Origin of the sequence: Pseudomonas sp. Irchel s3f7 (assembly GCF_900187615.1) — a bacterium.
Lineage (GTDB): Bacteria > Pseudomonadota > Gammaproteobacteria > Pseudomonadales > Pseudomonadaceae > Aquipseudomonas.
On record NZ_FYDO01000009.1, the window covers coordinates 32434 to 90104 of the forward strand.

General features: G+C 59.1%; 46 protein-coding genes and 3 pseudogenes (1 of these 49 running past the window's edge). 23 read left to right on the forward strand and 26 right to left on the reverse strand.

What is annotated here, in order from left to right:
• Positions 1-387: 387 nt before the first annotated feature.
• The 6 genes from CKW19_RS09705 to CKW19_RS09730 all read right to left on the reverse strand — a co-directional run bounded on the left by CKW19_RS09705 (position 388) and on the right by CKW19_RS09730 (position 9398).
• A complete protein-coding gene (locus CKW19_RS09705; protein ID WP_095057707.1) occupies positions 388-1473 on the reverse strand; it encodes an LLM class flavin-dependent oxidoreductase in 1086 nt (361 codons plus the stop codon).
• A gap of 40 nt (positions 1474-1513) precedes the next feature.
• On the reverse strand, positions 1514-4096 hold the full coding sequence (locus CKW19_RS09710; RefSeq protein ID WP_095057708.1) for a TonB-dependent receptor plug domain-containing protein: 2583 nt from the start codon (positions 4094-4096) through the stop codon (positions 1514-1516).
• A gap of 175 nt (positions 4097-4271) precedes the next feature.
• On the reverse strand, positions 4272-5858 hold the full coding sequence (locus tag CKW19_RS09715; protein WP_095057709.1) for an ABC transporter substrate-binding protein: 1587 nt from the start codon (positions 5856-5858) through the stop codon (positions 4272-4274).
• Between the two features lie 4 nt (positions 5859-5862).
• Positions 5863-7071, reverse strand: coding sequence for an LLM class flavin-dependent oxidoreductase (locus tag CKW19_RS09720; RefSeq protein WP_095057710.1), 1209 nt, complete (start codon positions 7069-7071; stop codon positions 5863-5865).
• Between the two features lie 15 nt (positions 7072-7086).
• The gene (locus CKW19_RS09725) at positions 7087-8310 is read right to left on the reverse strand and encodes a lipase family protein (protein WP_095057711.1); all 1224 of its coding nucleotides are present in this window, start codon (positions 8308-8310) and stop codon (positions 7087-7089) included.
• 14 nt (positions 8311-8324) lie between these two features.
• Positions 8325-9398 carry an ABC transporter substrate-binding protein gene (locus tag CKW19_RS09730; protein ID WP_095057712.1) on the reverse strand — a complete coding sequence of 358 codons (1074 nt, stop codon included), beginning with the start codon at positions 9396-9398 and terminating at the stop codon, positions 8325-8327.
• 111 nt (positions 9399-9509) lie between these two features.
• Here CKW19_RS09730 and CKW19_RS09735 point away from each other — a divergent pair, with 111 nt between their 5' ends.
• Together CKW19_RS09735 and CKW19_RS09740 are read left to right on the forward strand one after the other, a co-directional pair.
• Positions 9510-9767: a hypothetical protein gene (locus tag CKW19_RS09735; protein WP_095057713.1), complete on the forward strand. Its 258-nt coding sequence runs from the start codon at positions 9510-9512 to the stop codon at positions 9765-9767.
• Positions 9768-9832: 65 nt separating this feature from the next.
• Positions 9833-10915 carry a sigma-54-dependent Fis family transcriptional regulator gene (locus tag CKW19_RS09740; protein WP_095057714.1) on the forward strand — a complete coding sequence of 361 codons (1083 nt, stop codon included), beginning with the start codon at positions 9833-9835 and terminating at the stop codon, positions 10913-10915.
• Between the two features lie 102 nt (positions 10916-11017).
• On the opposite strand, the gene CKW19_RS09745 is transcribed toward CKW19_RS09740, so the two are convergent.
• The 6 genes and pseudogenes from CKW19_RS09745 to CKW19_RS09765 all read right to left on the reverse strand — a co-directional run bounded on the left by CKW19_RS09745 (position 11018) and on the right by CKW19_RS09765 (position 18403).
• Positions 11018-12034 carry a phosphotransferase enzyme family protein gene (locus tag CKW19_RS09745; protein ID WP_095057715.1) on the reverse strand — a complete coding sequence of 339 codons (1017 nt, stop codon included), beginning with the start codon at positions 12032-12034 and terminating at the stop codon, positions 11018-11020.
• Positions 12035-12043: 9 nt separating this feature from the next.
• Positions 12044-13324: an aspartate aminotransferase family protein gene (locus CKW19_RS09750; protein WP_095057716.1), complete on the reverse strand. Its 1281-nt coding sequence runs from the start codon at positions 13322-13324 to the stop codon at positions 12044-12046.
• Complete coding sequence (locus CKW19_RS09755; protein ID WP_095057717.1) at positions 13317-14630, reverse strand: amino acid permease; 1314 nt, start codon at positions 14628-14630, stop codon at positions 13317-13319. The genes CKW19_RS09750 and CKW19_RS09755 overlap by 8 nt, the downstream gene beginning before the upstream one ends.
• Before the next feature lie 270 nt (positions 14631-14900).
• Complete coding sequence (locus CKW19_RS29455) at positions 14901-15740, reverse strand: methyl-accepting chemotaxis protein (RefSeq protein WP_371856342.1); 840 nt, start codon at positions 15738-15740, stop codon at positions 14901-14903.
• Positions 15741-15758: 18 nt separating this feature from the next.
• Positions 15759-17027 (reverse strand): annotated as a pseudogene (locus CKW19_RS29460) (HAMP domain-containing protein); the annotation flags it as partial.
• Positions 17028-17080: 53 nt separating this feature from the next.
• Complete coding sequence (locus CKW19_RS09765; protein WP_095057718.1) at positions 17081-18403, reverse strand: hypothetical protein; 1323 nt, start codon at positions 18401-18403, stop codon at positions 17081-17083.
• Positions 18404-18684: 281 nt separating this feature from the next.
• Here CKW19_RS09765 and feaR point away from each other — a divergent pair, with 281 nt between their 5' ends.
• The 4 genes from feaR (at position 18685) to CKW19_RS09785 (ending at position 22562) form a co-directional block, all read left to right on the forward strand.
• Positions 18685-19593: a transcriptional regulator FeaR gene (gene feaR / locus CKW19_RS09770; RefSeq protein ID WP_095057719.1), complete on the forward strand. Its 909-nt coding sequence runs from the start codon at positions 18685-18687 to the stop codon at positions 19591-19593.
• A gap of 505 nt (positions 19594-20098) precedes the next feature.
• Positions 20099-20350 (forward strand): hypothetical protein, encoded by a 252-nt coding sequence (locus CKW19_RS09775; protein ID WP_095057833.1) that lies wholly within the window; start codon positions 20099-20101, stop codon positions 20348-20350.
• Positions 20351-20568: 218 nt separating this feature from the next.
• Positions 20569-20958 (forward strand): cytochrome c family protein, encoded by a 390-nt coding sequence (locus tag CKW19_RS09780; RefSeq protein ID WP_095057720.1) that lies wholly within the window; start codon positions 20569-20571, stop codon positions 20956-20958.
• A 113-nt stretch (positions 20959-21071) separates the two neighbouring features.
• Positions 21072-22562: an aldehyde dehydrogenase family protein gene (locus tag CKW19_RS09785; protein WP_095057721.1), complete on the forward strand. Its 1491-nt coding sequence runs from the start codon at positions 21072-21074 to the stop codon at positions 22560-22562.
• Between the two features lie 96 nt (positions 22563-22658).
• Here CKW19_RS09785 and CKW19_RS09790 read toward each other — a convergent pair whose 3' ends face one another.
• Complete coding sequence (locus tag CKW19_RS09790; protein ID WP_095057722.1) at positions 22659-25043, reverse strand: DUF3772 domain-containing protein; 2385 nt, start codon at positions 25041-25043, stop codon at positions 22659-22661.
• 295 nt (positions 25044-25338) lie between these two features.
• Between CKW19_RS09790 and CKW19_RS09795 the strand changes: the two genes are divergently transcribed.
• The 3 genes from CKW19_RS09795 to CKW19_RS09805 are packed head-to-tail and all read left to right on the forward strand — an operon-like array spanning position 25339 to position 28315.
• Positions 25339-26304 carry a tripartite tricarboxylate transporter substrate binding protein gene (locus tag CKW19_RS09795; protein WP_095057723.1) on the forward strand — a complete coding sequence of 322 codons (966 nt, stop codon included), beginning with the start codon at positions 25339-25341 and terminating at the stop codon, positions 26302-26304.
• A gap of 1 nt (position 26305) precedes the next feature.
• Positions 26306-26791, forward strand: coding sequence for a tripartite tricarboxylate transporter TctB family protein (locus tag CKW19_RS09800; RefSeq protein ID WP_095057724.1), 486 nt, complete (start codon positions 26306-26308; stop codon positions 26789-26791).
• Between the two features lie 15 nt (positions 26792-26806).
• Positions 26807-28315, forward strand: coding sequence for a tripartite tricarboxylate transporter permease (locus CKW19_RS09805; RefSeq protein WP_095057725.1), 1509 nt, complete (start codon positions 26807-26809; stop codon positions 28313-28315).
• A 142-nt stretch (positions 28316-28457) separates the two neighbouring features.
• On the opposite strand, the gene CKW19_RS09810 is transcribed toward CKW19_RS09805, so the two are convergent.
• From CKW19_RS09810 to ilvD, 3 genes are all read right to left on the reverse strand, one after another.
• Complete coding sequence (locus CKW19_RS09810) at positions 28458-28619, reverse strand: hypothetical protein (protein ID WP_371856341.1); 162 nt, start codon at positions 28617-28619, stop codon at positions 28458-28460.
• Positions 28620-28788: 169 nt separating this feature from the next.
• Positions 28789-29220 carry a nuclear transport factor 2 family protein gene (locus CKW19_RS09815; RefSeq protein ID WP_095057726.1) on the reverse strand — a complete coding sequence of 144 codons (432 nt, stop codon included), beginning with the start codon at positions 29218-29220 and terminating at the stop codon, positions 28789-28791.
• Between the two features lie 154 nt (positions 29221-29374).
• Complete coding sequence (gene ilvD / locus CKW19_RS09820; protein ID WP_095057727.1) at positions 29375-31057, reverse strand: dihydroxy-acid dehydratase; 1683 nt, start codon at positions 31055-31057, stop codon at positions 29375-29377.
• A 461-nt stretch (positions 31058-31518) separates the two neighbouring features.
• Here ilvD and mqo point away from each other — a divergent pair, with 461 nt between their 5' ends.
• From mqo to CKW19_RS09835, 3 genes are all read left to right on the forward strand, one after another.
• Entirely contained in the window at positions 31519-33174 is a 1656-nt protein-coding gene (gene mqo / locus CKW19_RS09825) for a malate dehydrogenase (quinone) (RefSeq protein WP_095057728.1), read from the forward strand.
• Positions 33175-33468: 294 nt separating this feature from the next.
• The gene (locus CKW19_RS09830; protein ID WP_095057729.1) at positions 33469-34728 is read left to right on the forward strand and encodes a molybdopterin-dependent oxidoreductase; all 1260 of its coding nucleotides are present in this window, start codon (positions 33469-33471) and stop codon (positions 34726-34728) included.
• Between the two features lie 10 nt (positions 34729-34738).
• Complete coding sequence (locus CKW19_RS09835) at positions 34739-35386, forward strand: c-type cytochrome (RefSeq protein ID WP_095057730.1); 648 nt, start codon at positions 34739-34741, stop codon at positions 35384-35386.
• A gap of 70 nt (positions 35387-35456) precedes the next feature.
• Here the strand turns inward: CKW19_RS09835 and CKW19_RS09840 are convergent, their stop codons facing one another.
• The gene (locus tag CKW19_RS09840; protein WP_095057731.1) at positions 35457-36263 is read right to left on the reverse strand and encodes a glycosyltransferase family 2 protein; all 807 of its coding nucleotides are present in this window, start codon (positions 36261-36263) and stop codon (positions 35457-35459) included.
• Positions 36264-36522: 259 nt separating this feature from the next.
• Between CKW19_RS09840 and CKW19_RS09845 the strand changes: the two genes are divergently transcribed.
• The gene (locus tag CKW19_RS09845; protein WP_095057732.1) at positions 36523-38082 is read left to right on the forward strand and encodes a sensor domain-containing diguanylate cyclase; all 1560 of its coding nucleotides are present in this window, start codon (positions 36523-36525) and stop codon (positions 38080-38082) included.
• 13 nt (positions 38083-38095) lie between these two features.
• Here CKW19_RS09845 and CKW19_RS09850 read toward each other — a convergent pair whose 3' ends face one another.
• Positions 38096-38314, reverse strand: a complete 219-nt coding sequence (locus CKW19_RS09850) for a DUF6555 family protein (RefSeq protein WP_095057733.1) — start codon at positions 38312-38314, stop codon at positions 38096-38098.
• 645 nt (positions 38315-38959) lie between these two features.
• Here CKW19_RS09850 and CKW19_RS09855 point away from each other — a divergent pair.
• The 5 genes from CKW19_RS09855 to CKW19_RS09875 all read left to right on the forward strand — a co-directional run bounded on the left by CKW19_RS09855 (position 38960) and on the right by CKW19_RS09875 (position 44987).
• Positions 38960-40210: an OprD family outer membrane porin gene (locus tag CKW19_RS09855; protein WP_095057734.1), complete on the forward strand. Its 1251-nt coding sequence runs from the start codon at positions 38960-38962 to the stop codon at positions 40208-40210.
• Between the two features lie 160 nt (positions 40211-40370).
• Complete coding sequence (locus CKW19_RS09860; protein WP_095057735.1) at positions 40371-41726, forward strand: MFS transporter; 1356 nt, start codon at positions 40371-40373, stop codon at positions 41724-41726.
• An 85-nt stretch (positions 41727-41811) separates the two neighbouring features.
• Positions 41812-42786 carry an AraC family transcriptional regulator gene (locus CKW19_RS09865; protein WP_095057736.1) on the forward strand — a complete coding sequence of 325 codons (975 nt, stop codon included), beginning with the start codon at positions 41812-41814 and terminating at the stop codon, positions 42784-42786.
• Positions 42787-42882: 96 nt separating this feature from the next.
• Positions 42883-43989, forward strand: coding sequence for an NAD/NADP-dependent octopine/nopaline dehydrogenase family protein (locus tag CKW19_RS09870; RefSeq protein ID WP_095057737.1), 1107 nt, complete (start codon positions 42883-42885; stop codon positions 43987-43989).
• Positions 43989-44987, forward strand: coding sequence for a 3-hydroxybutyryl-CoA dehydrogenase (locus tag CKW19_RS09875; RefSeq protein ID WP_095057738.1), 999 nt, complete (start codon positions 43989-43991; stop codon positions 44985-44987). Before CKW19_RS09870 ends, CKW19_RS09875 begins: the two co-directional genes overlap by 1 nt.
• A 49-nt stretch (positions 44988-45036) precedes the next feature.
• On the opposite strand, the gene CKW19_RS09880 is transcribed toward CKW19_RS09875, so the two are convergent.
• From CKW19_RS09880 to CKW19_RS09915, 8 genes are all read right to left on the reverse strand, one after another.
• Positions 45037-45537, reverse strand: a complete 501-nt coding sequence (locus tag CKW19_RS09880; protein ID WP_095057739.1) for an outer membrane beta-barrel protein — start codon at positions 45535-45537, stop codon at positions 45037-45039.
• A 105-nt stretch (positions 45538-45642) separates the two neighbouring features.
• The gene (locus CKW19_RS09885) at positions 45643-47214 is read right to left on the reverse strand and encodes an EAL domain-containing protein (RefSeq protein WP_095057740.1); all 1572 of its coding nucleotides are present in this window, start codon (positions 47212-47214) and stop codon (positions 45643-45645) included.
• A gap of 259 nt (positions 47215-47473) precedes the next feature.
• On the reverse strand, positions 47474-48364 hold the full coding sequence (locus CKW19_RS09890) for a helix-turn-helix domain-containing protein (RefSeq protein ID WP_095057741.1): 891 nt from the start codon (positions 48362-48364) through the stop codon (positions 47474-47476).
• A 154-nt stretch (positions 48365-48518) separates the two neighbouring features.
• Positions 48519-48890, reverse strand: a complete 372-nt coding sequence (locus CKW19_RS09895; protein WP_095057742.1) for a hypothetical protein — start codon at positions 48888-48890, stop codon at positions 48519-48521.
• 331 nt (positions 48891-49221) lie between these two features.
• Positions 49222-49704: a hypothetical protein gene (locus CKW19_RS09900; protein ID WP_095057743.1), complete on the reverse strand. Its 483-nt coding sequence runs from the start codon at positions 49702-49704 to the stop codon at positions 49222-49224.
• Positions 49701-50522: a winged helix-turn-helix domain-containing protein gene (locus CKW19_RS09905; RefSeq protein WP_095057744.1), complete on the reverse strand. Its 822-nt coding sequence runs from the start codon at positions 50520-50522 to the stop codon at positions 49701-49703. The genes CKW19_RS09900 and CKW19_RS09905 overlap by 4 nt, the downstream gene beginning before the upstream one ends.
• A 615-nt stretch (positions 50523-51137) precedes the next feature.
• Entirely contained in the window at positions 51138-51599 is a 462-nt protein-coding gene (locus CKW19_RS09910) for a hypothetical protein (RefSeq protein WP_095057745.1), read from the reverse strand.
• A 152-nt stretch (positions 51600-51751) separates the two neighbouring features.
• Positions 51752-52432, reverse strand: coding sequence for a DUF3313 domain-containing protein (locus CKW19_RS09915; RefSeq protein ID WP_095057746.1), 681 nt, complete (start codon positions 52430-52432; stop codon positions 51752-51754).
• Positions 52433-52641: 209 nt separating this feature from the next.
• Between CKW19_RS09915 and CKW19_RS09920 the strand changes: the two genes are divergently transcribed.
• The 5 genes and pseudogenes from CKW19_RS09920 to CKW19_RS09935 all read left to right on the forward strand — a co-directional run.
• A complete protein-coding gene (locus CKW19_RS09920) occupies positions 52642-52812 on the forward strand; it encodes a DUF2986 domain-containing protein (RefSeq protein WP_095057747.1) in 171 nt (56 codons plus the stop codon).
• A 265-nt stretch (positions 52813-53077) separates the two neighbouring features.
• The gene (locus tag CKW19_RS09925; RefSeq protein ID WP_371856280.1) at positions 53078-54919 is read left to right on the forward strand and encodes a potassium transporter Kup; all 1842 of its coding nucleotides are present in this window, start codon (positions 53078-53080) and stop codon (positions 54917-54919) included.
• A 444-nt stretch (positions 54920-55363) separates the two neighbouring features.
• A pseudogene (locus tag CKW19_RS29465) lies at positions 55364-55645 on the forward strand (PAS domain-containing protein); the annotation flags it as partial.
• A 300-nt stretch (positions 55646-55945) separates the two neighbouring features.
• Positions 55946-56929 (forward strand): annotated as a pseudogene (locus tag CKW19_RS29470) (methyl-accepting chemotaxis protein); the annotation flags it as partial.
• A 210-nt stretch (positions 56930-57139) separates the two neighbouring features.
• Positions 57140-57671, forward strand: partial view of an ATP-binding protein gene (locus CKW19_RS09935; protein WP_160012831.1) — the beginning only. The gene runs 3227 nt beyond the window's last position; 532 of the gene's 3759 nt are visible here — the first part of the coding sequence; its start codon is at positions 57140-57142; its stop codon lies off the right edge, out of view.

The following is a 57671-nucleotide window of genomic DNA, read 5'->3' on the forward strand; positions in this document are numbered from 1 at the left end:
ATGCGATGGTGGATGTGCCGCCGTCATCGCTGGCAAGCCAGCTCCTACAAGGGCTGGTTGTGAACACGGTTCTGTAGGCGCCGGCTTGCTGGCGATTGCGATGGTGGATGTGCCGCCGTCATCGCTGGCAAGCCAGCTCCTACAAGGGCTGGTTGTGAACACGGTTCTGTAGGCGCCGGCTTGCTGGCGATTGCGATGGTGGATGTGCCGCCGTCATCGCTGGCAAGCCAGCTCCTACAAGGGATGGTTGTGAACACAGTTTTGTAGGAGCCGGCTTGTTGGCGATGCGATGGTGGATGTGCCGCCGTCATCGCTGGCAAGCCAGCTCCTACAAGGGATCGTTGTGAACACGGTTCTGTAGGAGCCGGCTTGCTGGCGATGGCGTCGTTATGCCACGCGCGTCTGGCGGCGGCGTGCTTCTTCGCGTACGGCCGGGATGATCCAGCGGCCGTAATCAACGGTGTCGTAGAACGGATCGTAGCCACGGTTGAGGAAGGTCGTCACACCCAGGTCGACGTAATCGAGCAAGGCCTGGGCCACGGTTTCCGGGGTGCCGACCAGGGCGGTGGTGTCGCCGTAGGCGCCGACAGCGGTGGCGGTGGGCATCCAGAGCGCACGGTCATGGCGATCACCCAGGGCTGCGGCGGCGAGAAGGCGTTCGGAGCCGGTGCCCTTGATGCGTTTTTGCCAGGGGCTGCCGGCTGCGAACTGCGGGTTGGCCTTGATCTGTTGAAGAATCTGCTCGGCGCGCTGCCACGCCAATTCCTCGGTGGCACCAAGGATCAAACGCACCGACAAACTGACCTTCGGCGCCTCCACGCCCGCTGCGCTGGCGGCGGCGCGCAGCTTGCCGATCTGCTCGGCAACGCCACTCAACGGCTCACCCCACAATGCGTACAGGTCCGCGTGCTTGACGGCGATCTGGTAGGCGATGTCCGACGAGCCACCAAAAGAAATCGGAATGTGCGGCTTTTGCAAAGGCTTGACCGGTGAGAACGCGCCCTTGATGTTGAAATACTGTCCCTCGAAGTCGAACGGCTCCTCGGCGGTCCAGGTGCGTCGAACGATTTCCAGGTACTCATCGGTACGTTTGTAGCGCTCGGTCTTGTCCAGCAGGAAGTCGCCTTCCTGGGGCTCGGCCGTGATGCCGGTAATGGCGTGCAGGCGAATCCGCCCACCGCCCGTGGTGTGATCGAGCGTCGCAAAGGCTCTGGCGGCGACGGTTGGGGCGGACAGAGCCGGACGATGGGCGATCATGAAGCCCAGGCGCTCGGTGTGAGCGGCGGCGTAGGCAGCGATCTGCAAGCTGTCGGCGCTGCCCGGGCCGCTGGCGATCAGCACCCGGTCGAAACCTGCATGCTCGTGGGCTCTGGCGTGGTGGCGGATGAAATCCAGGTCGAAGTCGGGGCTGCGAACGCCGCGGGTTTCGGACCATTGGCGAGGAAAAATCATGCCGACAAATTCAATGGACATGGGGACACTCCTGAGGACGGTAGGCGGTTTGGCCGCGGGCTTAGAATTGGTAATCGACCTGGGCCAGCACAGTGCGGCCAGGCATGGGTTGCAGGAAGGTATTGGTGGACCCGGCCAGGCCGCTGACGAAGTTCAATTCATCCGTCAGGTTGAGTACGCGCAACGTGGTGCTCCACTGCGGCTGGCGGTAGTACACCGCAAGATCGAGGTTGTACTCGTCGGGGATTTTCACGGTCTTGCTCAGGTTCAGGTACCAGCTGCTGGTCCACCAGCCGGAGAGTTCGGCACCAAAGCCTGACTCGAAGCGATAGTCGACATAACCACTGGCGGTGTATTCGGGAATCTGTACCGCGTCGAAGCGCCCGGACGGTCGCTGGTTGAGGCTGTTGTTGTCGCCGAACACTGTGCCGTTGTCTGGAATGAACCCCGCCGAGGCAAAACCGGACTGGGAAGCAAATTCGTTGTAGGCGGTGAGTTTCGAAAGGTTCAACGCCGTGCGCAGGTGGTCGTCAGGTTGGTAACGAATGGTCGACTCCACGCCCTTGATCACCAGTCGCGCAATGTTGTTGTTGCTGTCGGGTGACTGATCCCGCTCCTGCTTGAACGCAGCGAGGGTCATGAACAGCTCGTTGGGCACGGCTTCTACCTTCAATCCCACTTCGTGCAACACGCTGAGGCTTTCGAACGCTAACGGGTTGAGCAGGTTGGCTCCGGCGCCGCTGCCCCAGCCCAGGCCGTTGGAGAAGAACCCGGTATTGACCGCCAACGAGCGATCAAAGGTGTAGTACAGCGTGCTGTTTTCGGTGGGCTTTACGTACGGACTGACCTGAAAGGCAAACAGTCGGTAGTTGTCACTGTCCTTGCGCGGGTTGCCGCCGGCGAGTACGAAAGGGTTTTCGATTTCAGCGTCGATCCAGCTGCGGCTGGCGCCGATGTTCAGGCCGACACGCTCACCCAATTTCAGGTTGTGCTGGGTGAACAACGTCTGCGTGGTCCAGGTGCTTTCAGCGGTGTAAGGCGCGACGGATTCGGCGTACAGCCCGTGACCGGCCGGGTACATGGCCGGCAGATTCAGCCAGCCATAGTAGTTGGAGAATTGTGGTACACCGGGCTGGCCGATCCAGGCAGCGTTGCCACCGGCCGGATTGGAACCGGTCAGCCCCAGCAGATCCCCCGGATTCTTGCCCGATGGGTCCTGAGTCAGGTCGTAGGCGTTGATGGTCGAGCCGAAACTGTTGTTGGCGGCGATCGACTGGTTGAACTCACGACGGTAGATCAGCCCGGTATTGCTGTCATCACGCAAGGTCAGACCGCCCAGCTGCGTTTCGTTGCGTGAGCGAAACTCAAAGCGGTTATCGAAAATATTGTCCTTGGACTGCACCTGGAAAGAGCCGACGGCGTCGGTCATGTCCCGCGAGCGCTGGTAAAACGTGTTGTTGGCCAGGGTGATGGTCGGCGTCAGATCGGCTTCTGCCCTCAGTTGCGTGGTGAAGCGCCGCGAAGTGTTTTCATCCTCATCGCGCTGACCGGTTTGGGAGGACAGGGAGGTCAGGCCATTGCCGGCCAGCGACGGGTCATAAACCCAGCCGCGCAGGCTGCCCGGCTTGGTTTGTGTGTTAGGAGAGGCGGACTGGAAACTTCCATCGACCACGCTGTATTGGCCCTGAGCGTTCCGTTGGCGCTTGACCCAGCCCAGGGTCGGCGCATCAGCCGCCCCGGAGGCGAGTACCGGCGACCACAAAGTGTTGCCGTTCTGGATGATCGGCGTGGCCCGTCCTGCATAGTATTTTGCGCTGTCCACCAACTCCTGGTTAGCGCGGTTCCAGCCGTGGGCGATGTTGTAGTCGTAGTAGTCGTCGTAACTGGCATTCCAGTCGACCCGCACGTTGTCATTGCGCCAGGCGAGGGCACCGTAGAACGCGTCGAAGTTGTTGTCGACGTTGTCGTAGAAATCCTCCTGGCGCTGCTTGGTGATGCTGATCCGGTAGGCCAGGTTGTCGCTGAGTGGGCCGGTGTTATCGACGCTGAATTTACTGGAGTCACGGGATTCACCGTCCGGCACCCAGGTGCCCAGCTCACCGCTGAGCCTGGTTTTGAACTCATTGAAATTCGGTTTCTTGCTCAGGTAATTGACATAGCCACCACTACCGGACACCGAGCCATAGGTCACCGAGGACGGACCGGCGACGATGTCGGCGCCTTCATAGGCGTTGAAGTTGGCCGGGTGCCGCACGCCGTAAGCGCGCTGGCCGTCCTGGAAAACTTCAGAACCCTGGGCGCGAAATTGCGGTGCGATCCCGGCGTTCTGGCCTCCGCCACGGGTGATGCCTGGCGCGTACTTGACCAGGTCGTCGGCGCTGCGGATCGGGTCGTTGGCCAGTTGTTCGGCATTGACCTGAGTGATCGAGCGCGGAGTATCGAGCACTTTGGTTTCGATGCCTCCGTAGATCGAAGACTCGGGCCGGGTGGGCAGGGCGTCATCGTCGGAATCGGCGGCGCTGGCTTGAACAGTGACGGTTTGCAGTTGAGTGTCGGCGGCGAAGGTCGCGGTCGACAGGGTAGAAACGATGACCAATGCCAGAGCATGGCCAGAAGCGGGACGAACGAAGCCGATAGAGGGCATGAAAATGTGCCTCGATAGATAAATGCATTGAATGGCGTAAACGTCATAACGGCCACCACCACCCTGTAGGAGCCGGCTTGCTGGCGATGGCAGCCGTGAGACGCCATCGCCGGCAAGCCGGCTCCTACAGGTCAGTGGTGTAGGGTCGACCGTGGGGTGTCAGCGCCCGTGTGGGTTATGCCGTGTCTTTCAGCCAGAGCTTTTCAAAGCGCCAGGTGCTGAATAGCGACTCTTCTGCCGCCGCACCGCCCACGCGGTTGGCGACGCTGTCGAGCAGGTCGGCATAACCCCAGATCAACATGCCGCCGCGTTCGTACTGGATCTGCTGCACCTGGTGGACCAACGCCCTGCGTTTCTCCAGGTCGGGTTGGGCCATGGCCGCCAGAAACAGCTCGCTGAACTGCGGATCGTTGAAATGGGTTTTGTTCGATACGGCAAACGGCGCGTCGGTGTGAATCGCGCTGGCCAGGAACGGCGCGCCGATGCTGCCGCCGGTACTCAGCGTCCAGTCGTTGCGCAGCGGTCCCTGGTACGTGGCCAGGTCGACCTGCTTGACCTTGAGCGTGACACCGATGCGCTTGGCCTGTTCGGCCAGCACCAACGCTGAGGTCAGCCCCGGACCGGGTGTTGTCACCAGTTCCAGTTCAAGGTTTTCATGCCCGGCTTCCTTGAGCAGTTGCGCCGCACGTTGCGGGTTGTGAGGGCGCGGCCCAAGCGTGTGGTTGAAGGTCGGATCGCTCGGCGCATAAAGGTCGTTGGCCACTCGGCCCTGACCGTTTAGCGCCCGGCGCACCAGTTCCTCCCTGTCGGCCAGCAGACGAAATGCCTCCCGTACCCGTGGATCGTTAAACGGCGGTTTGTCGAGATTCATGTCGAACGACAACCAGTTACCGGTGACTGATTTGAGCACCTTCAACCGTGGGTCGCGCTGCAGCACTTCCAGCTGTTCGGTGGGCATTACGTTGGCCATGTCGATCTGCCCGGAACGCAGGGCCGCCAAGCGCGAAACCTGATCCTTGAAGTCGATGATTTCCAGCTCATCGGCGTAGGGCTTGCCATCCTTGTAGTAATTCTCGAACCGCGTGAACAGTGAACGCTGGCCGGGGGTGAAACTTTTCAGTTTGTACGGGCCTGCGCCCACCGGGTTGGTCACTGGGTGATAGTCCACCGGCACGATCCCGCCAAAGTTGACCCAGGTTTCCGCCAGCGGCATGTAGCTGCGGCCCTCACGAAAGTTCAGGCGCACGGTGCGCGAATCGAGTTTGACCAGGTTGTCGCGGTCCACCCAGTGCAGCAGCGCGGCGTAGGGCGAGGCCAGTTGTGGATCGGTGAGGCGGCGAATGGAGAACATCAGGTCATCGGCGTCGATGGTTTTGCCATGGTGAAATTCCAGGTCCGGACGCAGGCGCAATGTCCAGCTGCTGGCATCGGCATTCGGCTCGGCGAATTCGGCCAGGGCCAGACGCGGTTGCATTTGCTCGTCCCATTCCCACAACTTGCTGTAGAGAGCAAAGCCGCGAACGATGCCACTGCCGATGGGTTTGTGCGCGTCGAGGTTACCGCTCTGATTGCCGTCGAGAATGCCCAGGCGCAGACGTCCGCCATACCGCGGCTGATTGTCGGCAGTGGCGCTGGCGGTTGGCTTTTCGCTGCTCGGGCCGCAGCCCGCGAGCAGGCCGCCACCGAGCAGCAAGCCACCGCCAAGCAGCGCGCTGTGGCCGAGAAAATCCCGGCGGCTGAACAATGAGTGATCGTCGCTCATGGCATCAGGCTCCGGTCGGACCGTTGGCGGAACGCAACTCCAGCGGCGCTTCGGCAGGGCGACTGAGCTCTACACGGTCGCTGCGAAAGTGCGGCAGGACGTGTTCACCCAAGCGATAGGCTTCTTCCAGGTGCGGGTAGCCGGCCAGGAAGAACAGATCGATGCCGATGGCGTTGTACTCGCGGATCCGCGCCACGACATTCTCGTAGCTGCCGACCAGGGCACAGCCCGGCGGGATGCCGATGTAGCCAAAACCTGTCCAGACGTTGGGGTGGATGAAGAAGTCGTCGAAGCTTTGGGTTTCGGTCTTTTGCGCGAACTGGTTTTCATAGCTGAGCTTGCGTGCGGTGCGCAGCCCGGCATGGGCTGCCACTGCCTTGACCGCGCCCCTGGCGATGCCTTCGTCGAAGAACCGCTTGGCTTCGGTACGGGCCAGTTCTTCGGTTTCCCGGGTAATGACATCGATCGACAAGCCGAAGCGAATATCGGTGCGCCCGTACTTCAGGGCACGCTCACGAATGTCGGCAATCAACGCGGCAATTTCATCCGGATGCTCGGCGCGCATCAGATAAAAGTCGGCGTGTTTGGCCGCGAACTCCCGAGCCGGGATCGATGAGCCCGCGGTGCAGATCAGTGGCAGCTCGGCCTTCTTCAGCGGCCCGCGCAAGCCACCCCCTTCGGCTTTATAGAATTTGCCCTCGTAGTGGAAGTTCTCGTTGTGCCAATAACCCTTGACCACGTCCATGAACTCGATGGCCCGCTCATAACGCTCATCGTGATCGCTGAAGTCACCGACCTGGCGCTGAATCGCATCCGAGCCGCCGTTGATGATGTTCCAGACCAGGCGGTTTCCGGTGGCGCGCTGATAGGTCGCGGCCTGCTGCACCGCCACCCACGGCGTGTAGTGATAGGGCTGGAATGCTGTGACGAATTTCAGCGTGCGGGTTTCCCGGGCCAGCAGCGAGCAGACGGTCCAGGGTTCTTCGCCGGTGGGCGCATTGACCATCAGGGCACCGCCGAAGCCATTGATTTCCGCAGCCTTGGCGATTTGCCCGAGGTAGTCGATGTAGGTGAAGTGATCGCCGACGCTGAAGCCCGAGACCGCGCCGGTGCTCGGCCCGCCACGATGCCAGTCACCACGGTTGCGCGGGTCGCCGGGCAGGAACTGGGTTTCGCCATGCAGAGGCAGGCGAGTGAAAAATTCAATGCTCATGTCGAGGGCTCCGTCTCACTGCACGCTGGGGTTGCAGATGGGGGTGATGGGCTGACCGTTGATGACCTTGTGGGCGAACGGCACCGAATCCTTGAGGGAGGCGTTGACCGTTTCGCTATGACCCAGCCCTTTGTAGAGATGGCCCTCAACCACTGAGCCGGTCTTGCAGGCGTCCTGCATCAGCGCGACCTGGGTTGAGGCCGCCGGGGTTTTGTCTTCGGCGCCGGTGCCGATGAAGATCGGCTGGGCCAACTTCAGCGTCGGGTAGGACACTTGCTTCTGCCACGCCGCGAGCTGGTCGCCCTGGTAGTCTTTTTTGGCATTGGCCGGTGTCAGGCCGACGCCGACCACATCGCTGACCAGGGCCGCCAGGCAGCTGGTGCGGGCTTGCTCGAACAGTGGCAGCGCCTTGTCGGTGTAGAAATCCTTGGGGTTGATGCTCGGGTCGTACTGCTGCGCCGCCAGCAAGGTGTAGAAACCGTAGGCGAGGGACGCGTCGACCTTGTTGACGTCCTGTTCACCGACGTTTTTCGCACCCACGGTGTAGATCACGCCGGTGCCGATGCTGCCTTTGACACCGAGGTCCGGCGCATAAGTCGGTGCGTAGGCGGCGGAGGCGAAGGCGCCCGCGCCCCCTTGGGACTGCCCGACGATCAGCACTTTGTTGGCCAGCCCCGGAACACCGGCGACCACGGCTTTGGCCGCATCGAGAATGCCGTAGGCCGCCATGCGATTGTTCAGCAACGGGTGCCCACCGGGTACGCCAAGGCCCTGATAATCGGTGGCGACAATGGCATAACCTTCGTCCAGCCAGCGGCTGAGGTACTGCACGTCCCGATAGGAGCGGCCTTGCCACGACGGCGCGCAAACGTCCGCTACACCGACGGTGCCATGGCCCCAACTGGCGACCGGCCAACCGCCGGCAGGTGCCTTGCCCTTGGGCAGGAACAAGGTGCCGGAGACCACGATCGGGGTCTTGTTGTCGATGCCGTCGGTGGAGGTGTAGAGAATTCGTTGCGCACTGGCGGCGTTGGGCAGGCTAAGGGTCTTTTCCAACGGCTCGCTACGCAGCAGTTTGCCAGGCGTAGCCGGGATGATTTCTTGCCAGGTATAGAACGCCGAGACACGGCCGTCACCTTGTTGCGAATCGGGTTTTGGTGCGTGTGTGCCGGCCGCCATGGCTGTGATGGACAGCGCCAGGACACTCAAACCGAAGACGAATTTTTGCGGCAGTTTCATCAGGATTTCCCTATTTATGGATTGTTGCTGACCTGGCCACGCAGGGCCGGCCAGTAGTCGGTGAGCTTCAGGTCGATCAGCGCCTGGCGGGTGAAGCCGGTGGCCAACGATGGGGTGATGTCGTAGTTGTCGCGGATCAGGTGATTGGCCAGCGCGTACTCGGTCAGTGCCTGGTAGTGCGCCTTGAGTTGCAGGTCGCTTTTCGGTGCCCAGCGCTCTTTCCAGGCCACGGGATCGTTTTGGTCATCGCGGCGCAGCACGCTTTCGGCGGTGCCGGCGCGGGAGGAGAGTTGGTAGTAGGCGTCCTGATTCTGCTCCTGGGAAATCCACCAGGCGGCCTTGACCCAGGCGGTGGCCAGCAGCTGCGTGATGTCCGGATGCTGCGCGACAAAGAGGTCGGTGCCCCACAGGTCGGAGATCAGGCGCCAGTCGTTTGCGCCTTGTTTGGTTGACCAGATGATCTTGCCTACGCCTTTATCTTCCAGCGCATAGGCCTCGCTGAGCAGCACCGCAGCGTCGACCTTGCCCGCGGACACGGCGGCCGCGCCGACTTGCGGGTTGAGGTTGGCGATTTTGAAATCGTCGAGCTTCAAGCCTTTGCTGGCGAGGAAGTTGCTGAAGGCGAACTCCCAAGGGCGCCCGCGATGCAGAGCCAGGCGCTTGCCTTTGAGGTCCTCAATGCTCTTGGCGGTGGAACCTGCCGGCACTACCAGGTAGATATTGTTGCCGCTGCCACCCGGGACGATCAGCTTGCCCGGCACGCCACCAGCACCGGCAATGACCGAAGGCAGGTCGCCGCGCACCGCGAAGTCGATGCTGTTGTTGCTGAAGCCTTCGTTGATCTGCGGGCCGGCGCCAGCGTGGGGCAGGGCGATCCAGTCAAGTTTGACCCCGCGCTGATTCAATTGCTGCTCAAGCCAGCCATCTTCGATTACGCGCCCGGCGATACCACCGAACACCGGTTTACCCCCCTGGGTGTACGCGACGATGGCGATCTTTACCGAGGCGGGTGCCTGTTCGGCAAGTGCAGTGGCCGTGAGCAGAATCCCGGTCAAGGCGACCAGGCTGTTGCGCCAGAATTTTTTCATTGAAATGTCCCCGATTCGATTTCCAAAGTCATCACATCCGCGTTCCCCTAAACACGCTCCTGTAGGAGCCGGCTTGCCGGCGATGGGGCCGTTGAGCCGTGTGTTGCCGGTATGAGCGCTATCGCCGGCAAGCCAGCTCCTGCAAAGAATGTGTTGTGTTGGGAGGGGAGAGAGCAGATTGCATGCCATTGCGCGAAAAAAACGCTGCAGGCCTTGCAGGGCGGGGCGTGTGGCGCGCCGGCCGGTGGCGGGGCCGTGCGCAGGGTGTTGATCTGCAAGCAAGGCAATGGGGGCAAATTGCTGCTCCAGCAACAAGGCACTAGCAGTTTTGCTTTATATTCCTCAATGGAATATATAAAGAATAATTAATAATTATTTAGTCTAATAATCTTCATGCAATATTAAGCACGCGCTTTTACTGCCAGGAATGCACCATGTCGCTGATCACTCATCCAAATGCCCGTGAATTGACCAAGTCGGTGCGGGCCACCGTTCTGGTGTTCAAGGACCCGCGCTCACAGGAACTGCTCAGTCGTATCGAGCGCCTGGCCCCGAGTGAAGCCAATACGCTGATCATCGGCGAGACCGGCACCGGCAAGGAGTTGGTCGCGCGGCACATCCACCATTTGAGTCGCAGGGGACGAGAGCCTTTCGTTGCCGTCAACTGCGGCGCCTTCGCCGAAACCCTGGTGGAGAGCGAACTGTTCGGCCATGAAAAAGGTGCGTTTACCGGCGCTACCACGACCAAGGCCGGGTGGTTCGAAGCGGCCAATGGCGGCACGTTGTTTCTCGATGAAATCGGTGATCTACCGCTGAACATGCAGGTCAAATTATTGCGCGTTCTACAGGAGCGTGAAGTCGTGCGCCTGGGTTCGCGCACGCCGATTCCAATCAACGTTCGACTGGTGGCCGCGACCAACGTGAACCTGGCGGATGCGGTGGTTGCCGGGCATTTTCGCGAGGACCTGTTCTACCGACTGCACGTCGCCACGATCCGCCTGCCACCCTTGCGCGAGCGACCGGGCGATATCCTGCCACTGGCCGAGTTTTTCCTCGAAGAGCATTGCCAGCGACTGGGCTATAACCGCGCCACATTGAGTGAAGAAGCGGAGCGCAAGCTGCTGGAACACAGCTGGCCGGGCAACATCCGTGAACTGGAAAATTCCATTCACCATGCCTTGCTCGTGTGCCGCAATCAACGCGTCGCGCCGGCTGATCTGCACCTGGTGGACATGCGCTCTTCGGGCATCCGTCATGAGCAGGAGCAATCAGTACAGACAAGCCCTGCGATTGCCGGGCCAGTGGATCTGGAAGCGGCACTCAATGCGCTGTTTGAACAGAACATTCCAGACCTTTACGAACACATCGAGGAGACCATTTTTCGCGCCGCCTACCGGTTCTGCCATGGCAACCAGTTGCAGACCGGGCGGTTGCTGAACATCAGCCGCAACATCGTTCGGGCGCGGCTGGAGAAGATCGGGGAGTTGAACAAGCCGCTGGCGGTGGGGGCGTCTTGAGCTGGACCGAAGGTGGGTTTGATGGCCCCATCGCGAGCAGGCTCACTCCTATAGGGGGCGGCTGTGTTCTGCAGGAGTGAGCCTGCTCGCGATGGCGGTGCATCAAATCTGTAAATACTCCCGCGCCAGCCCGCACGCGCGCTCAATCAGCATCGGTGCCAATTCAATCGCTGTCGGCGTGCCCTGGCGGGTGTGAATCCAGCCCAGGTACGTGGTGCCTCGCAGCATCAGGAACAGTGCCAGGGTCTTGCGATCGGCCTCGGTCAGCGGCTTGACCGCGTGGTAACCGTCCAGCAACGCGGCCTTCATCTGCTCAAAACGCGGATCATCCAGGCAGAAGTACAATGCCGTGGCCAGTTCGAACATGTGCCAGCCAAATCCGGCATCGTCGAAGTCGATCAGGCGCAGTTGCGGGCCTTCGATCAGCAGGTTTTCCGGCACCAGGTCGGCGTGAATCATGCCGAAGTTGCCCAGGTGCCGACCGTATTGGCGCAAGTCCTTACGCGCCGTGCGCCGGGCCTGTTGCAGCAAGTCGCGTTGCTCGTCACTGAGCTGTTCCAGTTCCCAAAACCGTCCCCAGAATGGGGTGGCGCCGATCAAGCCTTCTTCATCCCAGGCGTGCCGGACAAACTCGTCCGGCTGCTGCCACTGCGCCGAATGCAGGTGAATGCGCGCGGCAATCGCCCCGGCCTCGTTGAACAGGAAATCGATTTCGGTACCGGCCTGCACCCCTGCCTCGGAAGTGCCGGCCGTCGCGCCCGGTAGCCAGGCGAGCATGTCGATGTGACGCGCTTCGCCGATGGCCAGGTGGGTGACTTCGATCAGGTGGCGTTGATCCTGCGCGCGGATGATCTGCGGCACGGTAATGCCGGCCGAGCCCAGCGCCTCCATCCATTGCAGCTCGGAACGCAATGCAGCCTCGCAGTGATAACCGTTTCGATGAATACGCAGGGCCACGCGCTGGCCGTCGTGGCGGCGGGCGGAGAACACCGCGTTTTCGCGGAATTTCACCAGCTCCAGGTCAGCGAAATCGCCTTCCCATTGCAGCAAGGCATGGCGTGCCAGGTCGTGCAGGCGGGCGACTTGCTGGTCGTGGGGCAGGGTGTTGAACTCAGTCATGGCAGGGCCTCAAATCGCGCTGAGCGCGTTGTCCAGCGTTTCAACGAACAGGTCGGCGTCGTCGCGGCTGAACACCAGCGGCGGACGCAGCTTGAGAATGTTGTCGCCGGCGCCGATCTTGCTGATCAGCACGCCGTTTTCGCGCATGTCGTTCACCACTTTGCGCGCCTCCAGCCCGGCCGGCTCCTTGCTGGCGTGGTCGCGTACCAGTTCCATGGCGAAGAACAGGCCCTTGCCCCGCACATCGCCGATGATCGAGTGCTTGCCCGCCAGCACTTGCAGGCGTTGTTGCACATAAGCGCCGACGTTTTGCGCGTTTTGCAGCAGCAGCTGCTGTTCAATCACATCCAGCACGGCCATGCCGACCGCTGCCGCGACCGGCGAGCCGCCAAAGGTGTTGAAGTACATGGCATGGCGGCCGAAGGATTCGACCAGCGCCTTGTGGGTGATCAACCCGGCCAGGGGATAACCGTTACCCATCGGTTTGCCGAGGGTGACGATGTCCGGCACCACGCCATGGGCCTGGTGGCCCCACAGGTGATCGCCGGTACGACCGAAACCGGACTGCACTTCGTCGGCGATAAACAGGCCGCCGGCAGCGCGGATCAACGCCGCGGCTTTGTTGACGAAACTAGTCGGCACCCGTGGAAGGCCTTCGTTGGCGAACAGGGTGTCGATCAGCAACGCGGCGGGGCGAATGCCCTGGGCCTGCATCGACGCAATGGCCGCCGCGATATTCGCCGCATATTCCTCGGCCAGTTGCGCTTCCGTGGTGCCGGCCGGTGCGTGGTACAGGCATGGAATCGGCACCGCGCGAGCATGGGCGGCAAACGGTTCCGGCGAGGGCAGGGCAGTGGTGACTTCGGCCAGCGACGCCGAGTTGCCGTGGTAGTTGTAGTCGCTGACGATGATCCCGGTGCCGCCACTGGCGAACCGCGCCAGGCGCAGCGCCAGTTCGTTGGCTTCGCTGCCGGTGCAAGTGAACATCGCGGTGTCCAGCGGCGCTGCGAACGTCGCGGTCAAGCGCTCGGCATAGCGCACCACTTGCTCATCCAGGTAGCGAGTGTGGATGTTCAACGTGGTGGCCTGGCGGTGCATGGCCTCGGTCACGTGGGGGTTGCAGTGACCGACGCAGGGCACGTTGTTGTAGACGTCGAGGTAGCGGCGGCCGTCGACGTCGAACAGCCAGACGCCTTCGCCGCGCACCAGGTGCAGAGGTTTATCGTAGAACAGTGGCGAAGCGCTGCCGAGCACGCGATGGCGGCGTTGCAGGAGAGTGTCTTCAGGCATGGTCTGGAACCTCGATGGCGGTGGTGCGACGGTTGCGCAGCAGGTAGTTGAAGATGCACAGGGTGAAGGTCACCGCGAGGGCGATCAGCATCAGCATGTCGAGCTGGAAGCAGGCGGCGATCACCACCAGCGTCAGGGCCAGGCCGAGCCAGGCAACCAGTTTGCCGCCGACCAGGGTGAATGGCCGTGGCAGGTCCGGTTGGTTGCGTTTGATGTGCAGGTACGCGCCGAAGATGAACAGGTAGCAAACGTTGAGCAGCAGCACGACTGCGAGCATCACAGTGGCCGGGTCGACTTCCGACAGCGGCAGGCCGATCACGCCGATCAGCAACAGCGCCAGGTAGGGCGTGCCGCGCTTGCCGGTCTTGCCCAGCCATTGCGGGAACAAGCCATCGCGGGCCATGGCAAACAGCTGGCGGGAAGCGGCGTAGACCAGCGAGAAGAAGGTCGCGATCAGGCCGAACACCGCGCCGCAGCCAATCACCTTGGCCAGCCACGAACCTTCACCGAAGGCACTGTTGCTGGACATCGCGGCGTACAGCGGATCACCCGCTGAACCGACCAGTTCAACACCCCCCGCGCCCGGTGCGCAGACCAGTACCACCAGTGCGGTCACCAGCAACGTGCCGATGGCCGCCAGAATGCCGCGTGGCATGGTGCGGCCGGGGTTGTGTGCTTCCTCGGCTGCCGAACCGGTTTGTTCGACGGTGATGAACAGCCAGATGGCGAACGGCACACAAGCGAAGATGCCGCCGAGGCTGACCGGTGTGGCGACGTTGGCGGGCAATGTCAGCAAATGGGTCAATTCGACATGGGGCGCCATGGCTACGCCAAACGTGAGCAGTGCAACGACCGCAATCACGCCGGCAATAAAGGTCAGGCCCATGGCCTCACCGACGCCGCGCATGTGGATGCCGATGATCACCGCGAACAGGGCGATCTTCACCGGCCAGCCGCCGAGGCCGAAAATCGACTCGGTGTAGGCGCAGATGAAAGTTGCCGCCGCGCCAGTGCCGATGGTCAGGGCCAGCGCGCACGCCACGCCGACCAGATAACCCACGAACGGCCCGAAGGCACTTTGCGCATAGACGAAGACGCCGCCAGCGCTGGGCAGTGCGGTGGACAGTTCCGCCACGCACAACGCCAGCCCGCCGCAGAGCAGGGCCATCAACAGCGTGGCGATCAGCATATTCAGCCAGCCACCGGCCATCAGCCCGAAATTCCAACCGGAAAACTGCCCGGCCACCACCAACGCAATTCCGAGGCCGGCGATCTTTGGCCAGCCCAGCGCACTTTTCTTAAGCACAGAAGTCTCCCGCGACCCGAAGGTCGATTTATTGTTTTAGTGAGAAATGGAGGGGTTTGAGCGTTGTCTGGCAAGGCAACCCAGAAGCAGGTAGGCCCTGAGGTCGGCTTCGATACTACGCCCGAGGTGCGCAACGGCATGTTTGCGCGCATGCCATGTGGTTGGTTGTGGGTGCCAGATTTTAGGTGACGTACACGGATTTTGTGTTCACTGCAGATCCTCGTAGGAGCCGGCTTGCTGGCGAAGGCGTCGGGTCAGGCAACGCTAATCTCAGATCCGAAAACTCCCCACCAACTGATTCAACCGTCCAGCCTGTTGCTCCAGCTCGGTACAAGCACGCAATGTCGCTTGCAGGTTCTCCACCCCTTGCTGGTTCAGGGTGTTGATCTGGGTGATATCGATATTCAACGCCTCGACCACCGCGGTCTGTTCCTCGGTGGCCGCCGCGACAGACTGGTTGACGTTGTCGATCTGGCCGATGCGTTGGGTCACGCTGCCCAGGCGGGTGCCGGCGAGGTTGGCGATGGTGACGCTTTCTTCGCTGTGCTGCTGGCTTTCGGTCATGGTGGTGACTGAATCCCGTGCGCCCACTTGCAGCTCCTCGATCATCTGCTGGATCTCCAGCGCCGAGGTCTGGGTGCGGCCGGCCAGGCTGCGCACTTCGTCTGCGACCACGGCAAACCCACGGCCCGCTTCACCGGCTCGCGCCGCTTCAATCGCGGCATTGAGCGCCAGCAAATTGGTCTGCTGCGAGATGCCCTTGATCACCTCAAGGATCTGCCCGATGTTCACGGTCTTGTCGTTGAGCACTTCGATGTTGGCGCACGACGCACTGATCTTGCCCGACAGCTCGCTCATCACCTCAATCGTGCGCTGCACGACCTGACGACCATCCTCGGCTTGTTGCCGTGCGGACGACGCCTGCTGCGAGGCATCGGACGCGTTATGGGCAATCTCCTGGGCGGCGGCGCCCAATTGGTTGATGGCCGCGGCCACGCTGTTGGTACGGGTGGATTGATCGTCGAAATTGCTCAGCGACGAGTTCGACGCCACCAACACACGGCGGGCGCCTTCATTGACGCCTACAGCCGCCGAAGCCACTTCGCGCATCGAGTGGTGAATGCGTTCGACAAAGCGATTGAAGGCTGTGGCCAGCTGACCGATTTCATCCCGCGATTGCACTTGCAGGCGCCGGGTCAAATCGCCTTCGCCGAGGGAAATATCTTCCATGACCTTGGTCAGCATCTGCAGCGGCCGGGTAATGCGCAGCGCCGTGTACCAGATCAACAGCAGACCGAGCAGGGCCGAGCCACCGCCGAGCAGCAGTTCCAGCGCGGTGCTTTGCACGCCTTGGGCGTCGAGTTCTTTTTGCAAGGTGGTGACCGGTGCCAGCAACACACTCTGCGGCACACCCACCAAAATACCCCACGGTGCGGCCCCGGCAATCGGCGCCAGCGGTTCGAGGACTTTAATGTGCTGCGCATCGACAAACACCTTGGCCTGCCCCTGACGCAGGCTGTCCATGACCTCGGCATTGTCCATCGGCTGACCGAGGCGAGCGACGTCCTGGCTATCGGCGGAAATCACCCCGTGCGGGCTGACGATGCTGATCTGACCGTTGCCATCAAACAGTTCGCGGGCGCTGGCTTCGCTGTTTTGTTGCAGGGCGGCGAGGTTGATGTCGAGCCCGACCACGGCGATGACGTTGCCGTTCTCCAGTAGCGGGAACGCCACACTGGTCACCAGTTTGCGGCTGCCCGAGGCTTCATCGAAATACGGCTCCAACACACAGGCCTGGCGGGTGTCGCGGGCGCAGGTGTAGAAGGCGTTGTACGGTGCGCCGCTCGGCCCCGGCTCGGTGTTGGCGAGCAGGCCTTCGTCGCCGATGACCGCTTGCAGTTCGCCGGGTTTGCTTTGCACCCAATACAGGGCGAAGCGACCGGTTTCGTTGCTGCCCAACGCGGCTTGATTGACGAAACCGGCGTCGGCGCCGTCCAGTCCATCGGGTTCGAAAATGACATAAAGCCCGAGCAGGTCGGGCTTGTCGATGAGTGCCTGATGAAGCTGGGTGCTCAGCTCCTGGCGCAGTTGTTGGCGGGTCAGATTGCCCTGGTGTTGCAGTTGTCGCAGGTACAGCAAATAGCGCGATAAGCCCTGGCCGTATTCGTGGGTTTGCATGAAGGTGCGCTGCACTTGCATGGCCTGGACGGTGCCAAGGGCCTGCATGTGTTCCTTGGCAGCGCTGGCGAGCATGCCGCTGCTGGCATCGGCCACTTGCTGGCTGCTTTTGTGGGTTTGATACAGCGACAACCCCATCAGCAAGCCCACGACCAACAGCAGGCAGAGTCCGGCGAGCAGGGCGATCTTGCTCTGGATCGTCAGGAAGGTTTTGTGCATGGAAATACCTTTTTCCACGTGGGCAATGGCGTGGCCACTGCCCACGGCCGAGATTAGAAACCGGTAGCGAACACCACCTGGGCGTAGACGTTCTGGTCGTTGTTACCCAGTTGGGTCCCACCGTTTTCCGCGCTCTTGTCCGCTTGGTAGATACCCACCAGCGGCATCACGGTCAGGTGGTCGTTGACGTGCCATTCGGCGTACAGGTCGACTTCGTGGCCATCGGTGTTGCCGAGGTTGCGGTCGATGGTGTCGAAGTTGAAGTACATCGCGCCAACGCTCAGGTTTTCCAGCGGCGCGACTTTCAGCGTGACGTTCTGGATGCGCGAGTTGCTGTTGAACGGCCCGGCATAGTTGCCCGCCACTTCACCCTGGAACCAGGTGCCGTAGCCACGGCTGAAACCGTAGAACAGGGTGTCATAGCCTTCCGAGAAACGGCTGTAGCGGTAGCTGGCGCTCGGTGTCCAGACTGCGTCGGAGAAGGTCCAGCCCGCTTCCAGGTACCAGGCGTCTTCGGTGGCGGTGTGAGGTTTGTCCTGCTTGGCGTATTCACCAGACAAGAACAGGTCCTTCACCCCGGCGTTGCCCGCCGCACGCAGGCTGTAGGTCTTCATGCCGTCGCGTTCGAGCTGGATTGGCGAGGCGTATTGTTCATCGACATCGGTGGTGTCGACGTAGGTCAGGCCAACGGTGCCGGCCTCGGCCACGTGCTCCAGGGTGCCGACGTACATTTCGGTCATGGCCTGGCCACGGTTGTTGGACTTGAGCCACATCAGGTCACTGCGCCAGCCTTCCTTGCCGCCGATACGCAGCACAGCCGTTTCGTCGAATGCCTTGCGCGCCGCGAGGTAGTAGGCGCCGCCACGGTTGAATTCGCCGTCGGCCAGGCCGTTACCCAGGTTCAGTGCGTCGCCATCGATCAGGAAGCCGTCGCCGACCACAATGTTCTGGCGGCCGAAGGAGACGTCGATGCCGTCACTGCCCAATGCGCCGAACAGATCGGCCGAGCGCCAGCCGAGGTAAGCGTCTTCGAACTTGGTGGTGCGTTCCGAGCCATCGGTGAAGCCGGCGGCATCGCCGTCGCCCCAGGTGCCGGAACTGAGCATGTTCGCCGCACCGTACGCGGTACCCACACCGCCCAGGCCTTGATCGAAGCTCAAGCCGTATTTGATGTAGCCCTCGCGCCACGACGATGAACCTTCGCTGAGGCGACCGGACAGGGCGTAGTTTTCCTGGCTGTGGAAAATGCCGAACACGGCTTCGAGGGTAGCGTTCAGGTGGCTGTCGTCATCGGCATATAGTTCATACGCGCCGGCATTGCCGGCACTGATCATCAGCGCGAGCGTCGAGAGACGAAGCAAGGGGGACTTGAGCATGGTGTGGCATCCGTTCTTGTTCTTGAGCGCAGGTTTGCGGTCTGTCCGGATACTACGGCGCGACTTTTATTTGGCCTTTTCCCTGTTTGCCAATTAGTTGGTTGTGCATGCCAGATTGCATGGCGCGTTGCCATGTCGTCAGGTTTTGGTGCGCCGTTTGGGGCGTTGCGCGGTTATCGCGCACGCTTTTGCCTGGAGGCCGTGAAGTTTGCGGGCGGAGCAGGGCGGGAACGAAACGTGCAGGGCGCCTCGCAGCGAATAATGCGATGGATGAGGCTGTGATGAGCAATGCACAACAGGTCGAGCGCTTTGATCAGTGGCTCGACAAGGTCAACCAGGTCTGCGGGTGTTTCAGTGCCAATCTGTTGGGCCCGCAGTTCGCGGGTTCGATCGATGAGTACCGCAGCGGTGAACTGAAGATGAGTTTCGTCGACGTGTCCCAGGCTCAATTATTCCGCACTCAGCACGAGATCGATCAGGGCGAGGGCGCGCATTATTACGCAGCGTTCCAACTTGCCGGCGAAGCGGTCATGGAGCAGCAGGGCAGTTGCATCACCCTGATGCCGGGGGATATCACGCTGATCGATTCGACTCGTCCGAGCAACTTCGTCTACCGCAACAACGCCCGCCAGCTGTCATTGATCCTGCCGCGCGAGCGGGTGGAGCAGCAGTTGCGCTTTACCACGGTGAAACCGGCGCAGCGCATACCGGCCTCGGCCCCGATGGCCGGGCTCGCCAAGCGCCTGATCCTCGGCTCAACGGAACAGCGCCTTAGCCATGCCGAAAGCGAAGCGACGCTGGACGCCGTGATCAGCCTGCTGCGCCCGGCGATGGGGGCGAGCGACGTGGACGATTCCCCCCAGGCACGCACCTTCCGCAAGGCGTTACGCTCTATTGATGAGCATATCGGTGACGAAGCACTGTGCCCGGAATGGTTGGCGACGCAGGTTGGCGTCTCCGTGCGCGGTTTGTATCGGCTGTTTTCCCGACACGGCCTGGTGGTCGCGCAATACGTGAAAAACCGCCGTCTCGACCTCTGTGCCGAACAACTGCGCCATGCCCGGGGCGAGGGCAAGCTGTGTGCGCTGGGCTATGAGTGGGGCTTCAACGATTCGAGCTATTTCTCCACGGCGTTCAAGGCGCGGTTTGGTGTTGCGCCGGGTGAGTATCGCAAGCGGTATGCGAGCTGACTTATCCGATCAGGCTTTTTCAAAGCAATGGCAAAAAAAGATGAAAGAGCACAAAAAATAAATTCTCTGAAAAATCGGACGTTTCCTGCTTCGTCCTACAGATGGATGACGGTCAGCATCGTTCGCTGTGTTTCAGTGGGTAGTCAACTTTGATACCTGTTTTCAATGTCTTGAAAAAAACCATCGCTGATGCTGTTTTAAGTTTGTGTTGTTGGGCGAAATGTCTTTCCTGAAATCTTGTGGGAGGTGTCTTTTATTGTTGAGTGAAAGTGCCTACGCGCAAAAAAATATTCTCTTGCATACTTCTTCTGAAGTTATTAGATGTAGGCGTGTCACTTGATTCGAGTGGTGCTTCCTCTAATCGGCGAGTACTCAATAATGAAATGCGAATATTTTCGAAGTGTTCCTTGTTTTGACGATGAGCTTGAACATGGCTCATTACTGTGCATAGCCGCACTCTCAAAAGCGCAAAGCGGAATTGCAGATCGGGGAGGGGGCGGCCTGGATGCTCTACCCGACCCTGCAAAGGGACTTCCTAATGTTAAATATGCCTGGCTACGAAATACTTGATTTTGATTCTGGTAGTTCAGAAACTTATAAGGGTGGCAGGTCGATAAATCGGTCGCCTCCATTGCTAAGAGCACTGGCCAAGTTGAATCGCTATAAAAATATGCCGGCGGATGAACTTGATGAGGTGTTGTCAGAACATGGCTTAAAGCCAGAAGCGGACTACGACATTCTGGAACTAAAATACTGAGGACAACCGCGGCCTTGCGCTAGGTCCATTAAAGGTCACCGTCCGGCAGGGGGGCCGCAATCTGGCACAACCGCCAACACAACTGGCACGCAGGGCAAAACCTGTGTGGCGGCGACCACCGACAATCCTTACCAACCTGCCGAAGCACCGTTGCCTCGGCATTTTTAGTGTTGGCGCTCGTCTGGTGGCGGGTGCGTGGATTTTCAAGGTCGTTTCCTATGTTCACCTCGTTGCGTTTGTCTTTGGTTGGTTTGCTGTCCTTCACCCTGGCTCAAGCGGTCGTTGCCGCCGAGTGTGTGCCGGACACGCGCCGTGGCGCTGAAGTGTTCGCTAATGAATGCGGCGTCTGCCACGCGGTGGCCAAGGGCACGATGGGCATGATGGGGCCGAATCTGTCCGGTGTTTACGGGCGCAAGTCGGGTTCGCTGGAGGGTTTCAGCTACTCACAGGCCATGCGTGACAAAGACGTCAGCTGGCAGGCCGAGAACATTGCGCAACTGATCACCCAACCCCAGGCCTTCGTGCCCGGCACTTACATGCCGTACATGGGCCTGGCGTCCGCCGACGATCGCCAGGCGGTCGTGTGCTTCCTCAAAGAACAACACTGATCAGCCGGATTACCGACTGACAACCAACCACCCCCTGTAGGCGCTGGCTTGCACCGTCCGTCAAGACGCTTTCGCCGGCAAGCCGGCTCCTACATTTGAACGAAAGGTGATTCATGAGCAACGTTGAAATTCTGCCGCAGGTTGCTGCATTCCTCGAACGCGAGCATGGCTGCTTCATCGACGGGCAATGGGTACTGGCCGAAGGCGACCGTATCGCCGTGGTCAACCCGGCCACCGGGAAAACCCTGTGCGAAACCCTCGATGCACCGCTGGACATCGTCGAGCGTGCCGTGCAGTCGTCGCACAAGGCGTTCAAATCCGGTGTGTGGTCGAGCCTGCGTCCAGCAGATCGTGAGCGCATCCTGCTGAACTTCACCCGTCTGGTCGAAGAGCACGCCGAAGAACTGGCCCAACTGGAAACCCTGAGCCAGGGCAAGTCGATCAACATGGCCCGTGCGCTGGACCTGAACGCCACCGTGGAATTCATGCGCTACATGTCCGGCTGGGCGACCAAGATCGAAGGCCAGACCTTCGACGTGTCGATCCCGCTGCCACCGGGTGCCAAGTTCACCGCGTTCACCAAGCGTGAGCCAGTGGGTGTGGTGGTCGGCATTGTGCCGTGGAACTTCCCGTTGCTGATTGCGGCCTGGAAACTGATGCCGGCACTGGCCACCGGTTGCACCGTGATCATCAAACCCGCAATGGAAACCCCGCTGACCGCGATGCGCCTGGCCGAACTGGCCCTGGAAGCCGGCATTCCGGCAGGCGTGTTCAACGTCGTCACCGGTGGCGGTGCTTCGGTCGGTGGTGTGCTGACTGCGCACCCGCTGGTGAGCAAAGTGTCGTTCACCGGTTCCACCGCCGTGGGCAAAAGCGTTGGCGTGGCGTGCATGGCGAACATGACGCGCTTCTCCCTGGAACTGGGTGGCAAGAACCCGATGATCGTGCTCGCCGATGCCGACATCGAAAAAGCCGTCCAAGGCGCGATCCTTGGCGGTCTGCTGAACAACGGCCAGGTGTGCGCGGCGGCCTCGCGTTTCTACGTGCACCGCTCGATCCACGACCAATTCGTTGAAGCCCTGGCGGCGGCTGTATCGTCGATGCCAATCGGCGACGGCATGAACTGCGACGCCGCGATCAACCCGTTGGTGTCGCGCAAGCAACAACAAAGCGTGCTCAAACACATCGAACTGGCCCGCCAGGAAGGTGCACGCGTGGTTACCGGTGGCGAATTGCTGGAAGGCGATGGCTTCTTTGTGCAGCCGACCATTCTGGCCGACATCGATCACAGCATGGCCGTGGCCCGCGAAGAAGTGTTCGGTCCGGTGCTGGGCGTGATGCCTTTCGACGACGAAGATGCCGTCATCGCCCTGGCCAACGATAACCGCTACGGTCTGGCCGCCAGCCTGTGGACCAACGACCTGGGCAAAGCCATGAACCTGGTGCCGCGCATCGAAGCCGGTACGGTCTGGGTCAACGCCCACGTACTGCTCGACCCGGCCATGCCATTCGGCGGCGTCAAGCAATCGGGCATGGGCCGCGAGTTCGGTCGTGCGGTGATCGAGGCTTACACCGAGCTGAAGTCGGTGTGTATCGCCCATTGATAAACCTGTAGGCGCTGTCGAGTGCAACGAGGCTGCGATCTTTTAACATCAAGGTCATAAGATCGCAGCCTTCGGCAGCTCCTACGGGGATGTGCGTCACGCCGCTGGCGGTTTCGCCAGTTCGATCCCGGCGGCACCCAGCCGCTTGAGAATTTCAAACAGCAGCTCGCTCTTGATCGCCCCGACCATGCGCGGGCTGGCGACGTAACCGGTGATGGTCAACGTGATGCCCTCAGGCTTGAGTTGGCTGAAGCGCACGAACGCCGCCGGTTTTTCCAGGATGGATTCGTGTTCGGTGTAGGTGTCCAGCAGCAGGCTGCGCACTTGCTCCGGGTCGATGCCCAACGGGAACATCAATTCCAGTGTCGCTACCCCTTGGGCGCTGCCGCCCAGCGTGACGTTGCGCAAGTTCTGCGAAATCAGCTGCGAGTTGGGCACGATCACGATCGAGCGGTCGGCGAGCTGGATTTCCGTGGCGCGTACGTTGATTCGGCGGATGTCGCCCTCGACGCCGCTGATGCTGATCAGGTCGCCGACTTTGACCGGGCGCTCGGTCAACAGGATCAGGCCGGAGATGAAGTTCTTGACGATCTCTTGCAAGCCGAAGCCGATGCCCACCGACAAGGCACTGACGATCCACGCCAGGTTGGTCCACTTGATCCCCAGCGACGACAGCGTCAGCAGCACCACGGAGGCATAGCCGAGGTTGGCGAACAGCGTGCTCAGTGACGCGCACATGCCGGGGTCCATTTCGGTTTTCGGCAGGAACTCGTTGTCGAGCCAGCGGCGTAATGAGCGAATCAGGTAGATGCCGATGACCAGGGCGAGAAAGGCATGCAGCAGGTTGTCCGGGACGATGTTGAGCTTGCGCAGCCCTTCACCGCCGAGGATGGAAAAAGTGTTGGTCACCAGTTGGCTGAGTGTCGTACCGACACCGCCGACAAACAGCGCAATGATCGCAATCAGCATCAACGCGGCGCGGCCGACGCCGGACAGCACGGTGCAGATTTGCTCCAGGCGTGGATTGCCGATGCCCAGCAATTGTTTGATGGCTTTGCCCGTGGGCTGTTTGGGGGAAAAAACGTATTCGCAGGTGTCCGTGAACACCTGGGTGAGCATGTAGAAACCGGCTGAAATGATGTAGATCCACACCAATTCGTAGGTGATGAACCTGGCCATTGTCACGTAGCCAATCAACAGGGCGAACAGGGAAACCACCACGGAAATGCCAGCAAAGGCGTAAATCAGCCCGGCGAACGTCGTGAAAGCTTCCGGCGCCTCACCGGCCGCTGCGAGCGTTCGGCGGATCTTGCTGACGTGCAGCAGCAGGGAACCGATCACCAGTGTTACCACCAATGCCACGATGCCCCGGCCAAACAGCACGATCTCGGAACTCATGCCGGTGACATTGCCCATCTGCACCAGCGTCACCATCACCAGCAACAGGGCGGCCAGTATTTGGGGGTAGGGCTCGATCTCCAGTGCCACGGAATCGGCAATGGCGGGCAGGCGCCAGGTGGGATGTTGCGTCGACAGCAGGGCACGGCTCAAACCGGTGATCAGCACACAGGTATAGGCCAGTTTTTCCAGGTATTCGGCCAGATCGGCAATCAGCGGGGTGAAAGGCAACTGGCGGGTGCCGGCAAAATGCACCAGTTCCAGGGCTAACCCCGCGGTCAACAGGGTAGCTATGACGGAAGCCAGGGCCAGAGAGCTGCGGCGCAATCGGCCTTCCGGCATGCGATGAATGCACAACCAGGTCAGCGCCCGATCGGCGAGTCTGCGCCCCACGGTCCATATGACCAGCGCCAGCAGGAGCAGGCCGGCCGTGATCAAGCGCTGGCCGGGTTGCCAGGCCGCCTCGTGCGTGGTCTTGAGTTGCTGGATGAGGGCGATGAACCGCTGGCGGTCGTCCTGCGGCAGATCAAACAAGGGTGACCAGAACCGCGGACTCAGAATGCTGCTGGTCTGTTGGGTCACCTCTGTTTCCAGCAGACTGCGGCGGAACCCGGCAATCTGGGTGATGAGTTCGGCTGCACTTTGTTTCAGCGCCGCCAGGGTTTTGAGCTGACCATCGACCTTATTCTTTTGTTCGCTCAGCGCCGCTCTTTGGGACGCCATGGCGGATGTCACCAGCCCACCTTCGTCGGTCGCCACCGGACCCAGCACATTGAGTTGGGCTTGCAGTTGCGCCTGTTCGGGCAGCAGCGCTGTCGTCAGGCGATCCAATTCCTGAATCAACGCCTGCACCACATTTTGCGAGCCTTCAAGCTGGGTGTAGTTGGCGGCCTTGGAAACCTGCTGCTTGAGATTGTCGAGCTGGTTTTGCAGTGTCAGCAGTTCGCTGTCGGAAAGGCTGATGGAGGGCGGGGTCAAACGGTCGGCAGGTGCGTCGAGCAGGGGCGTCGCCAACAGCATTGGGCTGCTCAGCCCGAAAACCACGAACACGACGAACATCAGCGATTTCAACGCATTGCACATAGGCTAGCTCGATGGGTGTGGGCCACTAAACCTATGAGGTTAGGTCAAGACACGCACGGTCGAGGTTTTTTTGGCTGAAGGAGCTTCGAGCGATGAAGCGCAAGATGGTCAGTCAGCATTGTGCGCACTCGTCTCAAAAGAATGTATCCGGCTGTGACCCGTGCTGGGCAGAGCAGGCAGTCACTGGCGCCATGACCTACGCTTGTCCGCAGGCCCATGTTCAAAAGCGCCGCAGAGGCTTGCGCTCGATGGACAAACGGCACCTATAAAAACAATTCATTCGGGAGAACAACCCATGTCCGTTTTATTTCGTCGATTCAGTCAGTTAGTGGCCGTCGGCGTCACCACTGCCGCACTCATCACGCCAGCCCTGGCGCTCGATACGGTCAAGTTCATGGCCCCGGGCTCGGTCGGCGGCGGTTATGACCAGACCGCCCGGGTGTTGGGCAAGGCGTTGGTTGAAGCCAACGTCGCGAAATCCGTGACCTTCGAAAACAAGGGCGGCGCCGGCGGGACATTGGGCCTGGCGCAGTTTGCCAACAGCACCAAGGGCGACCCGAATGCGCTGCTGGTGGTGGGCGCGATCATGGTCGCGGGCATCGAACAGAACAAACCGCCCATCACCTTGAAGGACGTGACGCCGATTGCCCGGTTGTTCACCGAGTACAACGTGATCGCGGTGCGCAAGGAATCGGAATTCAAGACCCTCGACGACTTGATCAAGGCCTTCAAGGAAAAACCGACGAGCATTACCTGGGGCGGTGGCTCCAAGGGCTCGATTGACCACATCGGCATCGCCGAGCTGGCGGGCAAACTGGAGGTCCCGGTCAACAAGGTCAACTACGTGGCGTTCGGCGGGGGCGGTGAAGTGGTTGCCCAGGCGTTGGGCGGCCAACTCAAAGTGATCACTGGCGGCTATGCCGAGTTGGGCCAATACATCAAGGCCGGACAATTCCGCGTGCTGGCCATCGGCGCGCCGGAACGGGTGCCCGGGATTGATGCACCGACGCTCAAGGAAAGTGGCTACGACGTGATCATCGGCAACTGGCGCGGTGTCTACGGTGCGGCGGGTCTCACGCCCGAGCAGCGTAAAGAAGTCACCGATGCGGTGGTGGCGGCCAGCAAGGCCAAAGTCTGGCAGGACAACCTCCAAACCAACGCGTGGACGCCGAGCGTGCTGACCGGTGATGACTTCGGCAAGTTCGTCGAAGAAGAGCACGTGCGGTTGCGCGCCATGCTGGTCAAGGTCGGGCTGCTTTGAAATGGCCGGAATGCGCAGCGTCGTACCAGCACAGTTGGCGATCGGCATCGGCCTGATCGCCATCAGCATCGTGCTCGCAGTGGGCGCGTTTCGCTTTCCGCCGGAAATGGGCTTCGTCATCCTCCCGGCCTACGTCTATCCCTATGCGGTGACGGGTTTTCTCGGCGGGGTCGGCGTGTTGCTGGGTTATCAGGCGGTGACCGGTGGATTCCGCGAGTTGGACAACACCGAAACCGCGACGGTGCCGGGCGGAAAAACCGGTGCAGCCTGGGTGACGGCGGGGCTTGTCGGCGTGGCGGTGCTGATCAATTTCATCGGCTTCGTATTGTCCGCCGGGTTGCTGTTTGTCTGTGCCGCACGGGGTTTTGGCAGCCGTCACCCGTTGCGGGACCTGGCCATCGGCATCGCCTTGACGCTGCCGATCTATTGGCTGTTCAACGCCGGGCTCGGCGTGTCCCTGCCGCCGCTGATCAACGCCTGGATCTGAACGGAGACTGACACCGTGGACATTCTTGCAAGCCTGGCGATGGGGTTTTCGGCGGCGCTGACGCCGATCAATCTGATGTGGGGCTTCATCGGCTGTCTGCTCGGCACGGCCATTGGCGTGTTACCCGGTATCGGCCCGGCACTGACGGTGGCGTTGTTGCTGCCGATCACCGCCAAGGTTGACCCCACCGGCGCCTTGATCATGTTTGCCGGTATCTATTACGGCGCGCAGTTCGGGGGCTCGACTACTTCGATTCTGCTCAACACGCCCGGCGAATCGTCGTCCATGGTCACGGCGCTGGAAGGCAACCTGATGGCCCGCAACGGGCGCGCCGGCCCCGCGTTGGCCACGGCTGCAATTGGCTCGTTTGTGGCCGGCACCATCGCGACGATTTTACTGACGCTGTTCGCACCGGTCGTGGCCAAGTTGGCGCTGAACTTTGGCCCGACGGAATATTTCGCGATTCTGGTGTTGTCGTTCACCACCGTGTCGGCGGTGCTCGGCGCCTCCATGCTGCGCGGCTTCGCCTCGCTGGGTATCGGGCTGACCATCGGCCTGATCGGGTTGGATTCGACCTCGGGCATTGCCCGCTACACCCTCGGGGTTCCCGAACTGGTCGACGGCATCGAAGTGGTGCTGGTGGCGGTGGGTTTGTTTGCCGTCGGCGAGGCGTTGTACAACCTGCTTTATCAGACGGAGTCAAATGAAGGCCGGCACCGCCTGACCTCGTTATGGATGACCCGCGCCGACTGGAAACGCTCGGTGCCGGCATGGCTGCGGGGCACGCTGATCGGTTTTCCGTTCGGTTCGATTCCGGCCGGTGGCGCGGAGATTCCGACGTTTCTGTCGTACTCCACCGAACGCAAACTCAGCAAGTATCCCAAGGAGTTTTCCGCCAACAAAGGCGAGGGCGCCATCGAAGGCGTCGCCGGCCCGGAAGCGGCGAACAACGCCAGCGCGACGGGATCGTTGGTGCCGTTGCTGACCCTGGGCATTCCGACGTCTGCCACGGCGGCGATCCTGTTGGCGGCGTTCCAGAACTACAACCTGCAACCGGGGCCGATGCTGTTCGAAACGTCTGCCGATCTGGTCTGGACCCTGGTGGCCTCGCTGTACATCGGCAACCTCATCCTGCTGGTGCTGAACCTGCCGTTGGTGGGGCTGTGGGTCAAGTTGCTGCAAATCCCCCGACCGTACCTCAATGCCGGGATTCTGGTGTTCGCCACCATCGGCGTGTACGGCATGCGCCACTCTTCCTTCGATTTGTTGCTGATGCTGGGGATTGGCTGGGGCGGGGTGCTGATGCGGCGTTTCGACTTCCCGGTCGCGCCGGTGATCGTCGGCATGCTGCTCGGGCCAATGGCCGAGAAGCAACTGCGTAACGCGTTGTCGATCAGCGAGGGCGACTGGACGATATTCCTGACGCAACCGATCTCGGCGTTTTTCCTGGGGCTGACGTTGCTGGTGCTACTGGTGCCCTATGTATTGCATAAGCGGGGAATCAAGTTGCATGAGGATGATTGAACCGGCAGATGCCTGGAATGGAATTCATTCCTGTAGGAGCGAGCTTGCTCGCGATGGACTAACAGCCGGCAAATCCGCTGAATGACACACCGCCATCGCGAGCAAGCTTGCTCCTACAGGGGCATGCGGTCGAATGCCATCATCACCACAGGGTCATCGATTCGCCGGCCAGGGTCATGTCGGTCATCGCCACCCCCTCGCCCCGCGCGGCGGCGTCGGAGTGCCCAGCCCCGGGGCGCACACCGGCACCAGCGCTTCTTCGAACAGGGTCAGGCAATCCGGCGCGGTTGTGGACCAAGCTCAAGACCAACACCTGATAATCCGATGTGACACTGCATTTGTGGCGAGGGAGCTTGCTCCCGTTGGGCAGCGAAGCGGCCCCAAAACAGGGATCGCTGCGCAATCCAACGGGAGCAAGCTCCCTCGCCACAGGTTGGCGTCGCCTATTAGGCAGGGGTGAATCTACTCAGGCATCAGAACTTGAACGCCTGACGTCCCACCAACAGCCATTTGCCGTCCTGCTTCTGCCAGATCTGGAAATTTTCGATTTCGGTCGGTACCACGTCGGTGCCTTTGATGGCTTGCGCGGAGAAGTGGTGGCGAACCAGCGCGACGTCACCCGAGAGCGTGATGGTCTGGTTCTGCATCTCCAGCGTCTTGAAGGCGCTTTTGCCGGATTCGATGTCGGCGATGAATGCCTTCTTGTCCTGGACCTTGCCGCTGGAGTGCCCATAAGTCAGGTTCTGCGCGGTCAGGGCGTTCAGTTCGGCAATGTCCTTGTGCAGCATGGCCTGGGTCAGATGGTCGACCGCTTGTGCCACGTCCTGGTCTGCGGCCGGTGTGGAGGCGGCGACGTAGCCACTGAACAGGCACAGAAAACCGATCAGCAGTGTTGTTTTTTTCATCTTCGATTCCTTGTTTTTGTAGGGGGTTAGAAATGACTGAGCGCGAATTCATCAGTCATCGTACAACCTAGCATGGAGTGAAGGAAAAAAGCCAACTGGCAACGCTGATCGCTCTCGCGATGGCAATAGCTCAAGCAACGCTGGATCAAGCACCCTAAAGATACTTGTCCGTCACCGCCCCCTCTGAAGCACTGGAAACAGTCTTCGCATACTTGGCCAACACCCCGCGTTTGTACTTCGACTCCGGCCGAACCCAGCGCGATTTGCGCTCGGCCAGTTCAGCGTCGGACACATCGACCGTGATCTGCCGGGTTTCGGCATCGATGGTGATCCTGTCGCCATTCTCCACCAGCGCAATCGGCCCGCCCTCAAAGGCCTCCGGGGTGATGTGCCCGACCACAAACCCGTGTGAACCGCCGGAAAAGCGCCCGTCGGTAATCAACGCCACTTCCTTGCCCAAGCCCTTGCCCATGACCGCCGAGGTCGGCGACAGCATCTCGCGCATGCCGGGCCCGCCCTTGGGCCCTTCGTAGCGAATCACGATGACTTCGCCGGGTTGCACTTCACCGTTGAGAATGCCCGCCAGCGCGCCTTCTTCACCGTGGTACACCCGAGCCGTGCCTTCGAAGCGCAGGCCTTCCTTGCCGGTGATCTTGGCCACGGCGCCGGTGGGCGAGAGGTTGCCGTGCAGCACCACCAGGTGCGAATCCTTTTTGATCGGCCGGTCGAAGGGCAGGATCACGTCCTGGCCTTCGGGGTAGTCGACCACGTTTTCCAGGTTTTGCGCGAGGGTCTTGCCGGTGACGGTCAACACATCGCCATGCAACATGCCGGCGGCCAGCATGCGCTTCATCAACGGTTGAATGCCGCCGATGGCGACCAGTTCGCTCATCATGTATTTCCCGCTGGGGCGCAGGTCGGCGACCACCGGGGAAACCTTGCCCAACTCGACGAAATCATCCAGCGTCAACTCGACGTCCACCGCATTGGCCATGGCCAACAGGTGCAGCACGGCGTTGGTCGAGCCGGCGAGGGCGATGACCACGCGGATGGCATTCTCGAAGGCTTTGCGGGTCATGATGTCGCGTGGCTTGAGGTCCAGCTTGAGCAGTTCCATGGCCTGTTGGCCGGCGCGAAAACTGTCCGAAGCCTTGTCGCCGCCGATGGCGTCCTGGGAACTGGAACCGGGCAGGCTCATGCCCAGCGCCTCGATGGCCGACGCCATAGTGTTGGCGGTGTACATGCCGCCGCAGGAACCGGGGCCGGGGATCGCCACTTCCTCGATCTGCTTGACCTGGATTTCGCTGATGTCGCCACGCGCATGTTGGCCCACGGCTTCGAACACGGAAATGATGTCGGTGTGGCCGGCACCCGGTCGAATGGTGCCACCGTACACAAAGATCGAAGGACGGTTCAGCCGCGCCATGCCGATCAGGCAGCCCGGCATGTTCTTGTCGCAACCGCCGACGGTGACCAGCCCATCGAAGCCCTCGCAGCCGACCACCACTTCGATGGAGTCGGCAATCACCTCGCGGGACACCAGCGAATACTTCATGCCTTCGGTGCCGTTGGCGATACCGTCGGAAATGGTGATGGTGTTGAAAATCACCCCTTTTGCACCCGCCGCGTTCGCGCCTTTTTCCGCCTCGATCGCCAGTTTGTCGATGTGCATGTTGCAGGGCGTGACCATCGCCCAGGTCGAGGCAATGCCGATCTGCGGCTTCTTGAAGTCTTCATCGGTGAAGCCCACGGCGCGGAGCATGGCGCGTGCGGGGGCGGCTTCGATGCCGTCGATGACCTGGGAGGAATACTTGCGCAGATCGTCTTTGTCGCTCATGACAACTCCTCAAAGCTTCACCAGGGAAACCCGATGAGTATAGTCGCCCCTACGAGGCTACCCGCAGGCGTTCACCCATAGGAGCTGGCTTGCCAGCGATGGCGCCCGAACGATCGATGCAAGGCCCAAGACCGCCATCGCCGGCAAGCCGGCTCCTACAAGTCGGGAACAGACGCGCGGGTAAGCCCTGACGTGATATTCTTCGCGCCAACTTGGTTTGACCTATTCAGTTTGCATGTCCTTGAGGCGTGCCGACGGAATCACTGTCGCTCAAGCAGCTGAAGCCAATAAAGATAAAAAGTCAGTTCAGAAGGGACATATAAATTGGGGTCGATGCGGTTCGTCGGCCTTGTGTGCCCACCCTGTAATCCCGCTGTGCCTAACCCATGATCTGCCGTGAAACATGGGTCTGCGTGCGCGAGGATGGAAGGGCGGATGGCGTTTTATCATAGGTGCTACAGATGTTTAAGAAAGTAAACACAACCCTGCTGGGGCTGGCGTTGTCGCTGGGGGTGGCTTGCGCGCACGCGCAAGAGGCCAAGAAAGTCGACGTGCTGCTGATTGGCGGCGGCATCATGAGTGCGACCCTGGGTGTGTGGCTCAATGAGCTGGAACCCGGTACGTCGATGGAAATGATCGAGCGCCTTGACGGCGTCGCTCAGGAAAGCTCCAACGGCTGGAACAACGCCGGTACCGGTCACTCCGCCCTGGCTGAGCTGAACTACACGCCGGAAGACGAGAACGGCAAGGTCTCGATCCCGAAGGCCGTGGAAATCAACGAAGCGTTCCAGATATCCCGTCAGTTCTGGGCCTGGCAGGTTCAGCAAGGCGTGCTGAAGAACCCGCGTTCGTTCATCAACTCGACACCGCACATGAGCTTCGTGTGGGGCGATGACAACATCAAGTTCCTCAAAAAGCGCTACGACGCGCTGCAAGCGAGCCCGCTGTTCGCCGGCATGCAGTACTCCGAAGACCCGGCTGTGATCAAGCAATGGGTACCGCTGATGATGGAAGGGCGTGACCCGAACCAGAAAATCGCGGCCACCTGGAGCCCGCTGGGTACTGACGTGAACTTCGGCGAAATCACCCGCCAGTTCGTTGCACACCTGCAAACCACACCGAAATTCGACTTGAAGCTGTCCAGCGAAGTGCAGGACATCACCCGGAACGAAGACGGCAGCTGGCGCGTCAGCTACAAAAACCTCAAAGACGGCAGCAAAACCGAAACCGACGCCAAGTTCGTGTTCATCGGCGCCGGCGGCGGTGCCTTGCACCTGCTGCAGAAGTCCGGCATTCCTGAAGCCAAGGAATACGCAGGCTTCCCGGTTGGCGGCTCGTTCCTCGTGACCGAAAACCCGACCATCGCCGAGCAACACCTGGCCAAGGCCTACGGCAAAGCTTCCGTTGGCGCACCACCGATGTCGGTTCCGCACCTGGACACCCGCGTGCTGGACGGCAAGCGCGTGATCCTGTTTGGCCCATTCGCGACCTTCAGCACCAAGTTCCTGAAAGAAGGTTCGTACCTGGACCTGCTGACCACCACGACCACACACAACGTGTGGCCAATGACCAAGGTCGGCATCAAGGAATACCCGCTGGTGGAGTACCTGGCAGGCCAGCTGATGCTGTCGGATGAAGACCGCCTCAACGCCCTGAAAGAATACTTCCCGAATGCCAAGGCTGAAGACTGGCGTCTGTGGCAAGCGGGCCAGCGCGTGCAGATCATCAAGCGTGATGAAGCCGCCGGTGGCGTGCTGAAACTGGGCACCGAGATCGTCGCTGCGCAAGACGGCAGCATCGCCGGCCTGCTGGGCGCCTCCCCGGGCGCTTCGACTGCCGCACCGATCATGCTGACCGTGCTGCAGAAAGTCTTCAAAGACAAGGTCGCGAGCCCTGAGTGGCAGGCAAAACTGCACCAGATCGTGCCGAGCTACGGCACCCAGCTGAACGCCAGCCCGGAAAAGGTTGCGCAGGAATGGGCCTACACCGCCAAAGTGCTGGAACTGACGACGCCTCCGGCGATGATGGCTCCGGCGGCGACCCCGGTGACTGTCGATCTTGATGCTAAAGCGCCAAAAGCGCCGAAAGCCAACGCCGCGAATGATATGGCTCTGTAACTAGAAACCCAGTCAAAAAGAACCCACTGAACCGGTAACGGTCAGTGGGTTTTTTTGTGGGCGATGGAATGGGCATCCACCCTGGACAGGCATTCCCTGTCATCAAATGCCAAGTCACTGACGCTCAATGAAAAGCGGACAGTTTGCGCGTGGCGATACTGACTTGTTTTCCGGCGTCGAGCCGTAAGCCTGATACCCCTCCGCCGGGCGGGCACCATTGTGTAGGAGCGAGCCTTGCGTGCAGGTGGGGAACCGTCAGTTGCATCTCAATAGAACAATCATAGAGAGCGCAGAATGAAGTTCAGATTTATAGACAACAGCCAGCCGAGCCGTCGGCGGGTGCTACGTGATGGTGTTGCCCTGGCGTTGGCGGCTTCGCCCTTGGCCAGTCTTGCCAAGGCAGCCGATGAAAGCGCAGTGGCCAGCGAGTCTGCCGATGAAGTGACCTTTGCGGCGGGCCCACGACCGTTGGTGCAATACCCGCAAAAGCGCCCGTTGACTCTGGTAACGACCCGTCCGCCGCACCTGGAGACGCCGTTCCCGGTCTTCAACGAAGGGCCGATCACCCCGAATGACGCCTTTTTCGTGCGTTATCACCTGGCCAATTTCCCGACCAGCATCGATCCGGACACTTACCGTTTGACGGTCAAGGGCACGGTCGAGACGCCGCTGTCGTTGTCCCTCGCCGAGCTCAAGGCGATTGCCGAACCGGTGGAAGTGGTCGCCGTCAATCAATGTTCGGGTAACAGCCGTGGCTTCTCGATGCCGCGTGTGTTCGGCGCTCAGTTGGGCAATGGTTCCATGGGGAATGCGCGCTGGGTGGGGGTCCCGCTCAAGGCCGTACTGGAAAAGGCCGGGGTCAAGGCCGAAGCCGCGCAAGTGACCTTCCGTGGGCTGGATAAGCCGGTGCTGGCGAGCACGCCGGAGTTCATCAAGGCGCTGGACATCGGCCATGCCATGGACGGCGAGCCGATGATCGCCTGGTCAATGAACGGCACCGACCTGCCATTCCTCAACGGTTACCCGATCCGCCTGGTGGTGCCTGGCTATTTCGGCACGTACTGGATCAAACACCTGAGTGAAATCGAAGTCGTCGACCACACCTTCGACGGTTTCTTCATGGCCAAGGGTTACCGCCTTCCGGATAACGATTGTTTCTGCATTGCCCCCGGCACCACGGCGGCGAAAACCCTGCCGATTGCCAAGTTGGCGATACGCAGTTTCATCACCAGCGTTAAACACGGCGATGTATTGCCGCTGAAGAAAAGCGTGGTGCTCAAGGGCATTGCGTTCGACGGTGGCGTGGGGGTCAACAAGGTCGAGGTCTCGATCGACGGCGGGAAAACCTGGAGCGAAGCCAGACTGGGCGAGGATCTGGGGCGTTTCTCCTTCCGTGAGTGGACACTGCCGATCACCTTCACCAGCAAGGGCGCGACGCAGTTGATGGTGCGCGCAAGCAACAGTGCGGGCGAAACCCAACCGATGAAAGCTGACTGGAACCCTAGCGGTTACCGTCGCCACGTCGTGGAAACCAGCCACGTGACCGTCGCCTGAGGACAGCCGCATGAAACCCATGAAATTCATCACCACCTTGCTATGCGCGGCTCCGTTTTACCTGGCGACCCTGGCTAGCGCCGCGCCGCTGTCCATCACGCTGCCGCCCGAAACGGCAGTGTTCAAGTCCAGCCCCCTGCCTGGGTACGCATTGGCGCAGCAGAAGTGCTCCGTCTGCCACTCGGCGGATTACATCAACTTCCAGCCGCCCGGCCTGAGCCTGGCGCAGTGGACCGCTGAAGCGGGCAAGATGCAGCACGTGTACGGCGCGCCGATCAGCGATCAGGACGTGAGTGTGATCGGTGCCTACCTGGCGGTGACCTACGGCAGTGCCAAGGCGAGCGATGCCGATGTCCAGGCTGCCTCGAATCCCCCGGCGGCCCAACCCGTGGCGGTGACGGTGGCAAAAGTCGACACCAAGACCTTGCTCCAGAACAACGCTTGCCTGTCCTGCCATGCCATCGATCACAAGGTGGTCGGCCCGGCCTATCACGATGTGGCGGCGAAGTATGCCAAAGACCCGCAGGCGCTGGACCGGGTAATGTCCAGCATCCAGCACGGCGGCAGCGGTAAATGGGGAGATGTGCCCATGCCGCCTTTCGCGCAACTGAGCCCGGACGAACTGAAAAGTCTGGCGACGTTCATCCTGAGTCAGTGAACGCTGGCCTGACGTGAAAAAGCCCACTGAACCGGTAACGGTCAGTGGGCTTATTGCTGTGCAGGTTTGCTCAGGACATCGAGGTGTTGGCGGCACGGAAGCGCTTGAGAATGTCCTGATACATTTTGCTTCGTCGATGGTTCTGGGCATATCCGCCCGCCGCCGAGACAGTGCCGGCCTGAACGTGGTCCAGGTACTTGAAGATTTTGCCGGGCGAAACAAACACGACCTCATGGCCAAGCTCGATCACTCGATCCTGCAGTTCATACCCCGGCACGCGGTCGTCGATCTGGAAGTGCAGACCTCGTTGCTTCATGAGCCGGCAATTCCACAAGGTACAAAAGCTCTTCAGGTAGGTTTCCCTGTAGGGTTTTGGCGCTCTTGAGCGCAGGCCCAGGGATTGCTTCAGGCGTCTTGCGTGATGCTTCACAAAGCGCGAAGTGAAACGCCACACGGTCCGTGGCAGGCCCCGATCCAATTGCTCCGTGCAACCGACAGCGGCCACGTTGGGGTTCTTGTTGCAATGGTCCATCATCATTGCAAACACGTCGGCATCGAAGACGAATGTGTCGGTGTGCATCAGGAACACATAGTCGGTATCGATGCTGTCCAACGCCATGTCCAGTGCCTTGCCATGGGCAATGTGGCCCGGCTCTTTGCCAGGTGACTGGCGTTCGATCAGCTTGATCCAGTTCAGTGAGCGCAGGTAGGCGACGCTGTCGTCTGCGGAGTCGTTATCGACGACCCACACCGGGATGTTTTGTTTTCGGGCATGGGCATGCAGCAGGTCGAGGCAGATCCGGGTCAGATCAAGGGTTTTATAGTTGACCAGGACGATACTGAAAGTTGGCTTGGAAAGAGTGTCGACGGTGCCCATCTGCGAGATGCTCGGCTATCTGAAAAGCGCAGATTAATCAGCCAACCTTAGCCGAAACTTAATTTTCCCTGGCGTGAGGGCGGCGTTTGTTACTCGATGTGTTGCAAACGCGTGATGTGACAACAGGTCAGTCTCTGCCTATCCTGCAACCTGCGTCACAGGGCGCCTCGATGTTTCCCTCCGTATACACTTTCAGGACCGAAACTTTGCAAATATCGGTGTTTGTCTTGATCACATTTCCTTGGTGCAGGGTGGCGGAATGAAGTTGCGTAAACCCTTTCCCGTCGACCTGCGCGGGCTGATCCTGTTATTCGTACTGGTGTCGGTACTGGCGACGCTGTGTAACAGCCTCTTTGTCGCGTATCGGGTGCAGCGCGAGGCCTTGATCAATTCGACGCTGGAGGCCAACGGGGCCTACGCGGCGAAAGTGGCCTCCAGTATCGGTGAGTTCCTCGGGGCGGCGCACAGCCGCTTGAACTACAGCGCCAAAACGCTCGCCGAGCACTGGCACGATCCTTCGAAGCTGCACGAGGAGGCGCTTCGCTTGCAGGCGCAGGACACTGACTTCAATTCCATCGCCATTGTGGATGCCGCCGGCAAGGTGCTTCAGGCGTATCCGGATACGTTGCAAATCACCGGCAGTACGGTGTCTTCGGAAGGTATCGTCCAGGCACTCAAGGAGCGCCGTCCGGTGGTCAGCACGGCTTACGTATCCCTGGCCGGGAATCTGGTGGTGTTCATTTCGCAACCGGTACTCAACCGGTCCGGGGAGTTCCTTGGCGTGGTGGGTGGCTCCGTCTACCTGCTCAAGCAAAGCGTGTTTCACACGGTCATCAGCAGACATTTTCATCACGGGGGGACCTTTGCCTTTGTGGCGGACGGTAATCGGCGGCTGCTGTATCACCCTGACCAGAAAAGAATCGGCGAAGTCCTGGGCTCGAGCCCGACGGTGGACGCCGCCTTGAGCGGCGAAGTGGGGACCATGGCCGCCCCGAACTATCAAGGCATACCGATGCTGTCCGGTTTTGCGCCGGTGGCGGATGCAAATTGGGCGGTCGTGGTGCAGCAACCCACGGAGCGTAGCCTCGCCCCCCTGGACCCCCTCATGCGCAACATGATCCTGGGGATGGTGCCTGCCGGCATTGTCGGCGTGGGCCTGATTCTGCTAGGCACGACGCTGATTGCCCGGCCTTTGCGCCAGCTGTCCGCCGCCGCCAATCAACTGGCCGCCGCAGAAACCGCCGGGCAACTGCAACGCATCAATGCCTGGTACCGCGACGCCTCGGCCATTCGCCAGGCAATGTTGACGGGCGTGCAATTGCTTCAGCAGAAGCTCGGTCAACTCAGCCACGAAGCGCAAAGCGATCCGCTGACGGGCCTGGCCAATCGTCGTGTCATGGCCAGCGTGCTCGATCTGCTGACGAAGACCGGACAGCGCTACTCGGTGCTGGCGCTGGATATCGATCACTTCAAACGGGTCAATGACACCTTCGGGCATGACGCGGGTGACGTTGCGCTGAAGACGGTCGCCGACATCCTCAAGCACAACTCCCGCACGGCGGACGTGGTCTGCCGCGCCGGGGGAGAGGAATTTACCCTGGTCCTGCCCGATACCCCGCTGGAAACCGCCAGGGCCATCGGGGAGCGGATTCGAGAACATGTCGCTGATACCGAGATCCCGGGCGTTGGACGGTTGACCATCTCCATCGGCGTCGCTTGCCGGGGCGACGAGGCCGTGACGCCGGAAAGCCTGCTGAAGCGGGCCGATGAGTGTCTCTACCGCGCCAAGGAAGGAGGGCGCAACCGGGTGGAAGCGTAGGTGCCAGCGATCGTCATTGCGAGTTATCTGCCCAATTCAATGTGGCCGCCTCACGCCACCGGACATCCGTGACGCCGTATCTCTGCGCCAGAGGCCTGGAGTAGATTTTCAATGGCGGACGCCCGGGCTTGGGGATCGGCGCTATCCCGGCATCGCAACCGGCCCGGATGACGAATGTTCTGCGCTGGTCACGAAGTTTGTATTCGATAGGGTAGAGGTCGATGTGACTCATGGCAGCGCTCCTGTACTTGTAAGTAAGGGTGCGTTGTTACTGCAAAAAAATCCGACTATTTACTGGGCTGTTTTTCATATAAACGCGCCGGTAAAAAACAAGGTTCAAATACACCCATTCCAACCATGCAGATGCACTAACCGGTGTCTGTATTCATGTGTTTTTTTCTGTGGACTGCCTGCATCAGGTTGCGCAATTGGAGAGTCGCCTGCGCAATCGGGGAGGTTGCCGGGCCGAGCAATCGCTAGCTTAGGGTCCATCCAATAACAAGACTTTGCGCCAGCAAGGCTTATGCAATTCAGGTTAGCCAACGCCCTTTGTACGGGAAACCTTTAGCGGGATGGGAGATTTCCCCCCCAACGGATGCTGTTCATCTTGATACCGGCGCGACGTCTTCTGACTTACCTTGGGTAGACAAGAGGCGTGTCGCCGTAGCGGACTGTTCCAATGAGCCCGCCAAGCGTTTTACCCCAATAACAACAATAGGCCTGACCATGTTCGAACACATCGCTTTTTATATCCCTCATGTCATCCGTCTTTCGGTAGAAGAGGACTCGATGTTCGGCTGCAGGCGTGTTTTGTCATCAGTTTAATTCTGCTCCTATAAAAACAGTGCCCAAGCACATACAGATGTGGAGATGTTAGATGTATCAGGTAAAGCAATCTTGCCGTGGGTTCGGTATTGCCAGCATGTTGGGGGTCATCTGTTCTCCCTTGGCAGCGCATGCCGATGTTATTGATGACAGTCGCTTCAAAGTGGATACGCGTAACTTCTATTTGCATCGCAACTACACCAATAACAATGCGCCGGTGCCTGAAGTGCATAGTTGGTCTCAGGGTTTTGATGCGCAGTTCACTTCCGGTTACACCGACACGGCCCTGGCCTTCGGCCTCGATGTGGATGCGCAGTCCGCCGTGCGCCTGGATTCGTCGGGCAACGACGGTTCGCTACCGTACAGCGTCCACGACCAGCAAGCAGCCGATGAGTACAGCCGGGCCGGCGCTACCTTCAAGACGCGCTACAGCAAGACCGAGCTGAAGGTCGGCGACCTTCGCCCACAATTGCCGGTGGCGTCCGATGACCCCAGTCGGCAGTTGGATACCATCTATCAAGGGGCCGTGGTTGAGTCCAAGGAAGTCGATGGGTTGACGATGACCGGCGGCCGTTTCTGGTCTGCCGTGACCCGCGAATCTTCCAACCACGAGAAGTTCTACAAGTTTGGTTCCACCGATGATCGCGACAGCGATGGCCTGGACTTTGGCGGTGCCACTTACGACATCTCCAAAAACCTGCAAGCCAGTTACTTTTATGGCGTGCTGCACGATATTTATCAGCAGCACTATTTCGGCCTGATGCACATGGCTGACTTGGGCAATGGCTACAAACTGAAAACCGACTTGCGCTACTTCAATAACAATGAAGATGGCGACGCTTTAAACGGTGAGATCGACAACCGTTCCTACGGTGCCTTGTTCACCTTGCTCAAAAGCGCCCACATGTTTGGCCTCAGTTACCAGCGCATGCTCGGTGACAGCGTGTTCCCGACCATGAACGGCTATATCCCGCAACCTTACCTGGTGCACTGGTCATCCCTGGGCTTTGTCCGCCCGGAAGAAAAGTCCTGGGGCGCGCGCTACAGCTATGACTTTGCCGGGATGGGCATGCCGGGGCTGAAGTTCTACACCCGCTACATCAAGGGCACCAACTGGGACCGTGGCGGCAACCTCAGCGACAACGAGGAAAGCGAACGTTTCCTGGGGCTCAGCTACGTGGTGCAGAGCGGTGCGCTGCAAGGCCTTGGGCTGGATCTGCGCAACATCGACGTGAAACAGAAGTACGGCTACGACTACAACGAATTCCGTGTCGCCACGACCTACACCTGGAAGTTCTGGTAAGCCCGGTCCGTCCGGGGTTTGACCCCATAACAATAAGAGGCCTGATCATGTTCGAACCCATCGTCCTTTACATCTGCCGTGCAAATTCCCAGTCGGTGTCCCGTGCACCGTCACCCGGCGCGCTACGCGCATGAGCGGATTCCAAAAGGAGCAAATACTGATGAATATTCAGGTCGATAGCGCGGTCCTGCAGAAGAAGAAAACCTACATTTACGAGTGGTACGTGGTCGGCCTGTGCATGATCGCGTACATCTTTTCATTTGTGGATCGGCAGATCCTGGCGCTGATGATCGAACCGATCAAAGCCGACCTGCAGATCAGCGACACCCAGTTCAGCTTGCTGCACGGGCTGGCCTTTTCGCTGTTCTACGCCGTCATGGGCATGCCCATCGCCTATCTGGCCGACCGCTTCTCCCGGCCGAAGATCATCGCCGCCGGCGTGGTGTTCTGGAGTCTGGCGACGGCCGCCTGCGGTCTGAGCAAGAACTTCCTGCACATGTTCCTCGCCCGCATTGGCGTCGGTGTTGGTGAAGCGGCTCTGTCGCCTTCGGCCTACTCGATGTTCAGCGACATGTTCCCCAAGGAGAAACTCGGTCGCGCCGTAGGCATTTACTCGATCGGTTCATTCGTCGGCGGTGGTCTGGCGTTCCTGGTCGGTGGCTATGTGATCTCGATGCTCAAGGACATGAGCACCATCGAGGTCGCCTTCCTCGGTGCGATGAAGGCCTGGCAACTGGCATTCTTCATTGTCGGCCTGCCCGGTATTTTGGTCGGCCTGTTGATCTGGCTCACCGTACGTGATCCGGCGCGCAAGGGTCTGCAGGTTGATGCGCAGGGGCGGGCGAAGAAGGTCGCGCTGAGCGATGGTTTCCGTTTTCTCGGTCGCCACCGTGCCACCTTCACCTGCCATTACCTGGGCTTTTCGTTCTACGCCATGGTCCTGTTCTGCATGATGAGCTGGAGCCCGGCGCTGTATATCCGCAAGTTCGGCCTGTCGCCGATGGAAGCTGGGTACATGCTCGGCACCGTGCTGTTGCTGGCCAACACCACCGGTGTGCTGTTCGGTGGATGGCTCACCGATTATCTGGCCAAGAAAGGCCACCAGGACGCAGCCATGCGTACCGGCGTGATCGGTGCCCTCGGCATGGTGGTGCCGGCTGTATTGTTCCCCCAAGTCGATCAACTGTGGTTGTCGGTGACGCTGTTGGTGCCGGCGATGTTCTTCGCTTCGTTCCCGATGCCGGCGTCCACGGCGGCGATGCAGATCCTCGCGCCGAACCAGGTGCGTGCGCAGGTTTCCGCCATGTTCCTGCTGATCAGTAACCTGCTGGGCCTGGGGCTGGGGACCACGCTGGTGGCGCTGTTGACCGACCGTTACTTCGGATCGCCCGCGGCAGTCGGCTCGTCGATGTCGCTGGTGATCGCCGGTGCATCGGCATTGACTGCTCTGCTGCTCTGGCGTGGTTGCGGTCGTTTCCGCGAAAGTTATGCCCGGGAGTATCCGACCGGGGCTTGATTGGTCATAGTCCGTGATCGGTACCTCGGCCTCGCTCCTGTGAAAGGGAGCGGGGCCGACACGCTCCAGATCAGGAGAATCCTTGATGTTGAATGACGTACACCTGTTGGAACGGCACAGCCTGCTCAGCTCGGCCGATTACCGCGAGATCAAGGACAAGGTCAGCCAATACCTGTGCCCGCACAGCTTCAATGTGCTGCGGGACGAGCCCATGTACACGCAACTCAATGGCGTGTTTTTCGGCGACTCGGCGCTGCTCGACTTGCGCTATGGCGCGCCAGTGGAGATCACCATCGGCGACATCGCCGATCAGTACCTGTTTCGCATCACCTTGCAGGGGCATTGCGAGGTGGCCCACGGGCGGCGCAGCGCGGCGATGCAGTCGGGCTACCTGAGCGTTTCCTCGCCGTTTGCGCAAAGCCGCATCGTCACCGATGGCGAGTGCCGCAACCTGATCCTGCGCGTCGACCGGGATGCCCTGGAGACGCAACTGCAGCGCCTGCTCGGCCGCAGCCTGCGGCAGTCGGTGATCTTTGATATCAGCGTCGACCATCTCGGCGCCGGCGTCGTCAGCCTCTATCACACCCTCGACTACATCTGCCGGCTCTACGGCAGCGGCGTCGACGGTTCGCGTCTGGCCAGCGGCCTGTCCGAATACCTGATGCAGTTGCTGCTCACTCAGTTGCCGCACAACTATTCGGCGGATCTGTTGATCGATTCGCGTGCGCCGCTGCCGCACCACGTCAAAAAGGCCCGCGACTACATCGAGGAACACCTCGACGAACCGATCAGCCTGGCGACCTTGAGCGAACTGTGCGGCGTCTCGGTTCGCACCTTGCAGAACGGTTTCAACCAATTCCTTCAGCAGGCACCGGTCGAGTACATCCGCGACCGTCGGCTGGCGGTGATCCACGAATCGCTCAAGCAGGGCAGGGCCGGCGAAACCGTCACCGATATCCTGTTGCGTCACGGCATCAACAGCTTCGGGCATTTTTCCAGCGCGTATCGGCAACGCTATGGTTGCCTGCCGTCGGACACCCTGCGTCGGCAGAAGCATTGAGACTTCTGCGCAATCCGTCATTCGGCTGCGCAATCGGATAAGTGCACGACGGTGCGGCTCGATAGGATCGAGTCTCTAACAAAAAGGAGTATCTGCATGAATATTACCGTGCTGGGTGGTGGTCACGGCTGTTACGCCGCTGCTGTCGAAATGGCTGAAAAAGGGCACCAGACCCGCCTGTGGCGTCGAGACTCCGCCGCGCTCAAGGCGCTGCTGGCCATCGGCAGCCTGACCATCAAGGACTACAAGGGCACTCGCAAATTGTCCGTCGGCCAGCCCGGCGACAAACTGTCGTTCACCGACGACCTGGCCGAAGCCCTGGCCGATGCGCAGCTGGTGATCATCCCGTTGCCGTCGACTTCCCATGAAGACCTGGCCAAACACGTCGCGCCGCACCTGCACGACGGTCAGGTGGTGTTCCTGCCGCCAGGCACTTTCGGCAGCTACGTGTTCGCCAAGGCCATGGTCGATGCGGGCAACCACAGCAAGGTGGCCTTTGCCGAGACCGGTACGCTGCCGTACCTGGTGCGCAAGCACGGTGCCAGCGATCTGGTGATCAGCGGCTACGCCACTCGCCTGCCGACCGGCGTATTCCCGAGCAACCTGTCCGAGCATGCTTTCGCGGTGCTGCGTGAAGCCTACCCAAGCGTCGAGCCAATCGAAGATACCCTGAGCGGTGCGCTGATGAACGCGGGTCCCATCATTCACCCGCCGCTGATCATGATGAACGCCGGTCCCCTGGAGCATTTCGAGGCCTGGGACATTCACAACGAAGGCACCCAGCCGTCGATCCGCCGCGTGACCAATCAGCTGGATGCCGAGCGCATGGCCGTGCGTGAAGCACTGACCTACGGCGCACCGCACTTCCCGCTGGCCGACCACTACAACACCACCGAAGGCGACGAGTGGATGTACGGTCGCGGCGCTCACGGCAAGTTGACCGACAGTGGCGACTGGCGTGAAGACATCGACCTGCAGAAGCATCGCTACATGCTCGAAGACACCCGCCTGGGGTTGTCCTTCCTGGTGTCCGTCGGTCGTTGGGCCTGCGTACCGACGCCGGTTGCGCAGGGCTTGTTGAGCATCGCCTCGGTCGTCGCCTGTCGTGATCTCTACGCCGAAGGCCGCACCCTGGAAAACCTCGGTCTTGCGACGCTGAGCCGGGCACAGATGACCGAGTTGCTGACCAAGGGCTACAACTGATGAACGCCGTGCTGCCGCATGTCAGCGTGGTCGGTGCTGGCCGGATGGGCGAGGGTATTGCGTTGGCGTTCATCCATGCCGGTCTGCCGGTCAATCTGATCGACATCAAGGATCGCGCCGAGGATGAGCGGCGCGGCTACTTCGAGCGCGTGCGGAACAACATCCGCAGCGAACTGCAGATGCTGGTACGCCTGGGTGTGCTCGAGGGGGATCAGGCGGACATCGCGCTAGCCCGGCTGACGGTGCAATCAAAATCCCAGGCCGCGGCGACACTGCCTCAGTGCGACCTGGTGTTCGAAGCAGTGCCGGAAATCATCGGGGTCAAGCAGGAGACCTTCGCCTGGGTCAGCGAGCATGTTCGGGCGTCGACCATCATCGCCTCGACCACGTCGACGTTTCTCGTTACCGAACTGAGCGAAATGGTCAGTGAACCGCAGCGCTTTGTGAATGCGCACTGGCTCAACCCTGCGTACCTGATGCCGCTGGTGGAAGTCAGCCGCAGCGACGCGACCTGCCCGCACGTGGTCGAGCGACTGCTGCAATTGCTCAAGCGAATCGGCAAGGTAGCGGTGGTGTGCAATCCAGTGGCTGGCTACATCGTGCCGCGCATCCAGGCGTTGGTGATGAACGAGGCTGCACGGATGGTGGAGGAGGGTGTGGCCAGCGCAGAAGACATCGACACCGCGGTGCGTGTCGGCTTCGGGCTGCGTTTCTCGGTGCTGGGGCTGCTGGAGTTTATCGACTGGGGCGGCGGCGACATTTTGTACTACGCCTCGCGCTACCTCAGTGGTGCGCTGTCACCACGTTTCGAATCGCCGCAGGTCATCGCCGACAATATGCAAAACGGCCGCAATGGCTTGCGCGATGGACAGGGATTCTACGACTACCGTGACATGGACGTGGACGCCTACAAGCAACAGCGTCTGGGGGATTTTGTGCGCAAGCTGGAGTTGTCAGGGCTGACACCAGCGTTCGAAGGGGCGTTGAAGCAGGTTTGAGCGTGATTGGAGCAGAGCGACCCTCAGGGCCGCTCTGCTCAAACAAACATCAGAACAACACGTAGGCCGAAGCAGTTGTCTGGTTCAGGTCGATGTCGCCGACTTCCAGCACTTCGTATTCAGCGCGAATACCGATGTTGCGAAACACATCAAACTCAACGCCGGCACCGTAGGTCAGGTCAACGCCAGTGTCATCATCGGAGGCATTGCCATCGGCGTCCCAGGCATGGGCGCCAACGATACCGAACAGTCGCACACGATCACCCAGCGGAAAGCCGAGGTGGGCGGCGGCCTGTACAGATTTACCGTCGAAATCGAGGTCCTTGTCCTCGAACTGGCCCAGATCAACGTAGGCACCTTCGAAGGCCAGGTAGCCGTTCAAACGATAACCTGCAAACACCTTGTAGCTGTTGTCTTCATCGCTCAAATGGGATTTGTCGGTTTCAATGCTGGTGACACCGGCGCCAAGATACAAACCTTTATCGTCAGCGAGTGCCTGAAAAGACAGCAACGAAAGCAGGGTAGCGAAGCCGAGGTTTCGAAATAGCATGGGAGGTGTAGTCCTTCTACAGGTTGTCGATTGTGAGGTGTTTGCCGGGAATTTGAGCGAACACAACGCCTGATAGAAGTCATTGATTGGTATTTTTGAGCCGCCTCAATCCGCGTGAGGATTGAGGATCATCGGGCATTGAAAATAGCGTCTGGCCAATGCCTGGGCAGGGAGCGCCTTGGAAAACAGCCAGCCTTGGGCCAACACCACACCTTCTGACGCCAGGTGCGGGAGTTGAAGTTGAGTCTCTACGCCTTCGGCGACGACCTTGAGCTTCAGCGCCCTGGCAATATTGGCAATATGGCGCCACAGGGCATCCGGGGCCGCGATCTTGTCGTGCTCGATGAATGAGCGATCGATTTTCAGGATGTCGACGGGGACGGATTCAATGAGCGAGAGACTGGAGTAGCCGGTACCGAAGTCATCGAGCGCAATAAGGTGCCCGTACGCTCGAAGTTTGTGCAATTGGACCGCTGCGGTTTTCTGGTCCAGCAGCGCTCTTTCGGTGACTTCAAAAACGATGATGGACGCCGGCATGTTGTACGTCGCCATGATGCTGGCCACGAACTCCGGAAAGGTTGGGTCGAGAATGTCTTGGGCGGAAAGATTGATGGTGATGTAGAAATCCTTGCACGCCCAAAGATAGGTGCTGTAGTCCTCGGCGACCTGGCGTATGACCGAGCGCGTCAGCTCGCAGATCAACTCGGAACGCTCTGCCGCCTCGATGAACACGTCTGCCGCAATGGCGACGCCGTTGGTGTTCCAGCGAGAAAGCGATTCGGCACCGACCAGATTGCCCGTCCTCAAATTGACGATAGGCTGGTAATGAACATCCAGCTTGTTCGCCCTGATGGCCTTGCGCAGTTGAACGACGGTCGAGGTGCAATACCGCTGGATTCGCCAGGTGATGTACAGCAGGGCTGCCGCCATGAAAGCCAGGGCAATGAATAGCTTCCACTTGAGACCTGTGAGATCACTCACCGGCAGTGAAATGACCGAGATCAGTGCGTTGTGACTGCCCGGAAAAGCGACATAGACGTAGTCTGCCGTGGTGACGAGCTCTTCAAGGGGCAAGGGTTGTTGCATGTTCAGGTGGGGGCGGCTCGTTGAGGTCATGGGCCACACGCCGTCTGGGCCTTGGAGCTCCAGTTGCACATCCTGCGGGATGTTCAGGTTATCCAGGAGTATTTCCTTGTTGACCCACACGTAAGCTGATTGCTGCGAAATGATGATGAAGTCCGTATCCGCGGAGGCTTGCGGGGCGGAACTCATTTCATAGACTCGCCCGTTGACGGGGCGCCAATTCTTTTCGTGTCCCACGGCTACCGAAGCGATCTCCTGGCCGTAGGAAGAGCAGATCTTGCCGTTATCGAGCTGGACCGCCGCCTGATAAATGAAACGAAAGTTTTTTACCGAATTCGCTATTTGGGAATACTGCTCGCTGGAGCAATCCTGGCTGGAACGATCAATGCCGCTGAGGGCTTCCAACGCTTTACTGATCTGGCTGTTGGGTTCGACTTGAGCGGAACTGAAATCTTCATGGATGTTTTTCAAGCGCTTTTCTATCAGGTTCTCTGCAAGCCCCCCGGCAAAAAACCATGCGGCCGTACCCACGGCAGCGGTTGCGCATAAAGCTAACGAGTGTCTTTTCAGCAAGGCTTTATACGCGGCGATCATGAAAACTCCAAAAAGAGATCTGGCCCGAAGTGAGGGTGCGCGTTAGAAGCCGTCGATTAACCAGGCTAACGCGACACCACACAAATAGGCGGCGAGGCAGAAGATGACTTTCTGTTTGAGCGGAAGTGAGTTGAGCCGATATCGCATGCCTATCTCCTTGAATTAGAAATAAGCAATGCTGGCAATTCAGGTTGGCGGATGAAAATTATTGATTGTTATTTTTAGACTCGGAATAGCGTTCACTCGCCCCTTTGTTTGCTCAGCGGTTGGACGTTGACAGCCTGGCGGCATTACGTCGGGCCGTTTCTGAGGGGATCTCCCCATAAGCATCCTGATACGCCTTGGAGAATCGGCTGAGATGGTGAAAATTCCAATACATCGCCGTTTCGGTAACGGTTGGCCATGTGTTGCAGATCAAATCCCGGCGGACATTGGCGAGTCTCAGGTTTCGCACGTAAGCGATCGGTGAAATCCCGAACGTTTCGACAAAGCCGTGATGCAAGGTGCGCGTGGTGGTTTCAAGCTGTCTGACCAGCGCTTTCATGCAAAGCGCCTTTTTTGAATTCTGATGAATGTACTCGATGGCTTCGATCGCGACTTTTCTGCGTGTCGGAGTACGAAGCGCGGAACGACCGGCCGGTCTCAGTGCTGTTAGCAGGGACGTCAGCAACGCATCTTCAATGGCTGAGATCTCTGAACCGCTGCGCTGTTGTAAAGGGGTGTTATTGGCATCGATAAAGTGAGCATTGATGGCCTCAATGGCCGATTGCATCAATTTGAAGTTTGCAACCTGAAAACGATGCTCGTTTCGACCGGCAAGCACGTCGATGGTCGAGTGACCTTCAAGGCACTGGACATAATGTTCCATTGTCGTGGTCAGTGTGAAAAGTGTTTCGTTGGGCTCGCAAACGTAATGCACGGGCTCGCCGCTGTACAACACGATGATTTCGTTAGGTCGCAACTTGTGATCATTGACAGTGGGGCGACCCACGGAAGATTGAGAAATGGCTACGCTGACAAAACCATGAGGTACCGAGCTGACCAGTGTTACCGCAGAATCGAATTCCAGTCGACTGCATTGAAGTCGGGGACCATCAATGACCTTATGCTGTCGAATGCTGGCTTCATACTCTGACGGAGTAAGGCTCATTTCCCACCGTCCAATCGTGCGATGGGGAGTGTCCGTCGGCGTAGACGTTACATGAAAGACTTCATCAGGGATTGTGCGGCACATGGAATGAACGCTCTTCAGCTAAATGGATAGTTCTAAGTAGAGGCACCTGACTTGGCCTCGGTCCTGGCGGTCAGATCGATGAGGTTGTGAGTGTTTCAGACATCGACTTCACTGAATCCGGCGCAAGTGCTAACGCGGCTGAAAAAACATACGTATCGTTCAAAGGTAAATCCAACAGGCTTTGTAGTTTTTCCGGTGCAATGTTCGAACCAAAGATAGCCGTCTGTTGACTGGCCGAGCCAATGGCCGATGCGTCAAAGGCAAAATACTCGTCCACACGGTAGTCTGAACAAATCTTGTAATCGGCCTGTTCTTCGCTCAGCGAATTTTTGTTGCTTTCAATGCGTGTCATGTCGGCGTTGTAAAGTTCTTTGTCAGTGGCCATGGCCTTCAGAGAAAGCATTACACCAAACGATGCGGTGGCGAGGTTTTTCATCAGCATTGACGTGCTTCCTTGTTAATGAATTTTCTGAAAAAGCATAATGTCAGCCGCATCATTGCCACGGCCTGGTCAGTGGATACTCTCGCTGCCATCTTGCTTATTAAAATCAAAAACTCATATTTTCGAGGTTGCCGACAGCACTGCCGGGTGTCATTCAGATTGATTGCAGGAGCATGGAGCCGTGGTGCGCGCTGAGTGACAGCGCATACGGCTCCAGGAAAAAAGGAGGGACTTTAGATGCGGGGAATGTCCGATTCAAGTTAATAATTCTTATTTTTTCTTGAATGCACAGGGACGGCAAGGCCTGGCAGGTCCTTTTGCCAGCAAACGCTTAGTGATTCATGCAGCGCAACCGACCCAACTCATGCACGTAAAAACAAACGGCGCTTTTGTTGGCGGTAGGGATCAATTCGTAGTTAAGAACGGCGCCTTCCTGGAGTACGTATTGGCGCCTGAAGAAGAGATCGGGTGTCTTCTCAATGGCGAACAATTCGTTGTCCTGACTCAGCTTGACGCTGCTGATCTTTATTTGAACGTGATGGTTACTTTCGCGAACAACATCCGCTGAAATAGTAGCGTTGCGAATTTTTCCGTTCAGGCTTTCCAGAGTGGTTTGGGTCAGTCGGCCGTGTCCGATGGTCAGATACTCTTCAGTGTTGAGCTGATTGGTATCTTCGAGCCATTGCCGGGTGATGGTTTGATAGCTGGTATTTTCCATGTAGTAAGAGGGCGAATAGAACAGGGAAAAAATACAGGCAGCGTTGATGAGCCCAAGAACTATCCAGTGAGTCCAGGAAGGTATCGTTGGCTTCATATTGTTGCTTCCAAACATTGGCGAATCATCAAGGCAAGGTCTTTTTGGTCGCTATTGAGTTGTAAGTTCGCTGTGCTCATGTCTGGGCGAACGCACGAAACAGAATAGGTAGATTTATAGCGATTCAGCCATACCTGGCCTTTCAGGTTTGGCGAAACCTGTTGAACCTGTTTCGCCGAATCATCCCTCAGTGATTCAGCTTCGGCGACGCTGTGCCCGACGGCATGGATGACTAAGTTGTTCTGTTCAATGCTGGAAATTTCTATCTTCGGTGTGTCGAAGCCAGAGTGGAAGCCCGCGAAGGCGCATACCCCCAACGTCAGGACATAACCGATTGATTGGGCTTTGTTGATAAAACCGGATGTTGTGGTTTTCTCTGGCGGTATCAGCGGTACAACAGTTTCAGCGGGTGCAGGCTCTTCAATGACGGGTGCATCAGGTTGCCCGACTACTTCTATTGGCGCCGGTAAATCTGTTTGATCTTCGATGACGTACTGACGGTTGAAGCAATAGCCTCTTCGAGGAACCGTCATCAGGATTTCGTGATCCCGATTATCGTTCAAAATGTTTCTAAGGGAGAAAACAGCCTGATTGAGACTGCCAGAGGCGACAACGCGATCATTCCAGGTGTAGTCGATGATCTCTTCACGGTTTTTGGTCTGACCAGGTTCCATCAACAGCAGGTCCAGCAGACGCGACTCAGCTCTACCCAACGTGGAGTTTTGAACATCTCCATGGGGAGTGGTGATGGAAAGCAGGGCGGTGTCCGGGTCGAAAAGGGCCTTGGCACCATTTTTCAACTTGAAGGCGTAACGCATGGGAGTCCTCCGTTCAGTTGGTTCTGGCTGAGTATACAGATGGTTTTGATAGGCTGGATTTGACGCAATCCGCTCTTGTGGAGAGAGGAACAGCTATCCACGTGCAAGCGCAGCCGGTGCGCAGAGCGTCACGATACAAGGCTGAAATAGCCCATCAAAAATTTCACTGGAATCAAGCAAGAGCAAATCCACGGGTTTCAATCGAAGCCAATAATGATGCTGGGTACGAGTAATTTGCGCTATCCGAAAAGTGCGAGGCGGGGTTTGAGCGGGGCAGCAATCTCAAGTCAGGCGGGCGTCTTTGCTCAACTGATTCGCATTTGCGCAGGGGTATTCAATCGTCGATTTAATGCTGAACAGTGATTGCAATGTTCATCAGTAATCAATAGTCGGGGCGCCTGGCCGGTCACTAATCATTATTGATCCGTATTAACTTTGCGTCCGGATCAATGCAGTTTTAAATGGATGTCGGGGATTGTGGACGCTGTCGTGGCATAAGCAATCCTCATCTCTCGTTTCAAATCCTTTGCCCCACGTCCTTCCATGGTGGACGTGGGGTTTTTTTATGCCTTGTTTATGGCCAATCGCAACGAAGAGTCCGTCTCCACCCTGGGATCAAGGCAAGACGTTGTAGCCGCGCTGTTGCAGGCAACTGGTGTACACGGAGTTGTTGGCGGTGATGTTTTGCTCGGTGGTGCCAGCGTTTTGTCGGCGTTCCTGGCGTTGCCTCGATCCCCCGACCACGACGCCTGCCGCCGCAGCGCTGCGCGCATTGTTCTGGCGGTAGTCTTGCTGAATGTCGTCGTCAATCTGGTCGTAGACATTGTCATGTTGCTGACCCCGGACCTCCGCCGCAGCAGCTCCGGCGACCGCAGCGGTGGTGGCGCCTTTTACCCGGCCACCGGATGGCACCGTGGTTTCTATGGGGAATTGAGCATTGGCTTGTGATTGGCAAGCGCCGGTGTCTTGCTGGATGGTCTGGGAGGTTTGGCCTTTTAGTGGCACCACCGTCACCGCCAACGCACTGGAGCTGGCGAGCAATACCAAGGCCGATAGGGTAAACGTCAATTTTTTCATCAAGTCGGACTCTCGTTAAACATCGTTAAGCCGTCTAACGGTTTGCTTAGGGAGACTGGCGACTGAAACCCCATGCCCGTCAAATGCGCAGTGCAACCCAAGGTCATGGATGGCAGGCAATTGAGCGTTTGCAATGGGGTATCGCGGGGTTGTTACTGCTTGTTAAGCAGAGCCTGCATGTCGCTGGTCATGCCTTTGAGTGCAACTTTGAAGTCATTGGCGACAACTGGCTGGCTTTCGTTTTCCAGGGTCTCGCCGAATACCTTGCGCACCATCTTGGCAACCGGCATACCGGTTTTTGCGTCGATCAAATCGGCTTCGATAAACATCTCGGCTGTCTGATCACGGTGGCCGGTGACCGCTTGTGTCGTCGCGACAATGGCAGCGATCGGCACAACCTCATACCAATGCATGCCTTCGTTGTTTGCGCTGACGTGGGTGATCGCTGCTTGCAAGATCAGGGTCCGCGAATCGGCCGGCACTTGCTGTGTGTCCGATACGACGGTGTAAGAGGGGGCGAACGCATTTCGGATGCTGTCGCTGGCCATGGCCTGAACGTCTTCCAGGGTCTGCAGGTTGACGCGCTGGGTCGGTTTCGGCGATGGGTACAGCTCTACTTGCTTGAACACGACTGTGGAGTAGGCTTTCGGATCAAACCCTGGCGCTACCCAGCGCATGACCTTCTGTTCACTCGACGTGGTCTGCTCTTCCAGCCCCTGATAATTGGGCAGGAAGCCCGAGTATTGCTCCGGCTGCGCGACCTGCGAGACACAGCCGACCTGAAATACGCAGCTCGCAGCAATACCCACAATCCATCTATTCGACATGCTCATTGGTTCTGTTCTCAGTGGTGGAAGTTTTCATACAGATTTTGATGCGGGGGCGGATGCTGCCCGCAGTGGCGGGATAATCCGAATCAAAAACCCTCAAACACGATTAAACTTCACCACCGGCGTGTTTTTGGCCGCGTGTCGGGGTAGGGGGCACAGGCCCGAAGTTTTAAGCTGATATCATTCGAACACTGACAAACCGAGCAAAAAATATGAACCGTCGTAAAAAAATAAAACAGTTGTTACAGGCGCACGCCAAAAAGGCGAGTGCCAAACTGGCACCGGTCAACAAGTCTAAATACATCAGCAAGGCTGACCGCTTGAAGCTGGCTGCTGAGGCCACTCCCGACACAGTCATCTCCCCGGAAAACGGATCCATCTAGCTCAAGCACCGATCCGCTGTTTCGAAGGGACAGTCTTCGTCTCGTCGATTTTTTACGCTTTCTTTACGACTGCTGTTTTCGCCCTCAAAGATACTGGCCGCGTTTTCTAGACCGTCCATGCGCCTCGTGGCTCCAGTGGCCCAGGCAAGTCGTTGTGCCCAACGACGGCATGTACGTCCTGCCCTCCATTCGAGAGACGCGAACCTTGAGCCAGACAGCAATCGGCGCACATGAAAACCTGCCATCCAAAACCTCGGGACTGGGCTTGCTCGTCGCGGCGGTCGGCGTGGTTTACGGGGACATCGGCACCAGCCCCCTCTACACGCTCAAAGAAGTGTTTTCCGGGCATTACGGCGTTCAGGCCAACCACGACGGCGTGCTGGGTATTCTGTCGTTGATTTTCTGGTCACTGATTTGGGTCGTCTCGATCAAGTACGTGCTGTTCATCCTGCGTGCCAACAACCAGGGCGAAGGCGGCATCATGGCGTTGACCGCGTTGGCCCGCCGCGCGGCCGCCCCTTATCCGCGCATGAGTAAAATACTCGTTCTGCTTGGCCTCTTCGGTGCGGCACTTTTTTACGGCGACAGCATGATCACCCCGGCTATTTCGGTGCTCTCCGCGGTTGAAGGGCTGCAGCTGGCGTTTGACGGAATCGAACACTGGGTGGTGCCTTTATCCGTGATCGTGCTGGTGGCGCTGTTCCTGATACAGAAACATGGCACGGCCCGCATCGGCATCCTGTTCGGCCCGGTGATGGTGCTGTGGTTTGTCGTGTTGGGTGCGCTGGGTGTCTATGGGATTGTCCAGCGACCGGAAGTGCTGCAAGCGCTGAACCCTTACTGGGGCGCGTATTTTTTTATCGCACATCCGGGAATCGGCGTGGCCATCCTGGGGGCCGTGGTACTCGCGCTGACCGGTGCTGAAGCACTGTATGCCGATATGGGGCACTTTGGTCGCAAGCCCATTGCCCGGGCGTGGTTCATCTTGGTGTTGCCAGGATTGGTACTCAATTATTTCGGCCAGGGTGCCTTGATCCTGGAAAACCCTGAGGCGGTGCGCAATCCATTTTATTTGCTCGCGCCGGGCTGGGCGCTGCTGCCGATGGTCGCGCTCTCCACACTGGCGACGGTCATCGCGTCTCAAGCGGTAATCTCCGGTGCTTTCTCCCTGACTAGCCAGGCTATCCAGCTGGGGTATGTCCCTCGCATGTTTATCCAGCACACCTCCAGTCAGGAGCAGGGACAGATTTACATCGGTACCGTTAACTGGGCGCTGATGGTCGGTGTTGTGTTGCTGGTACTGGGTTTCGAGTCGTCCAGTGCATTGGCCGCGGCTTATGGGGTTGCGGTGACGGGCACGATGTTGATCACCACGATCCTGTCTTCGGCGGTCGTCCTGCTGCTCTGGAAAACTCCGCGCTGGCTGGCCATCCCGATTTTGCTCGGTTTTCTGCTGGTGGACAGCCTGTACTTCGCGGCCAATGCACCAAAGATTTTTCAGGGTGGTGCATTCCCGGTGATTGCCGGCATTGCTTTGTTCATTTTGATGACCACCTGGAAGCGGGGTCGCAAGATCATTGTTGAGCGATTGGACGAAACCGCATTACCGCTACCGTTGTTCATCAGCAGCATCCGGGCGCAGCCGCCTCATCGCGTACAAGGTACGGCGGTCTTTCTGACGGCGAGGGCCGACGCCGTTCCGCATGCCCTGTTGCATAACCTGCTGCACAACCAGGTCTTGCATGAGCAAGTGGTGCTACTCACCGTCGTGTCTGAAGACAGCCCTCGTGTGAGTACTGATCGACGGTTCGAGGTTGAAGCGTACGGCGAAGGATTTTTCCGGGTGAACTTGCACTTTGGCTTTATCGAGGAGCCTGATGTCCCGTTGGCGTTGAGTCACTGTCATTTGGCTGAACTGGATTTCAGTCCGATGCGCACCACCTATTTCCTGAGCCGCGAAACAGTGATCCCGACCAAGCGCATCGGCATGGCCCGGTGGCGAGAAAGCCTGTTCGCCTTTTTGCTCAAGAACGCCAACAGCAACCTGAAGTACTTCAAGTTGCCGTTGAATCGGGTGATAGAGCTGGGCACGCAGGTTGAGATGTAAGGATCCGGTCAGGCGTCGCATGGGTGGCCGTTGATCCCGGCCGTCAAGCACAATGTTGGCTCCGATCATCCAGGCCCAGCCCCCGCGCTGGGCTTTTTTCTGCCTGGCGTCTGGTCCTGAATAAGGTCTGCAGCTTCTGGCTTCTTATCAGGAAGGCGCAATGGATACGGGCGCAAACGGGTGAGCCTCATGACTTTTCAGCGTTTTTCAGCGTTTTTCAACCGCTGGCGGGCAGGCCACTGCTCATTTCAGAGCGTTTCTTTGGATGGCATGTACTAATTGCAAAAAAACCATCCGTTCGTGACCGTTGCGCAGAAGCAGAAAATATCGAACCGGTACTTGAGGTGCACTCGCACACTTCGAGCCGTTTAAATTTAAAGTGGGCTGCGCACTATTATTCACAGGGATGGCCTCATCCAAACATGGACCTGCCAGAGATGCCTTATGCGCGTTAATTTACCTGTCACTGATTGCGAAAGAGTTTTTTCAGCTGAGCAAAAGTTAATCTCTACCACGGATTTGGATAGCCGAATCACCTATTGCAATGATGCATTTATTGCAATCAGCGGTTTCGAATCCGAAGAAATTATCGGACAGACGCATAACCTGGTGCGTCATCCCGATATGCCGCCTTCAGTGTTCGGTCACATGTGGGAAACCATCAGGCAAGGCAAACCCTGGATGGGGATCGTCAAGAACCGTTCGAAGAATGGTGATTTCTACTGGGTCAACGCCTATGTCACCGCCATCTATGAAAATGGTCGAATCAGTGGTTATGAGTCGGTGCGTTCACTGCCGACCAGTGCCCAGATCCAACGTGCAACCGCGCTCTACGCCCGACTGCGTGCCGGAAAAAGCCCCGTCGCATTAAGTGCACGCATTTGCCGTCCGGTTCAACGCGGCTGGCCATTCTTCCTGGCCGGTGCCGTTTCATTGCCGGGTGTTCTCTGGCTTGCACAACCTCAGGCGCTGGCGCTGATGACGGGGAGTCTGATGGCTGCCTGGTACGTGGTCGAGCGCCGTCAGCGCAGAACCATCGAGCGCACCCTGGCTGAACATCCGAAAGCCTTTACCAGTCAATTGGTAGCCCTCACTTACAGCGACAACCCCGGCGTTCAAGGGCAGTTGGATCTGGCCATGCTCAGTGAAGAAGCACGTCTGCAAACGGCGCTGACCCGACTGGTCGATACAGGGGTGAGTGTAAAGGCCGAGGCAGGGCTGGCCTCTGAACTTTCCGGTTCGCAGGCGAAGTCTCTGGATCGTCTGCGCAATGAAACCGATCAATCGGCCGCAGCTATCTCCCAGATGGCGGCGACGATTCAGGAAGTCACGCAAAACGTGCAGAACACCGCGAATGCGGCATCCGAGGCGGATCAGTTGGCGCGGGAGGGCGGTGATGTGGCGCAGCAAAGTCTGCGAGCCATGATGAACATGAGTGAAGCTGTGAGCGAAATTGGCCAGGCGGTCAATGCGCTGGCGAGCGAGACCCAGTCAATAGGCAGTGTGCTGGATGTGATTTCGTCGATCGCCGACCAAACCAATCTATTGGCGCTGAACGCGGCCATTGAAGCGGCTCGGGCAGGCGAGCATGGCCGGGGTTTTGCGGTTGTCGCCGACGAAGTGCGCACCTTGGCGCAACGTACGCGGACCTCGACCGAGCAGATCCATGGAATCATCGCTTCCCTGCAAACCGGCTCTGATCGGGCGGTAGTGACCGCGAGCAGGGGTGAACAGATTTCTCGTGACAGCATGCAGAGTGTCGAGGCGGTGCAGTCAGCGCTTGTCGGCATCAGCGGGGCTGTCAGCCGAATCACGGAAATGAGTCACCAGATGGCGTCGGCATCGGAAGAGCAAAGCCAGGTGGCTGAAGACATCAATCAACAGATCACGCGTATTGCCCAGTTGTGCGATCACAGCGCCGGGCAGGCCAAGCAAGGCGTGGAAATCAGCCAGGAACTGGAACGTATGGCGGAGTATTTGCACAGCCTGGCTGAACGCTTCAATCGGTAATACCCCATCCCCTCGAACACCCACAGGGACGTGGGGGTACGCATTTGAAGCACTGGCACGGGCGTTTTTCGCCCGATTCACGGTTTTTCAACGTTATTTCATCAAACCAAATAATGGATCAGCGGATTTCACAGCGCAGCCCAAGAGGTCGCGGTTTACTGCTCGATGAGCTTTCGACGTGGGTCGGGGCAATGTCGGCAGGAGAATCTCGTGAGCCTGGAACGTCTGAGCAAACTCATCTCTATAGGATTTGGGCTGGCATTAGCTGCCTGCCTGATGACCCTGGCAGTGGATGAGTACTTCGGGAAGCAGGCAGCGCAAGCCACTGATCGACGTCACCAAAGCATTACCACCATTGCCCAGATAGGCACCCTCAACCGTGAACTGACCCAGTTGGCTCGTCTGTATGTCACTACAGGCGACGAGTTGTTTCTCACCCGATACAACCAAAAATGGCAACAAGGCCGGAAGTTTAAAGAAGTTGCACAGGATTTCCGTGCGATGGGACTGAGCGATACAGAAGAGCAATTGCTCAAAGCGGTCGAAGTCATGGATGTAAAACAGACGGATATGGAGCGTCTGGCCATGCGGGAAAGTTTCCATCGTGGGGGGCCGTCACTGCTTTCCGGTACCTCTTACATTAACTCCGAGTGGGGTTTCGCGGATGCGCTGAATCAGCTGATCACGGAAACAAGCGAACGCTTCAATAACGACTTCAAGGTTGCCCGGAAGAAGGCCGAAC

Excerpts from the sequence above, each read along its gene's own strand:
- CKW19_RS09705 (WP_095057707.1), bottom strand. The coding sequence starts at position 1,473 with ATGTCCATTGAATTTGTCGGCATGATTTTTCCTCGCCAATGGTCCGAA.
- CKW19_RS09710 (WP_095057708.1), bottom strand. The coding sequence starts at position 4,096 with ATGCCCTCTATCGGCTTCGTTCGTCCCGCTTCTGGCCATGCTCTGGCA.
- CKW19_RS09715 (WP_095057709.1), bottom strand. The coding sequence starts at position 5,858 with ATGAGCGACGATCACTCATTGTTCAGCCGCCGGGATTTTCTCGGCCAC.
- CKW19_RS09720 (WP_095057710.1), bottom strand. The coding sequence starts at position 7,071 with ATGAGCATTGAATTTTTCACTCGCCTGCCTCTGCATGGCGAAACCCAG.
- CKW19_RS09725 (WP_095057711.1), bottom strand. The coding sequence starts at position 8,310 with ATGAAACTGCCGCAAAAATTCGTCTTCGGTTTGAGTGTCCTGGCGCTG.
- CKW19_RS09730 (WP_095057712.1), bottom strand. The coding sequence starts at position 9,398 with ATGAAAAAATTCTGGCGCAACAGCCTGGTCGCCTTGACCGGGATTCTG.
- CKW19_RS09735 (WP_095057713.1), top strand. The coding sequence starts at position 9,510 with ATGAGCGCTATCGCCGGCAAGCCAGCTCCTGCAAAGAATGTGTTGTGT.
- CKW19_RS09740 (WP_095057714.1), top strand. The coding sequence starts at position 9,833 with ATGTCGCTGATCACTCATCCAAATGCCCGTGAATTGACCAAGTCGGTG.
- CKW19_RS09745 (WP_095057715.1), bottom strand. The coding sequence starts at position 12,034 with ATGACTGAGTTCAACACCCTGCCCCACGACCAGCAAGTCGCCCGCCTG.
- CKW19_RS09750 (WP_095057716.1), bottom strand. The coding sequence starts at position 13,324 with ATGCCTGAAGACACTCTCCTGCAACGCCGCCATCGCGTGCTCGGCAGC.
- CKW19_RS29455 (WP_371856342.1), bottom strand. The coding sequence starts at position 15,740 with ATGCGCGAAGTGGCTTCGGCGGCTGTAGGCGTCAATGAAGGCGCCCGC.
- CKW19_RS09765 (WP_095057718.1), bottom strand. The coding sequence starts at position 18,403 with ATGCTCAAGTCCCCCTTGCTTCGTCTCTCGACGCTCGCGCTGATGATC.
- feaR (WP_095057719.1), top strand. The coding sequence starts at position 18,685 with ATGAGCAATGCACAACAGGTCGAGCGCTTTGATCAGTGGCTCGACAAG.
- CKW19_RS09775 (WP_095057833.1), top strand. The coding sequence starts at position 20,099 with ATGCTCTACCCGACCCTGCAAAGGGACTTCCTAATGTTAAATATGCCT.
- CKW19_RS09780 (WP_095057720.1), top strand. The coding sequence starts at position 20,569 with ATGTTCACCTCGTTGCGTTTGTCTTTGGTTGGTTTGCTGTCCTTCACC.
- CKW19_RS09785 (WP_095057721.1), top strand. The coding sequence starts at position 21,072 with ATGAGCAACGTTGAAATTCTGCCGCAGGTTGCTGCATTCCTCGAACGC.
- CKW19_RS09790 (WP_095057722.1), bottom strand. The coding sequence starts at position 25,043 with ATGTGCAATGCGTTGAAATCGCTGATGTTCGTCGTGTTCGTGGTTTTC.
- CKW19_RS09795 (WP_095057723.1), top strand. The coding sequence starts at position 25,339 with ATGTCCGTTTTATTTCGTCGATTCAGTCAGTTAGTGGCCGTCGGCGTC.
- CKW19_RS09800 (WP_095057724.1), top strand. The coding sequence starts at position 26,306 with ATGGCCGGAATGCGCAGCGTCGTACCAGCACAGTTGGCGATCGGCATC.
- CKW19_RS09815 (WP_095057726.1), bottom strand. The coding sequence starts at position 29,220 with ATGAAAAAAACAACACTGCTGATCGGTTTTCTGTGCCTGTTCAGTGGC.
- ilvD (WP_095057727.1), bottom strand. The coding sequence starts at position 31,057 with ATGAGCGACAAAGACGATCTGCGCAAGTATTCCTCCCAGGTCATCGAC.
- mqo (WP_095057728.1), top strand. The coding sequence starts at position 31,519 with ATGTTTAAGAAAGTAAACACAACCCTGCTGGGGCTGGCGTTGTCGCTG.
- CKW19_RS09830 (WP_095057729.1), top strand. The coding sequence starts at position 33,469 with ATGAAGTTCAGATTTATAGACAACAGCCAGCCGAGCCGTCGGCGGGTG.
- CKW19_RS09835 (WP_095057730.1), top strand. The coding sequence starts at position 34,739 with ATGAAACCCATGAAATTCATCACCACCTTGCTATGCGCGGCTCCGTTT.
- CKW19_RS09840 (WP_095057731.1), bottom strand. The coding sequence starts at position 36,263 with ATGGGCACCGTCGACACTCTTTCCAAGCCAACTTTCAGTATCGTCCTG.
- CKW19_RS09845 (WP_095057732.1), top strand. The coding sequence starts at position 36,523 with ATGAAGTTGCGTAAACCCTTTCCCGTCGACCTGCGCGGGCTGATCCTG.
- CKW19_RS09850 (WP_095057733.1), bottom strand. The coding sequence starts at position 38,314 with ATGAGTCACATCGACCTCTACCCTATCGAATACAAACTTCGTGACCAG.
- CKW19_RS09855 (WP_095057734.1), top strand. The coding sequence starts at position 38,960 with ATGTATCAGGTAAAGCAATCTTGCCGTGGGTTCGGTATTGCCAGCATG.
- CKW19_RS09860 (WP_095057735.1), top strand. The coding sequence starts at position 40,371 with ATGAATATTCAGGTCGATAGCGCGGTCCTGCAGAAGAAGAAAACCTAC.
- CKW19_RS09865 (WP_095057736.1), top strand. The coding sequence starts at position 41,812 with ATGTTGAATGACGTACACCTGTTGGAACGGCACAGCCTGCTCAGCTCG.
- CKW19_RS09870 (WP_095057737.1), top strand. The coding sequence starts at position 42,883 with ATGAATATTACCGTGCTGGGTGGTGGTCACGGCTGTTACGCCGCTGCT.
- CKW19_RS09875 (WP_095057738.1), top strand. The coding sequence starts at position 43,989 with ATGAACGCCGTGCTGCCGCATGTCAGCGTGGTCGGTGCTGGCCGGATG.
- CKW19_RS09880 (WP_095057739.1), bottom strand. The coding sequence starts at position 45,537 with ATGCTATTTCGAAACCTCGGCTTCGCTACCCTGCTTTCGTTGCTGTCT.
- CKW19_RS09885 (WP_095057740.1), bottom strand. The coding sequence starts at position 47,214 with ATGATCGCCGCGTATAAAGCCTTGCTGAAAAGACACTCGTTAGCTTTA.
- CKW19_RS09890 (WP_095057741.1), bottom strand. The coding sequence starts at position 48,364 with ATGAGCCTTACTCCGTCAGAGTATGAAGCCAGCATTCGACAGCATAAG.
- CKW19_RS09895 (WP_095057742.1), bottom strand. The coding sequence starts at position 48,890 with ATGCTGATGAAAAACCTCGCCACCGCATCGTTTGGTGTAATGCTTTCT.
- CKW19_RS09900 (WP_095057743.1), bottom strand. The coding sequence starts at position 49,704 with ATGAAGCCAACGATACCTTCCTGGACTCACTGGATAGTTCTTGGGCTC.
- CKW19_RS09905 (WP_095057744.1), bottom strand. The coding sequence starts at position 50,522 with ATGCGTTACGCCTTCAAGTTGAAAAATGGTGCCAAGGCCCTTTTCGAC.
- CKW19_RS09910 (WP_095057745.1), bottom strand. The coding sequence starts at position 51,599 with ATGAAAAAATTGACGTTTACCCTATCGGCCTTGGTATTGCTCGCCAGC.
- CKW19_RS09915 (WP_095057746.1), bottom strand. The coding sequence starts at position 52,432 with ATGAGCATGTCGAATAGATGGATTGTGGGTATTGCTGCGAGCTGCGTA.
- CKW19_RS09920 (WP_095057747.1), top strand. The coding sequence starts at position 52,642 with ATGAACCGTCGTAAAAAAATAAAACAGTTGTTACAGGCGCACGCCAAA.